Origin of the sequence: Diaphorobacter sp. MNS-0, assembly GCF_019602835.1 — a bacterium.
Taxonomy (GTDB): Bacteria; Pseudomonadota; Gammaproteobacteria; order Burkholderiales; family Burkholderiaceae_C; genus Diaphorobacter; species Diaphorobacter nitroreducens.
Genome location: NZ_CP080761.1, coordinates 1,379,677 through 1,434,990, shown reverse-complemented (window position 1 = coordinate 1,434,990; position 55,314 = coordinate 1,379,677). Strand labels below are relative to the sequence as shown.

The 55,314-nt window shown below is 66.4% G+C and carries 50 protein-coding genes, 2 tRNA genes and 9 pseudogenes (1 of these 61 only partly in view); 51 read left to right on the top strand and 10 right to left on the bottom strand.

Going from position 1 to position 55,314, the window contains the following annotated elements; all coding sequences use genetic code 11:
- The 10 genes and pseudogenes from trbE to K2L43_RS06895 form a co-directional block, all read left to right on the top strand.
- Positions 1–815, top strand: a pseudogene (gene trbE, locus K2L43_RS06940) (conjugal transfer protein TrbE) (its annotated part extends 1,015 nt beyond the left edge of the window); the annotation flags it as partial.
- 64 nt (positions 816–879) lie between these two features.
- Positions 880–2,078 (top strand): IS3 family transposase gene (locus K2L43_RS06935; protein ID WP_103738857.1). Its coding sequence is split into 2 segments (ribosomal slippage): positions 880–1,147 and positions 1,147–2,078, totalling 1,200 coding nucleotides; the frame shifts between segments, so codons are not numbered across the junction.
- A gap of 39 nt (positions 2,079–2,117) precedes the next feature.
- A pseudogene (locus K2L43_RS06930) lies at positions 2,118–2,726 on the top strand (TraM recognition domain-containing protein); the annotation flags it as partial.
- Positions 2,723–3,451 carry a P-type conjugative transfer protein TrbJ gene (trbJ, locus tag K2L43_RS06925; protein ID WP_220638734.1) on the top strand — a complete coding sequence of 243 codons (729 nt, stop codon included), beginning with the start codon at positions 2,723–2,725 and terminating at the stop codon, positions 3,449–3,451. The pseudogene K2L43_RS06930 and the gene trbJ, both read left to right, overlap by 4 nt.
- A gap of 12 nt (positions 3,452–3,463) precedes the next feature.
- Positions 3,464–3,796, top strand: a complete 333-nt coding sequence (locus K2L43_RS06920; RefSeq protein ID WP_220638733.1) for a hypothetical protein — start codon at positions 3,464–3,466, stop codon at positions 3,794–3,796.
- Positions 3,793–5,178, top strand: a complete 1,386-nt coding sequence (trbL, locus tag K2L43_RS06915) for a P-type conjugative transfer protein TrbL (RefSeq protein ID WP_220638732.1) — start codon at positions 3,793–3,795, stop codon at positions 5,176–5,178. Before K2L43_RS06920 ends, trbL begins: the two co-directional genes overlap by 4 nt.
- Before the next feature lie 24 nt (positions 5,179–5,202).
- Positions 5,203–5,907, top strand: a complete 705-nt coding sequence (gene trbF / locus K2L43_RS06910; RefSeq protein ID WP_220638731.1) for a conjugal transfer protein TrbF — start codon at positions 5,203–5,205, stop codon at positions 5,905–5,907.
- The gene (trbG, locus tag K2L43_RS06905; protein ID WP_220638730.1) at positions 5,904–6,887 is read left to right on the top strand and encodes a P-type conjugative transfer protein TrbG; all 984 of its coding nucleotides are present in this window, start codon (positions 5,904–5,906) and stop codon (positions 6,885–6,887) included. Before trbF ends, trbG begins: the two co-directional genes overlap by 4 nt.
- Positions 6,888–6,889: 2 nt before the next feature.
- Positions 6,890–8,167 (top strand): TrbI/VirB10 family protein, encoded by a 1,278-nt coding sequence (locus tag K2L43_RS06900; RefSeq protein WP_110140683.1) that lies wholly within the window; start codon positions 6,890–6,892, stop codon positions 8,165–8,167.
- Positions 8,164–8,406 (top strand): DUF2274 domain-containing protein, encoded by a 243-nt coding sequence (locus K2L43_RS06895; protein ID WP_058907016.1) that lies wholly within the window; start codon positions 8,164–8,166, stop codon positions 8,404–8,406. Before K2L43_RS06900 ends, K2L43_RS06895 begins: the two co-directional genes overlap by 4 nt.
- 671 nt (positions 8,407–9,077) lie before the next feature.
- On the opposite strand, the gene K2L43_RS06890 is transcribed toward K2L43_RS06895, so the two are convergent.
- From K2L43_RS06890 to cadR, 5 genes are all read right to left on the bottom strand, one after another.
- Positions 9,078–9,153, bottom strand: a tRNA-Gly gene (locus K2L43_RS06890).
- A gap of 114 nt (positions 9,154–9,267) precedes the next feature.
- Positions 9,268–9,341 (bottom strand) — tRNA-Cys (locus tag K2L43_RS06885).
- A gap of 628 nt (positions 9,342–9,969) precedes the next feature.
- Positions 9,970–10,554 (bottom strand): hypothetical protein, encoded by a 585-nt coding sequence (locus K2L43_RS06880; RefSeq protein ID WP_011804719.1) that lies wholly within the window; start codon positions 10,552–10,554, stop codon positions 9,970–9,972.
- 38 nt (positions 10,555–10,592) lie between these two features.
- Entirely contained in the window at positions 10,593–12,290 is a 1,698-nt protein-coding gene (locus K2L43_RS06875; protein ID WP_196995177.1) for a site-specific integrase, read from the bottom strand.
- 298 nt (positions 12,291–12,588) lie between these two features.
- Positions 12,589–13,029, bottom strand: coding sequence for a Cd(II)/Pb(II)-responsive transcriptional regulator (cadR, locus tag K2L43_RS06870; protein ID WP_011804717.1), 441 nt, complete (start codon positions 13,027–13,029; stop codon positions 12,589–12,591).
- A 77-nt stretch (positions 13,030–13,106) separates the two neighbouring features.
- Between cadR and K2L43_RS06865 the strand changes: the two genes are divergently transcribed.
- The 10 genes from K2L43_RS06865 (at position 13,107) to K2L43_RS06820 (ending at position 24,147) form a co-directional block, all read left to right on the top strand.
- Positions 13,107–15,368 carry a cation-translocating P-type ATPase gene (locus tag K2L43_RS06865; RefSeq protein ID WP_220638729.1) on the top strand — a complete coding sequence of 754 codons (2,262 nt, stop codon included), beginning with the start codon at positions 13,107–13,109 and terminating at the stop codon, positions 15,366–15,368.
- A 7-nt stretch (positions 15,369–15,375) separates the two neighbouring features.
- On the top strand, positions 15,376–16,086 hold the full coding sequence (locus tag K2L43_RS06860; protein WP_011804715.1) for a transglutaminase family protein: 711 nt from the start codon (positions 15,376–15,378) through the stop codon (positions 16,084–16,086).
- Between the two features lie 63 nt (positions 16,087–16,149).
- Positions 16,150–16,512: a DUF2946 family protein gene (locus K2L43_RS06855; RefSeq protein WP_011804714.1), complete on the top strand. Its 363-nt coding sequence runs from the start codon at positions 16,150–16,152 to the stop codon at positions 16,510–16,512.
- 164 nt (positions 16,513–16,676) lie between these two features.
- Positions 16,677–18,002 (top strand): TolC family protein, encoded by a 1,326-nt coding sequence (locus K2L43_RS06850; RefSeq protein ID WP_011804713.1) that lies wholly within the window; start codon positions 16,677–16,679, stop codon positions 18,000–18,002.
- A 58-nt stretch (positions 18,003–18,060) separates the two neighbouring features.
- Positions 18,061–18,621: a hypothetical protein gene (locus K2L43_RS06845; RefSeq protein ID WP_011804712.1), complete on the top strand. Its 561-nt coding sequence runs from the start codon at positions 18,061–18,063 to the stop codon at positions 18,619–18,621.
- Positions 18,618–19,736 (top strand): efflux RND transporter periplasmic adaptor subunit, encoded by a 1,119-nt coding sequence (locus K2L43_RS06840; RefSeq protein WP_011804711.1) that lies wholly within the window; start codon positions 18,618–18,620, stop codon positions 19,734–19,736. The genes K2L43_RS06845 and K2L43_RS06840 overlap by 4 nt, the downstream gene beginning before the upstream one ends.
- Before the next feature lies 1 nt (position 19,737).
- Positions 19,738–22,857, top strand: coding sequence for an efflux RND transporter permease subunit (locus K2L43_RS06835; RefSeq protein ID WP_196995178.1), 3,120 nt, complete (start codon positions 19,738–19,740; stop codon positions 22,855–22,857).
- 39 nt (positions 22,858–22,896) lie between these two features.
- Positions 22,897–23,283: a hypothetical protein gene (locus K2L43_RS06830; RefSeq protein WP_011804709.1), complete on the top strand. Its 387-nt coding sequence runs from the start codon at positions 22,897–22,899 to the stop codon at positions 23,281–23,283.
- Between the two features lie 5 nt (positions 23,284–23,288).
- Positions 23,289–23,825 carry a hypothetical protein gene (locus K2L43_RS06825; protein ID WP_011804708.1) on the top strand — a complete coding sequence of 179 codons (537 nt, stop codon included), beginning with the start codon at positions 23,289–23,291 and terminating at the stop codon, positions 23,823–23,825.
- Positions 23,826–23,829: 4 nt separating this feature from the next.
- Complete coding sequence (locus K2L43_RS06820) at positions 23,830–24,147, top strand: YnfA family protein (RefSeq protein WP_011804707.1); 318 nt, start codon at positions 23,830–23,832, stop codon at positions 24,145–24,147.
- 247 nt (positions 24,148–24,394) lie between these two features.
- Here K2L43_RS06820 and K2L43_RS06815 read toward each other — a convergent pair whose 3' ends face one another.
- From K2L43_RS06815 to K2L43_RS06800, 4 genes are all read right to left on the bottom strand, one after another.
- Positions 24,395–24,721 carry a type II toxin-antitoxin system RelE/ParE family toxin gene (locus tag K2L43_RS06815; RefSeq protein ID WP_041835938.1) on the bottom strand — a complete coding sequence of 109 codons (327 nt, stop codon included), beginning with the start codon at positions 24,719–24,721 and terminating at the stop codon, positions 24,395–24,397.
- Positions 24,718–24,969: a type II toxin-antitoxin system ParD family antitoxin gene (locus tag K2L43_RS06810; RefSeq protein ID WP_011804706.1), complete on the bottom strand. Its 252-nt coding sequence runs from the start codon at positions 24,967–24,969 to the stop codon at positions 24,718–24,720. The genes K2L43_RS06815 and K2L43_RS06810 overlap by 4 nt, the downstream gene beginning before the upstream one ends.
- An 85-nt stretch (positions 24,970–25,054) precedes the next feature.
- Positions 25,055–27,994, bottom strand: coding sequence for a Tn3 family transposase (locus K2L43_RS06805; protein WP_041836223.1), 2,940 nt, complete (start codon positions 27,992–27,994; stop codon positions 25,055–25,057).
- A gap of 168 nt (positions 27,995–28,162) precedes the next feature.
- On the bottom strand, positions 28,163–28,663 hold the full coding sequence (locus tag K2L43_RS06800; RefSeq protein ID WP_003098996.1) for a DUF305 domain-containing protein: 501 nt from the start codon (positions 28,661–28,663) through the stop codon (positions 28,163–28,165).
- 450 nt (positions 28,664–29,113) lie between these two features.
- On the opposite strand from K2L43_RS06800, the gene K2L43_RS06795 reads away from it, so the two are divergent.
- The 24 genes and pseudogenes from K2L43_RS06795 (at position 29,114) to K2L43_RS06680 (ending at position 49,022) form a co-directional block, all read left to right on the top strand.
- On the top strand, positions 29,114–29,860 hold the full coding sequence (locus K2L43_RS06795) for a hypothetical protein (RefSeq protein ID WP_003120040.1): 747 nt from the start codon (positions 29,114–29,116) through the stop codon (positions 29,858–29,860).
- A gap of 118 nt (positions 29,861–29,978) precedes the next feature.
- A complete protein-coding gene (locus K2L43_RS06790; protein ID WP_003090093.1) occupies positions 29,979–30,191 on the top strand; it encodes an AlpA family transcriptional regulator in 213 nt (70 codons plus the stop codon).
- A 42-nt stretch (positions 30,192–30,233) separates the two neighbouring features.
- Positions 30,234–31,109 carry a ParA family protein gene (locus K2L43_RS06785; RefSeq protein ID WP_003090095.1) on the top strand — a complete coding sequence of 292 codons (876 nt, stop codon included), beginning with the start codon at positions 30,234–30,236 and terminating at the stop codon, positions 31,107–31,109.
- Positions 31,093–31,362 carry a hypothetical protein gene (locus tag K2L43_RS06780; protein ID WP_003050422.1) on the top strand — a complete coding sequence of 90 codons (270 nt, stop codon included), beginning with the start codon at positions 31,093–31,095 and terminating at the stop codon, positions 31,360–31,362. Before K2L43_RS06785 ends, K2L43_RS06780 begins: the two co-directional genes overlap by 17 nt.
- Positions 31,355–33,034 (top strand): ParB family protein, encoded by a 1,680-nt coding sequence (locus tag K2L43_RS06775; RefSeq protein WP_023108429.1) that lies wholly within the window; start codon positions 31,355–31,357, stop codon positions 33,032–33,034. The genes K2L43_RS06780 and K2L43_RS06775 overlap by 8 nt, the downstream gene beginning before the upstream one ends.
- Positions 33,035–33,048: 14 nt before the next feature.
- Complete coding sequence (locus tag K2L43_RS06770; RefSeq protein WP_003090097.1) at positions 33,049–33,609, top strand: DUF2857 domain-containing protein; 561 nt, start codon at positions 33,049–33,051, stop codon at positions 33,607–33,609.
- Positions 33,610–33,612: 3 nt separating this feature from the next.
- On the top strand, positions 33,613–34,845 hold the full coding sequence (locus K2L43_RS06765; protein ID WP_023113902.1) for an STY4528 family pathogenicity island replication protein: 1,233 nt from the start codon (positions 33,613–33,615) through the stop codon (positions 34,843–34,845).
- A gap of 430 nt (positions 34,846–35,275) precedes the next feature.
- Positions 35,276–35,746: pseudogene (locus K2L43_RS06760) on the top strand (PFL_4669 family integrating conjugative element protein); the annotation flags it as partial.
- 83 nt (positions 35,747–35,829) lie between these two features.
- Positions 35,830–36,918 carry an IS5-like element ISDisp1 family transposase gene (locus tag K2L43_RS06755; protein WP_011803559.1) on the top strand — a complete coding sequence of 363 codons (1,089 nt, stop codon included), beginning with the start codon at positions 35,830–35,832 and terminating at the stop codon, positions 36,916–36,918.
- A gap of 150 nt (positions 36,919–37,068) precedes the next feature.
- Positions 37,069–37,395: pseudogene (locus K2L43_RS06745) on the top strand (AcaB family transcriptional regulator); the annotation flags it as partial.
- Positions 37,392–37,490 (top strand): annotated as a pseudogene (locus tag K2L43_RS06740) (integrase); the annotation flags it as partial. The pseudogenes K2L43_RS06745 and K2L43_RS06740, both read left to right, overlap by 4 nt.
- Before the next feature lie 64 nt (positions 37,491–37,554).
- The gene (locus K2L43_RS06735; RefSeq protein WP_011806097.1) at positions 37,555–38,517 is read left to right on the top strand and encodes an IS5 family transposase; all 963 of its coding nucleotides are present in this window, start codon (positions 37,555–37,557) and stop codon (positions 38,515–38,517) included.
- Positions 38,514–38,642, top strand: coding sequence for a hypothetical protein (locus K2L43_RS19035; RefSeq protein WP_255352815.1), 129 nt, complete (start codon positions 38,514–38,516; stop codon positions 38,640–38,642). Before K2L43_RS06735 ends, K2L43_RS19035 begins: the two co-directional genes overlap by 4 nt.
- A 31-nt stretch (positions 38,643–38,673) precedes the next feature.
- Positions 38,674–39,108: pseudogene (locus tag K2L43_RS06730) on the top strand (DUF3158 family protein); the annotation flags it as partial.
- Between the two features lie 73 nt (positions 39,109–39,181).
- Positions 39,182–39,634, top strand: a complete 453-nt coding sequence (locus K2L43_RS06725; RefSeq protein ID WP_003120036.1) for a single-stranded DNA-binding protein — start codon at positions 39,182–39,184, stop codon at positions 39,632–39,634.
- Between the two features lie 276 nt (positions 39,635–39,910).
- Positions 39,911–41,932 carry a DNA topoisomerase III gene (locus tag K2L43_RS06720; protein WP_220638727.1) on the top strand — a complete coding sequence of 674 codons (2,022 nt, stop codon included), beginning with the start codon at positions 39,911–39,913 and terminating at the stop codon, positions 41,930–41,932.
- Between the two features lie 530 nt (positions 41,933–42,462).
- Complete coding sequence (locus K2L43_RS06715) at positions 42,463–44,073, top strand: DNA cytosine methyltransferase (RefSeq protein WP_038204406.1); 1,611 nt, start codon at positions 42,463–42,465, stop codon at positions 44,071–44,073.
- A gap of 243 nt (positions 44,074–44,316) precedes the next feature.
- Positions 44,317–44,874, top strand: coding sequence for a hypothetical protein (locus tag K2L43_RS06710; protein ID WP_220638726.1), 558 nt, complete (start codon positions 44,317–44,319; stop codon positions 44,872–44,874).
- Positions 44,875–45,207: 333 nt separating this feature from the next.
- Positions 45,208–45,429, top strand: coding sequence for a hypothetical protein (locus K2L43_RS06705; RefSeq protein ID WP_003120032.1), 222 nt, complete (start codon positions 45,208–45,210; stop codon positions 45,427–45,429).
- Between the two features lie 21 nt (positions 45,430–45,450).
- Positions 45,451–45,843 carry a hypothetical protein gene (locus tag K2L43_RS06700; RefSeq protein WP_003050375.1) on the top strand — a complete coding sequence of 131 codons (393 nt, stop codon included), beginning with the start codon at positions 45,451–45,453 and terminating at the stop codon, positions 45,841–45,843.
- 182 nt (positions 45,844–46,025) lie between these two features.
- On the top strand, positions 46,026–46,712 hold the full coding sequence (locus K2L43_RS06695) for a hypothetical protein (protein WP_003116830.1): 687 nt from the start codon (positions 46,026–46,028) through the stop codon (positions 46,710–46,712).
- An 83-nt stretch (positions 46,713–46,795) separates the two neighbouring features.
- A complete protein-coding gene (locus tag K2L43_RS06690) occupies positions 46,796–47,533 on the top strand; it encodes a hypothetical protein (protein WP_011804696.1) in 738 nt (245 codons plus the stop codon).
- Positions 47,534–47,630: 97 nt separating this feature from the next.
- The gene (locus K2L43_RS06685) at positions 47,631–47,909 is read left to right on the top strand and encodes a hypothetical protein (RefSeq protein ID WP_003116828.1); all 279 of its coding nucleotides are present in this window, start codon (positions 47,631–47,633) and stop codon (positions 47,907–47,909) included.
- Positions 47,910–48,197: 288 nt separating this feature from the next.
- Positions 48,198–49,022: a hypothetical protein gene (locus K2L43_RS06680; RefSeq protein WP_003098941.1), complete on the top strand. Its 825-nt coding sequence runs from the start codon at positions 48,198–48,200 to the stop codon at positions 49,020–49,022.
- A gap of 261 nt (positions 49,023–49,283) precedes the next feature.
- Here the strand turns inward: K2L43_RS06680 and merR are convergent, their stop codons facing one another.
- Entirely contained in the window at positions 49,284–49,691 is a 408-nt protein-coding gene (gene merR / locus K2L43_RS06675; protein ID WP_003098939.1) for an Hg(II)-responsive transcriptional regulator, read from the bottom strand.
- A 71-nt stretch (positions 49,692–49,762) separates the two neighbouring features.
- Here merR and merT point away from each other — a divergent pair, with 71 nt between their 5' ends.
- The 7 genes and pseudogenes from merT to K2L43_RS06640 all read left to right on the top strand — a co-directional run bounded on the left by merT (position 49,763) and on the right by K2L43_RS06640 (position 55,290).
- Positions 49,763–50,113, top strand: a complete 351-nt coding sequence (gene merT / locus K2L43_RS06670) for a mercuric ion transporter MerT (protein ID WP_011804695.1) — start codon at positions 49,763–49,765, stop codon at positions 50,111–50,113.
- A gap of 12 nt (positions 50,114–50,125) precedes the next feature.
- Positions 50,126–50,413: a mercury resistance system periplasmic binding protein MerP gene (merP, locus tag K2L43_RS06665; protein ID WP_003116826.1), complete on the top strand. Its 288-nt coding sequence runs from the start codon at positions 50,126–50,128 to the stop codon at positions 50,411–50,413.
- Positions 50,414–50,423: 10 nt separating this feature from the next.
- Positions 50,424–52,112, top strand: a complete 1,689-nt coding sequence (gene merA, locus K2L43_RS06660) for a mercury(II) reductase (protein ID WP_003098932.1) — start codon at positions 50,424–50,426, stop codon at positions 52,110–52,112.
- A 9-nt stretch (positions 52,113–52,121) separates the two neighbouring features.
- A pseudogene (locus tag K2L43_RS06655) lies at positions 52,122–53,128 on the top strand (Tn3 family transposase); the annotation flags it as partial.
- 27 nt (positions 53,129–53,155) lie between these two features.
- Positions 53,156–53,458, top strand: a pseudogene (locus K2L43_RS06650) (DUF3085 domain-containing protein); the annotation flags it as partial.
- Positions 53,459–53,599: 141 nt separating this feature from the next.
- A pseudogene (locus K2L43_RS19030) lies at positions 53,600–53,963 on the top strand (XF1762 family protein); the annotation flags it as partial.
- A gap of 397 nt (positions 53,964–54,360) precedes the next feature.
- A complete protein-coding gene (locus K2L43_RS06640) occupies positions 54,361–55,290 on the top strand; it encodes a DUF3577 domain-containing protein (protein ID WP_011804694.1) in 930 nt (309 codons plus the stop codon).
- The last annotated feature ends 24 nt before the right edge of the window (positions 55,291–55,314 follow it).

The following is a 55,314-nucleotide window of genomic DNA, read 5'->3' as shown; positions in this document are numbered from 1 at the left end:
TCGATGCCGACCCGGCGAAGGCCGACGAGAAGCTGCGCATGGTGGAGCGGGTCATCCAGGGCCGGGGCTTCGTGACGATGCCCGAGGCCTTGAACGCGGTGGATGCCTGGCTGTCGTCCATTCCCGGCCATGCCTACGCCAACGTGCGCCAGCCCATCGTCTCGACGCTGAACTTGGCGCACCTGATGCCGGTGTCGGCGGTATGGGCCGGCCCCGAGCGCAATAACCATCTCAACGGCCCGCCGCTGATCGTGACGCGCACCGACGGCGCGACACCGTTCCGGCTGGTGACGCACATCGGCGACGTGGGCCACACGCTGGTCGCGGGGCCGACCGGCATGGGCAAGTCGGTGCTGCTCGCCACCTTGGCGATGCAGTTCCGGCGCTATCGCGGATCGCGCATCCTCGCGTTCGACATGGGCCGCTCCATCCGGGCAACGGTGCTGGGCCTGGGCGGCGAGCACTACGACCTCGGTATGGATGGCGAGATCGCATTCCAGCCCTTGGCCCGCATCGACCGCGAGGGTTATCGAACCTGGGCCGCCGAGTGGATCGAAGGCCGCTTGCGGCATGAAGGCGTGACCGTCGGCCCGGAGGAGAAGGCTGCCATCTGGTCGGCGCTCGGCAGCCTCGCCGGTGCTCCGCTGGAGCAGCGCACGATGACCGGCCTGTCGGTGCTGCTGCAATCGAACGCGCTGCGCCAGGCGCTCGCGCCCTACGTGCTCGGCGGCGCCCACGGCAAGCTGCTGGATGCGGATTCGGATCGCCTGGGTTCCGGCGCCGTGCAGTGCTTCGAGATGGAAGAGCTGATGCACTGAGGTTGCCCCTGAAAAGTGGAGTTCTTAACCCTTGTTGAAGATACCGACAAGGAGTTCAGAGATGAGTGACAAGCAGGTGCGTGCGCAGTACACGCGAGAGTTCAAGCAGGAGGCTGTTCGGCAGGTCCGCTCGGGTCAGGCGATTGCGGTGGTGGCCAAGGTACTGGGCATCCCCAAAGCGAGCCTGGGCAACTGGGTGCGGCTGTCAGCCAAGGGAGAATTGGACGGTGCGGGCGGTGGTGACAAGGGCATCCAAGTCTCGCCCGAGCAGATGGAGATAGCCCGGTTGCGTGCAGAGAATGCTCGCCTTCGCATGGAGCGCGACATCGCAAAAAAAGCCGCGGCGTACTTCGCGCAGGACACGCTGCGAGGTACGCCTGGATTCACCAAATGAGAAAGCTGTACCCGGTGAGTGTGTCCTGCGGGGTGCTGGAGGTCAGCGCGAGCGGGTACTTCAACTGGCTGCGCCGGCGTGAGTCTGGCCACGGTGGACCTGCCCGGCGTCACAGCGACGAAGCCCTGCTGGCGTACATGCGCGCCATCCACGCCGAGGTGAAGGGGGAATACGGCTGGCCACGCATGCACAAGGAACTGCTGGCCCGGGGCATCCGAGTGGGCAAAGACCGGGTGCGCAAGCTCATGCAGCAGCACGGCATCAGGGCCAAGACCAAACGCAAGTTCGTGGTGACCACCGATAGCCGCCACAGCCTGCCGGTGGCGCCCGACTTGGTACAGCGGCGCTTCAACCCCGAGGCGCCCAACCAGCTCTGGAGTGGCGACATCACCTACATCCAAACCGACGAGGGCTGGCTGTACCTGGCTGCGGTCATCGACCTGTTCAACCGTCAGGTGGTGGGCTGGAGCCTGCAGCCGCACATGCAGGCCAGCCTGGTCAAGGACGCGCTGGCCATGGCGTGGTGGCGCCGCAGGCCGCCTCCTGGGCTGATATTCCACAGCGACCGGGGCAGCCAGTATTGCAGCCATGAGTTCCAGGATGCCTTGAAGGGCTGGGGCATGCGTTCATCGATGAGCAGAAAGGGTAACTGTTGGGACAACGCACCGACCGAGAGCTTCTGGGGCCGGCTGAAAACAGCCAGCGTACATGGGTGCAAATTTGCTACCCGTGAGCAGGCCAGGCAGGCGGTGATGGACTGGATGGCCTTCTACAATCACCGAAGGCTGCATTCGTCGCTGGGCTACCTCAGCCCGATGCAGTACGAGCAGCGCTGGTACGAGGCACAGCGTAAAAAGGCCGCGTGAACCGTGGGTTAAGAGCTACACGAAACAGGGGCAAGGTCACACAGCAAGGCCGCCGTCATGGCCGTGCTGCACTACCTCTTTGCCCGGTTCGATGAACGCTTTGACGGTGCGCCCACGCTGCTGATCCTCGATGAGGCGTGGCTGTTTCTCGATGACCCGGTGTTCGCGGCCCGCATCCGCCAGTGGCTCAAGACGCTGCGCAAGAAGAACGTGTCGGTCATCTTCGCCACGCAGTCGCTCGCAGACATCAAGGATTCGAGCATCGCGCCCGCGATCATCGAGAGCTGCGCGAGCCGCATTTTCCTCGCCAACCCGCAGGCGACCGAGCCGCAGATCAGGGCTATCTACGAAGGCTTCGGGCTGAACTCGCGCCAGATCGAAATCGTCGCCACCGCGCAGCCCAAGCGCGACTACTACTACCAATCCCGTCTCGGCAACCGCCTGTTCGACCTCGACCTGGGCGCCGCGACCTTGGCCTTCGCGGGTGCTTCCACGCCGCAAGACCAGCGCGACATCGACGCGGTGCTCGCCGCTACATCTGCATCCACCCCGTTCGCAGCCGCCTGGCTGCGCCACCGCGGCCTGCATTGGGCGGCCGAACTGCTGTCCTCGTTCCCGTCCACCCACCCCAAGGAGAACCCATCATGAAGAAGCGTCTTCTCGCCGCCGCCGTCGCGGCCATGCTTTGCACCGCTACCGCCGTGCAGGCGCAATGGGTCGTGATCGACCCTACGAACCTCGTGCAGAACACGCTGACCGCGATCCGCACGCTGGAGCAGATCAACAACCAGATCAAGCAGCTCCAGCACGAAGCGCAGATGCTCATCAACCAGGCGCGCAACCTCGCCAGCCTGCCGTCCAGCGTAGTGGGCCAGTTGCGCGCCAACCTGGCGACCACGCAGCGGCTGATCGCGCAGGCCAAGGGCCTGGCCTATGACGTGACCAATCTGGATCGGGAGTTCCAGCGCCTGTACCCGGAGCAGTACGCCGCCACCGTCAGCGGCAATCAGATGTACCGCGACGCGCAGGAGCGTTGGAAGAACACGCTCAGCGGCCTGCAGACCACCATGCAGATGCAGGCCCAGGCGTCGCAGAACCTGGGCGAAGACGAAAGCGTGCTGGCCGATCTCGTGGGCAAGAGCCAGTCGGCTCAAGGTGCGTTGCAAGCCATGCAGGCCATGAATCAGTTGCTGGCATTGCAGGCCAAGCAATCGATCCAGTCGCAGCGGCTCCAGATCACGCAAGACCGGGCCGCGTCGCTGGAGCTGGCGCGGCAGGCGGCAGCCACGGAGCGCGCCCGCGAGGTGCGGCGGCGCTTCCTGGGCGACGGCACGCCGTACACGCCGCAGTCTGTGAACTTCTACGGCAACTGACAGGAGGCCGCCATGCGATGCGTCCTCGTCCTGTGTGTCGCGCTGCTGGCCGCTTGCGGCGAGCAGCCGGCCGACCACCTTGCCGATGCCCTGGCTGCCGATCCCGTGCGGCTGAAGGCATTGCGCGCGCAATGCGCAGCCCATCCGCAACAGGTCATGCAGGCCACGGGCGAGGACGCTTGCCGTGCCGCCGCCGAAGCCTTCCGGCGGCGCTTCTTCTCCGGCCAGGCCGGGCCGGATGAATACCAGACGCTGGCCGACCTGCCGCCGATCCCGCCCAGCTTCGAGGAACCGGCCGATGGCATGGCGCCGGCCGTTCCCGCCGAACCGGAGGACACGCCATGAATGACGTGACCATCATCGACCAATTCCTCAACACCTTTGCCGCTTATATCGACTCGGGTTTCGGGCTGCTGCGGGGCGAAGTGGCGTTCCTCACTGCCACGCTGATCGTCATCGACATGACGATCGCCGGCCTGTATTGGGCCATGAGCCATGCCACCGGCCAGGGCGAGGACGTGATCGCCAAGCTGCTGCGCAAGGTGCTCTACGTCGGTGCCTTCGCCTACATCATCAATAACTTCAACTGGCTGGCCAGCATCGTGTTCCGCTCGTTTGCGGGATTGGGCATCACCGCCACCGGCTCGGCCATCACGATGGAGAACTTCTTGCAGCCGGGCCGGCTGGCGAAAACCGGCATCGACGCTGGGGCGCCGATTCTGGAGCAGATCGGCGAGATGGCGGGCTTTCCCGAAGTGTTCGTGAACCTCGACCCCATCGTGGTGATGTTCCTCGCGTGGCTGGTCGTGGTCTTGTGCTTCTTCGTGCTGGCGATCCAACTGTTCATCACGCTGATCGAGTTCAAGCTGACCACGCTCGCCGGATTCGTGCTGGTGCCATTCGCGCTCTGGAACAAGACCGCGTTCCTCGCCGAAAAGGTCTTGGGCAACGTGGTGGCCTCCGGCGTCAAGGTTCTGGTGCTGGCCGTGATCGTCGGTATCGGCTCGGGCTTGTTCGCTCAGTTCCAAGTCCATCCCGCCGAGCCGTCTATTGACCACGCGCTGGTCATCATGCTGGCCTCGCTCACCTTGCTGGCGCTCGGTATCTTCGGCCCCGGCATCGCCACGGGCCTCGTCTCTGGTGCGCCGCAGCTCGGCGCTGGCGCAATGGCCGGTGCTGCTGTTGGCGCTGCCGGCACGGCCGTCGCCATCGGTGCCGCCGCGACGGGCGTGGGTGGCGCCGTGGCTGCTGGTGCGCGCATGGCCCCGGCTGCCGCCAAGCTGGCCGGTAGCGGTGCGCGCGCCGCCACGTCGGCGGCCAGCAGTGCGAAGTCGGCGTTCCAAGCAGGTTCCGCCGCCGCTGGCGGCGGCGCAAAGGGCGCGATGGCGGGCCTGGGCAACGTCGCCAAGACCGGCGCGCAGGCAGCCGGGCGAGGCGCTGCATCCCGCGCTTCCGCTGCCGGGCAACGCATGGCCGCTCCCTTCCGCGCTGGCTGGAATGGCGCTGCTGCCGATGGCGGCGCGGGCGCGGCATCCGGTCAGGGTGCCACAGGCGAGGTCGCATCCGGTGCCGCTACAGCGCAGACACAGGAACAGCCCGCTTGGGCCAAGCGCCTGCATCGCCGCCAGCAACTCACCCACGCCGCGACCACCACCGCCCACGCGCTACGCGGTGGCGATGGCGGCGGCTCCGGCCAGGGGCCGAGCCTGCGCGGCGCCGACGACTAAAGCGATTCACAAGGAGAACTGACCATGCGATTCAAGAAGCCGCAGGTGCGCTATGCCGACACGCCGCAGCCTGCCACGCCGTACCAAGCTGCCGGCCAGGTGTGGGACGAGCGCATCGGCTCGCCGCGCGTGCAGGCGAAGAACTGGCGCCTGATGGCCTTCGGCTGCCTGACGCTTGCGCTGCTGATGGCCGGCGGCCTGGTGTGGCGCTCGGCGCAGTCCATCGTGACGCCCTACGTCGTGGAGGTGGACAACGCGGGCCAGGTACGCGCCGTGGACGAAGCCGCCACGCCATACCGACCCAACGATGCGCAGACCGCGCACCACATCGCGCGCTTCGTGACGCTGGTGCGCTCGCTGTCCATCGACCCCATCGTCGTCCGCCAGAACTGGCTGGACGCCTACGACTACACGACCGACAAGGGCGCGGCTGTGCTTAACGACTACGCACGGGTCAACGACCCGTTCGCGCGCATCGGCAAGGAGTCGGTGACGGTGCAGATCACCAGCGTCGTGCGCGCAAGCGACACGTCTTTCAACGTGCGCTGGACGGAACGCCGCTACGTCAACGGCGCCGCGGCGGGCTTGGAGCGGTGGACGGCCGTGGTGTCCATCGTGCTCCAGCCGCCGCGCACCGAAGAACGCCTGCGCAAGAACCCCCTGGGCATCTACGTCAACGGCCTGTCGTGGAGCCGCGAACTGGATTCTTCCGAAGGAGCCAAGCCATGAATGATCTTTTCCGTAAATCCGCTTTGCCGGCGATCCTGCTCGCCCTCGCGGGCTGCGCCTCGCAGGGCAAGCCACCGCCAACCATCTCGCTCGATGAGCCGGTGCAGGCGCAGCCGCTGCCGGAGCCGCCCGCGCCGGTGGAAGTGGTGGCCGTGCCCGAGGTGCTGCCAATGCCGGCGCAGTTGAAGCCGCTCGAGGACGCCAAACCCGCGCCGGAGCCGGCCGACGAGAAGGTGCGCGTCTCGCGCGCCAATGCCGAGGCCCGCGTCGCGCCCACGCGCGAGGGCTACGTCAATGCGATTCAGGTCTGGCCCTTCACCGATGGCGCGCTGTATCAGGTCTATGCGGCCGTCGGCCGTGTGACCGTGGTTTCGCTCCAGCCGGGCGAGGAACTGGTGACGGTGGCCGCCGGCGATACCGTGCGCTGGATCGTGGGCGACACGTCCAGCGGTAGCGGTGCCGACCTGCGCGTCAATGTGCTGGTCAAGCCGATCCGCTCGGGCCTCAAGACCAATCTCGTCATCACCACCAACCGCAGGACGTACCTGCTGGAGCTGGCTTCGACGGAGAAGACGTGGATGGCGTCCGTGTCCTGGGAGTATCCGCGCGACCAGATGCTGGCGCTACGGCGCCAGGCGCAGGCGGCCAATGCCGCCGCGCCTGTCGATACCGGGTTGGCGCTGGAGAACCTGCGCTTCCGCTACGCGGTCAGCGGTAGCAACCCGCCGTGGAAGCCGCTGCGCGCCTTCGACGACGGGCAGAAGGTCTATATCCAGTTCCCCGCCGGCATCGCGCAAGGCGAGCTGCCGCCGCTGTTCGTGATCGGGCCAGAAGGCGACGGGCAACTGGTCAACTACCGCTTCCGCTCGCCGTACTACATCGTGGATCGGCTGTTCGGTGCCGCCGAACTGCGCCTGGGCGGGGACAAGGGCGACGTGGTGCGAATCGAGCGCACGGACGGCGTTGCACGGAGGAACTGACCATGAGCCAGGACGACACCCCCGACCTCGCCACGCCGCAGACGGGCAAGGTAGCGCCCGAGGCGGTGGCGCTGCGCGCCCAGCCGCGCCCGGTCACGCGCCTGAACCGGCGCACGCTGGCCATCCTCGCCGGCGGCCTGTCGGTCGCCGTGCTCGGGGCCACGATCTGGTCATTGCAGCCGCAGCGGCGCGGGACCAGCGAGCAGGCCGAGCTTTACAACGTCGATCGCGTCTCGAAGTCCGAAGGGCTGGATGCGCTGCCGACGGACTACTCGAAGCTGCCACCAGCCTTGCCGCCCGATGTGCCCGAGCTGGGGCCGCCGTTGCCCGGCGACCTTGGCCCGGCCATCGTCGCTTCGCAGCAGCCGGTGACACCGGGCTATTCGCCGCCAGGCCATGATCCTGAAGATGCCTTGCGCAAGGAGGCGGACGCGGCGGCGGCCTCGTCGGTGTTCTTCCGCTCGGGCGGCCAAGGGCAGACCGCCGCCACGGTCGCGCAGGCAGCGCCGGGGACTGCAAGCACGCTTGCGGCCTTCGATCCGCTCGCTGCTGGGCCTGCCTCGACGGCGGCCCAGCCCGCCGACCCGACCGCCGTGCAGAACCGGCAAGACCAGAAGGAGGCGTTCCTGAAAGCCGGTTCTACGGAAACCCGCAATTCCGGCAATCTGGCGCTGCCCGCGTCGCCTTATCAGGTGATGGCCGGAACGGTGATCGCCGGCGCGCTGGTGACAGGCATCAAGTCGGACTTGCCGGGCGACGTGATCGGCACTGTGACGGAGCCGGTCTATGACACGGCCACCGGCAAGTTCCTGCTGATTCCCCAGGGGTCACGCATCCTCGGGCGCTACAACAGCCAGGTCAGCTACGGACAGAGCCGCGTGCAGGTGGTGTGGAACCGGATCATCCTGCCCGACACGTCCTCGCTAACGCTCGACAACCTTGTCGGCACCGACCCGGCCGGCTACGCGGGCTTGGAGGATGACGTGGACTGGCACTGGAACCGCATCTTTGCCGGTGCGGTGCTGACGACGCTGCTTGGCGTCGGCGCAGAGCTGGCCGCGCCGGAGAACCGCCAGGACGGCAACCGCATCGTCATCGCCGGACGTGACAGCGCCCAGGACAGCATCAATCAGGTCGGGCAGGAGATCACCCGGCGCAATATGAATATCCAGCCGACGCTGACCAGCCGGCCCGGCCTGCCGGTTCGCATCATCGTCAACCGGGATCTGGTGCTGCGACCGTACCAGCCGCTGTTCTTCAATCGGGGAACTTCGCAATGAGCACGACCAAGAAGCTGCGGCTCGGGCCACTGCCCAAGATCGAGAACGTCAAGCTGACATTTGCCTGCCCGGCCAGCTTGAAAGCCGACCTTGACCGCTACGCCGCGCTGCACGCGCAGGCATATGGCGAGGCGATCGATGCCGTGACGCTGATCCCGCACATGCTGGAGGCGTTCATGGCGGGGGATCGGGGATTCAAGCGCACACAGCCCAAGAACGGAAAAGCCGCCCCTGCGTGAACAGGGGCGGCTCTGGATTGGTGCCCGAGGCCGGAATCGAACCGGCACGCCTTTCGGCGAGGGATTTTCTTACCACTTCGACTTTCGCCGCCGCCCTGCTCAACGCAGGGCGTTCGTGGTCTGGAGCACGCCTTCACCATAGCCTTGCGGCCGTAGGTGCCCGCCGTCTGCTCTCTACACCTTCCCAAGCGGCAGCTTGGGCTTGGCTCGGCGTTGGCTCGGGTGCAAGAGCATCCAGGGCGTTCGCCGACTTTGACGGGCTTCACTTCGGGCGTTTCCCCCCGAAGGCTCAAATTGTTCAAGTCCCTTGTGTCTACCGATTTCACCACTCGGGCGTAGTGCTCAACGCACTGAAAACACCTACCTCCATCTACTGGCGCCTAGCTGGCCCCTGGCCGTCAAGCCTAGCTGCAAAGCTACAGCTCGGATGCCCGCAAACTGTTGTCACTATTGACCTTCTGGCTCGGTAGTTCTAGCAGAAAGGACTTGACAAAACAGATTTTAAGTCCGCAGTGTCTACCAATTTCACCATCGGGGCGCCGGTCGGTATGCAAGCCATGAAGACAGAGTAGCGGGGCCGGCATTGTTGCGCAACACCACAGACGAACCGACTTCTTGCACCAGCACTTCGACCAATAAAAAAGGGAAGCCGTAGCTTCCCTTTCAAATTTTGGAGCGGGAAATCGGTCTCGAACCGACGACCTCAACCTTGGCAAGGTTGCGCTCTACCAACTGAGCTATTCCCGCATTTTCCGCCACCAACTGGTACCGGAAAGACTTTGATTGTAGCATCAATCTTCCACCATTAGGCTTCCAATTGACCCTCTGAAGAAGCTTGCGCCTCCTCTACATAACACCATCTGGAGGCGCGGCCCGGAGTCGAACCGGGCTAAACGGATTTGCAATCCGGTGCATAACCGCTTTGCTACCGCGCCAGGTCTTGCGCCTTGATGAAAAGCGGAAGCATTGCCTCCCCTTTTCCTGGATATGGAGCGGGAAACGAGTCATGCACTAGAGCGCTAAGTCTCTGTTTCCCAATCACTTTCTCCACTGTGGTGATCAGCGAAGAACTCAATTATAGCCTTGTTTTTCGCCCTCGGCAACAAAGTTCATCCAACCACTTCCACCAGCGTCCAAGGATGATCCATCCACCCGTCGTTACGCCTGATGCGTCCAGCTGCTGAGCGGGTTCGCTATCGAACTCCAACTTGCGACGATCATGACTTGCGCTCGCTCCGCAGGCAGCGCGGGGTGGTGTCGCGTGGACTGCCTGGCACCTGGACGGCTGTAGGACACAACCGCCGGCATCGGAACACCGCAAGTACTCATCTTTACATCGCTGCGGCTAACTTCGCCGGAGCGCAACGCGGCGCCAGTGTAGTGGCAGCCGGGGTAGTCGTACTTTTCGTGCAGATTGGTGCGCTTTGCTCCGAAAACCCGTTGCACGACAAGCACTTACGTTTCCCGCACTTTCGGGCGCTTCGCATTTTTCGTGCAGATTGGTGCGCTTCGTCCCAGGCACCCTATGAGGCCGCACCCTGCGGTTTCCCGCGATCTGCCGGGTCAGACCTCGTCGCTTCGGTCGCGAAACTCCAGCTTGAACTGCCAGCCCTCGAAGGCCGCCACCATGCGGCCGAGTTCGTCCCAGGAGATCTCGCGACCATCGATGACGACCATCGGCACTCGGTGGTCCTCGTCGGGATCGCTGTCGACGGTGCCGCGCAGGATCAGGCGATCGTTCACCTGCGGCCCGTGGTCGGTGTCCTCAAGATGCGTGAGAGCCAGGGCCCGGCGCATCTTGCCAATGAGCTTGCCCAGCAACTCCAGAGGGTCGTCGTCAGGCTCGCCGATCACCTGAAACCGATACCCGGCCGGGCAGCCATCGCGCAGCTCGAACGCGTCGATCGCCATACCGGGCCCGAACAGTCGGGTGCGAAACCGGAACTCGTGCTCGACGCCACGCCCGTCGATCATGCGCACGGGCTCGAAGACCACGTGCTCAAACCCATGCAGACCGAGGCGGCTGGCGGCGGCCTCGTTGAAGCATCGGCCGCAAAGCTGCCGGTAGCCGCCCTCCGTCGACCCGTAGTTCACGACATCGTGGCTGAGCGCGGGCTGACGGCAGGCGTCGCAGGTGATTGGCTGCATGGGTGATGCGGTGTGCGTGTAGGCGAGACAACTTTAGGCTACGAACGCGGCACCGCGAACCGATCAGCCACCTGCTTGGCCCGTCGGGCATCGTCGGTGTGCAGGTACATCGAGGTCGTGGCGAGCGAGGCGTGCCGCAGGTTGTCGCGCACCGTGGTCAGCTCGGCGCCGCCTTCGAGCAGGTGGGTGGCATGCGTGTGCCTCGTCCAGTGCGGCGTGGCCAGGCGCAACTTCTCGGCAAGGGCCGGGGTGGCTTCCTCCACGACTTCGGCCGCCGTGGCGAAGAACCGCTTCATCACTCGCCATAGCCGCCACGAGGAGATCCCACTTCCATCCTCTCCAAGGCTGCCAATCAGCGGGGTCGATGGACGCCACTTCGAAGGCGTCACGGGCAGCCCCCGTTGAACGAGGTAGCGATCAAGGGCGGCCCGGGCCAGCGGCGGGAGCACGACCTTGCCGGCCTTGTGTCCCTTGCCGACGACCCCGATCCACGTGTCGCCGTGTGCGTCCGAGTCGACCGCGCCGAGTCGTGCGCCCACGAATTCGCTGATTCGCAGGCCCGTGGCGTATGCGAAGTCCAGCATGAAACGCAGCCGCTGCGCTGCCGGCTCGCTCCAGCCGTAGGACCATTCCAGGCCGTCGGCGACGACCCGGAGGAGCTTCCACTCGTGCTCGGTGAACGCGTGTGACGTGTCGAGCTGCGCCGGCCGGCTCCCTCGCACCTTGACGCCGGCGAAAGGGTTGGCCAGCACGTAGCGCTGCTCGATGAGCCAGCGGTACAGGGCGTTGAGTACCGACAGCGCGTAAGCCGCGGAGCGCGCCGAGAGCTCTCCCGCGAAGGGGCGCCACGCGGGCGACAACCGCGGCTGTGGTGCGCCGACCCAGCGCGCGCGAGGGCCCGGGTGACGCAGGAAGGCGCGGTAGGCAATGGCGTCCTCGGTGGTCAGCGATGAAAGGGCCCGCCCTCGCTCGACGATCGCCCACAGGATCAGCCGTTCGGCTTCCTTGCGGTAGGCCCGCTGGGTCGCCGCCGACTCGTGCAGCGACAGCCAGGCGTTCACGGCCTGGTAATCGTTGCTGGCGTCGAGCGCACAGCTGGCTTGCGGCGCTCGGAAGGTACCCCGTGAGCCATCGACGTCGTCGGGGACGACCAGTCGCTCCCAGGGGATCAGTTCCTGCGCCTGGTTCACTGTGATCAGCGCGCGAGCGCGTTCGGTGAGCGCAGGATGTTGGGCAAAGAATGCCTCGATGTGGCGGGCGCCGGCCGGCCCGAGCCCCGCGATGCCGGCCCACCAGCGCCGGCGCCTGGGCACGCGCAGGGTCAGGTCGGCCAGCGTGCGAATGCCCGCCGCGTGCAGTACGTCCACGAGCCGCACGGGTAGCCAGCGCTCGACGGCGTCGCCGATGAGGGGCTGCGGCCGCGGCATCCCTCGCAGCGTCTCGATGGCGGCTGTCGCTGCCCTGGCGAGTTTCCGATCCGATGGACTGGCCGCCGCGAGTGTGGAAGCCAGTTCCGCCTGCGCACGGCTCGTCGCGAAGGCCACGAGCTGGCGCTTCACCCGCCCGATCACGGAGCGCGCCGATGCGCCGGCAGTCCGGCGATCAGGCAAATAGCGATCCACCGCGGCGCGGGTCGGCACCCCTTGAAGCCAGGCGCGGAATGCGGCCAACGAAGCCTCGTCCGGCCAGGTCGGGGCTGTGAGCATGCTGGGCGGCGCTGACAGCGCGTTTTCCATCCGCGCCAGTTTAGACCCGCGGCATGCATGCCACGCTAATGTTGTTTATCTTGGCATCACTGCTGATGAATATGCTCGCCAGCGAACTCTCACCGCGGTGAGAGTCTTGGCAGACTCAGCACGGGGTGCCGTTGCACGCCGAGGTGATCACGATAGACCCCAAGTTCGATGCCCGGGAGGTGGGTGCAGCCCCAACTGAGGCTCCAGGAAGCTGCCGCTCGCGGAGACCAGCCATCGGCCACAAGCGGTCGGCCCCGCCAGCACCAGAAACCCGTCGCTCACCGACCCCAGGCAATGCTCAGTGAGCGCCGCGCACATGGCGCTTGGAAGCCGCCGCAGGTTTCGCACCTGCGTGATCGATGCCCTGGAGGATGCCGCAGTCGGCAGAGGCATGAGGCACGGGGCAGGCCGCCCGCAGCGCCCTCAGCTCCTTCTCAAGGGCGCGCAGGGCCTTGATCCGCTCGGCCACATGGCCGATGTGCTCGTCCAGCAGGCTGTTCACCTCGCCGCAATCGGCCAAGGGTTGGTCCTTGAAACGCAGCAGCACCCGCACCTCGTCAAGCGTCATGTCCAGGCTGCGGCACTGGCGGATGAACCCCAGCCGATCCGCATGCTGCGGGGTGTAGATGCAGTAGTTGCCCTCCGTGCGCGCGGCGGCCGGCAGCAGCCCCTCTCGTTCATAGAAGCGGATCGTCTCGATGGGCGTTCCGCTGGCCTGGGCCAGTTCGCCGATGCGCATGTGCGGTTCCCCTTGTGCCGGTGACAGTTCGCGACGCACCTTGACTCTATACCCACTTCAGGGTTTTCAATGTCGGCATGGCCCACGATCACCCCCACGACATCAAGCCGGATCCGGCCGGCGCACTGCAACCGGCTGGCTGCGGCGCCTGCTGCGGCGCTTCCGACCACGCACCTGCTGCCTCTGCCTCGGTCCCCCTGGGTGGTGGCCAGCGCTTCCGCATTCCGGCGATGGACTGCGCCAGCGAGGAGTCCGAGATCCGTCGCGCTGTCGAGGGCATCCCCGGCGTCCTGGGGCTACGCTTCCAGCTGGGCGAGCGCAGCCTGCGCATAGCCGGCGAGCCGCAGGCAGCGCTGGCGGCAGTGGAAGCCATCCGGAACTCCGGATTCGAGGTTCACGCCTGGCCCGACGCGACGGAGTCGTCCAACGCCGGTGATGGATCGGATCACGGCCACGACGCAGCAACCGGGTCCGGCCTGCCCCGCCTGCTGGCTGCCCTCGCTCTTGCGACGGCTGCCGAGGCCCTGTCCTTCCTGGCACCGGACGCGCCCTGGTCCAAGTGGGCTGGCCTGGCCGTTGCAGCCGCGGCCATCGGGCTGGCCGGCTTCGGCACGTTCCGCAAGGGCCTGTCCGCCCTGCGGCACGGCCGCCTGAACATCAATGCACTGATGTCAGTGGCGGTCGCGGGAGCCTTCGTGATCGGCCAGTGGCCTGAGGCGGCCATGGTCATGGCGCTGTACGCGATCGCCGAACTGATCGAGGCGCGGGCCGTCGACCGCGCGCGCAATGCAATCAGCGGCCTGCTGGCGCTGTCGCCCGACACCGCCGACCTGCGGCAGCCCGACGGCACCTGGAGATCCGCGCCCGTCGGCAGCGTACCTATCGGCGCCACGGTCCGGGTCAAGCCGGGCGAACGCGTGGCCATGGATGCCATCGTCACCGACGGCAGCACCGCCGTGGACCAGGCGCCCGTCACCGGCGAGAGCCTGCCGGTCGACAAGGGGCCGGGCGATGCGGTCTTCGCCGGCACCATCAACCAGACCGGCACCATCGAGTGCCGTGTCACCGCCGCGGCGTCGCAATCGACGCTGGCCCGCATCATCCACGCGGTCGAACAGGCCCAGGGCAGCCGTGCGCCCACGCAGCGCTTCGTCGACCGGTTCGCGGCCGTGTACACACCGGCGGTGTTCGTGCTGGCACTGGCCGTTGCCATCGCCGGCCCGTGGCTCTTCGGCTGGACGGTGCTGGCCGCGGTCTACAAGGCGCTGGTGCTGCTGGTCATCGCCTGCCCGTGCGCCCTCGTGATCTCGACGCCCGTCACCGTCGTCAGCGGGCTGGCGTCGGCGGCCAGGCGGGGCATTCTGATCAAGGGCGGCGTCCACCTCGAACAGGCGCGCCTGCTCAAGGCGGTCGCGCTCGACAAGACCGGCACCATCACCGAAGGCAGGCCGCGCCTCGTCGAGTGGGAGATGCTGTCCACCAGCCTGCCCAAGCCGCAGGCCGAACACATCGCAGCCGCGCTGGCGGCGCACTCGGACCACCCGGTGTCGCGCGCCATCGCCGCGGGGCTGACGCCGAACAGCGTCGAGGCCCGCAACTTTGCCGCGCTGTCCGGGCGCGGCATCGAAGCCGACATCGGCGGCCAGCGCTACGTGCTGGGCAACCACCGCCTGATCGAGGAGCGCGGCCAGTGCTCCGCCGAGATCGAGGCCGTGCTCCACCGTCACGAGGAAGCGGGCCGCACGGTCAGCCTGCTGGCCACCGCGTCCGGGGTGCTGGCGCTCTTCGCGGTGGCCGACACGATCAAGCCCTCGTCGGCCGCCGCCATCGGCGAGCTGAAGGCGATGGGCATCACGCCGGTGATGCTGACCGGTGACAACCAGGCCACCGCCGAGGCCATCGGCCGCGAGGCCGGTCTGACGGACATCCGCGGCAACCTGCTGCCCGAGGACAAGCTCGCCGCGATCCAGGCCATGCAGAAGCAGTATGGGGCGACGGCGATGACCGGCGACGGCATCAACGACGCACCCGCGCTGGCGCAGGCCGACATCGGCGTGGCGATGGGCGCTGCCGGCACCGACATCGCGATGGAAGCGGCCGACGTGGTGGTGATGAACGACGATCTGCGGCGCATTGCCGAGACGGTGCGCCTGTCGCAACGCACGCACGCCGTGCTGTGGCAAAACATCGCGCTGGCTCTCGGCATCAAGGCCGTCTTCCTGGTGCTCGCGCTGTTCGACAACGCCAGCATGTGGATGGCCGTGTTCGCCGACATGGGGGCCAGCCTGTTGGTGGTCTTCAACGGCCTGCGCCTGTTGCGAAACCCCGAACGAAGCTGAGGCGACCATGGAGGCCAAAGCCCAACTGCTACAGCCCACGCGGCTGCTCGATTTCACGCACCCCGCCATCGAAGCGCTGGTCGAGAAGCGGGGGTGGCGGCCGTTGCCGATGTATGACCGTATCGGCGCCGTCTACGACTTCGTGCGCAACGAGATCGCCTTCGGCTACAACGCTGGCGACGAGTTGCCGGCATCGGCGGTGCTGGCCGATGGCATCGGCCAGTGCAACACCAAGGGCACGCTGCTGATGGCCTTGCTGCGCGCCGTGGGCATTGCCTGCCGCTTCCACGGTTTCACCATCGACAAGCCGCTGCAGAAGGGTGCGATCACGGGGCTCGCCTATGTGCTGGCACCGCGACGCATCATCCACAGTTGGGTCGAAGTGGCCTTCGAGGGACGGTGGGTGAACCTGGAAGGCTTCATCCTCGATGCACCCTACCTGACCAGCCTGCAGCGGCGCTTCCCGGTCCGACAGCGGTTCTGCGGCTACGGCGCGGCCACGCCCGACCTGTCGGCGCCTGGCGTTGAATGGCGCGGCCAGGACACGTACATCCAGAAGGACGGGATCGCTGACGACTTCGGCGTGTTCGACAGCCCGGACGAGTTCTATGCGCGCCACGGCTCGAACCTCTCCGGCCTCAAGCGTTGGCTCTTCACGCAGGTCATCCGGCACCGCATGAACGCCCAGGTCCGACGCATCCGCGCCGAAAAGTGGTGATGCCGGTCACGGCGATCAGCCCGGCGAACCCGTCTCAAACTCTGTAGCTGCTAGACTCTTTTCATGCGCCGTTGGCTCGCGATCCTCATGCTCGCCCTGCTGCCGCTCCAGTTCAGCTGGGCGGCAGTGGCGGCGTATTGCGGGCACGAAACCGGCCAGCATGTTCAGCACCTGGGCCATCACGAGCACCAGCACACGGATGAGGCCACGGCCGACCAGGGCAGCGCGCCGGCAGATCAGAGCGCGCCGGCTGGGTTCGATTTCGACTGCGGCCATTGCCACGGCACCTGCGCCAGCATGCCCGCGCCCATGGGCGACATTTCGCCGCTGACTCTGGCCTCCCACCCGGTAACGCCTGTCGAAGGCACCGTGCGAACCCTCGCGCAAAGCCCGCCCGAACGCCCTCAGTGGCTGCCCCTCGCCTGATCGGCGAGGCGGGTTCCTTCTCCTTCTGAAGCCCGTTCGCGCCTGCGTGCGCGCCGCCCGACACATGGGTCAGCGGCGCCGCTCGAGGCCCGATCCGACCCTGAGTTCCTCAGCGTCGACTCTCGCCGATCTCCTGTGGGTTGTTTTCAACACTGGAGCATCGGATGCACCGAAGAAGAATCATGCCGGCCGGGCGCTGGCATCACGCCGCCCGCGCCACCCTGGCGACCGTAGCCAGTACGGCACTCACCGCAGCGCTGATGGGCGTCGCGATCGAAGCGCGTGCGCAGACCCCTGCTGCACCCAGCGAGCCGACCCCGCCCACGCTGCGAGCAGCCTTCGAAACCGCCTGGGCGCGGCAGCCCGAAGCGCAAGCGCTGGCAGCGCGGCGCGACGCGGCACGCGCGCAGCGGGACGCGGCCCAAGCATGGACGCCCGAGCCAGTGGCGATGGAGCTGTCCACCAAGACGGACCGCCTGAACCGAAACCTCGGCACCCGTGAGGTCGAGGTCGGCGTGGCCATCCCATTGTGGCTGCCGGGCGAACGTGGCCGCAGCCAGGCCCTGGCCGACGCCGAGGGCCGTGCCATCGAGAGCCGTACCACGGCGGCACAGCTGCGCGTGGCTGCCGCTGTGCGCGAAGCGTGGTGGGCGTGGCAGCGGGCCCGTGTGGAGCTCGATGCCGCACGCGGCCAGCTCGACAACGTTCAACGCATTGCCGCCGATGTCGGCAAGCGGCTCAGAGCCGGTGACCTGGCCCGTGCCGACCAGCACCAGGCCGACGGCGCCGTCGCGGCGGCCGAAGCGGCCGTGGCGCAGGCCGAAGGCGCGCTCACGGCCGGCTGGCAGCAGCTTCGTCCCCTCGTCGCCATGCCAGCGGCTGCCGCACCCAGCGCCGCGCCCGGCGCCGACGCCGAACCCGAGCCGTCCACGGCGACCGGTCCTGCAGACGGCCTGGACACGCATGCCGAACTGCTCTCGTTGAAGGACCGCTCCGCCGTCGCCGACGGCGTGGCTGCACTCGCGGCCACGCAGTCTCGCGCCAGCCCGGAACTCACCATCGCCGCCACCCGCGATCGGGGCACTTACGGAGAGTCCTACCAGCAGACCTTCACGGTCGGTGTGCGCATCCCCTTCGGCGCCGGTCCCCGGCACGATGCCCGCGTGGCCTCTGCGCGCGCCGAGGCGGTCGAACTGCAGGCGCAGATGGCATTGGAACGTGCCCGCCTGGCGGGCGAGCGCGAAGCCGCTCGCGCGCGCACCGACGCGGCGCGGGCGCAGCTGGCCGCTGCCGATCGTCGCGCCCAACTGGCGCGCGAATCGCGCGGCTTCTTCGACAAGTCCTTCCGCCTGGGCGAATCCGACCTGCCCACGCGCTTGCGCATCGAGGCCGAGGCCGCCGACGCCGAGCGACAGGCCGTGCGCGCCCGCATCGAACTCGCCGCAGCCATCTCGGCGTGGCGGCAGGCCCTGGGCCTGCTGCCGCAGTGAGCCGACGGCACACGCCCCCACGAACACGCTCAGCGAACCCCATCAGGAATCCCATCCCATGAAGTCTTCCCACTCCCTGGCTGCGCTCTGCCTTGCATCCGTGCTGCTCGGCAACGCCCTGCCGGTCATCGCCGGCGATGGCCATGACCACGGCGACACCGCCCCGGCCGCCACGGGCACCGCGCTGCCCCGCTTTGCGGCGGTGTCCGAGACCTTCGAGCTCGTCGGCGTGCTCGATGGCAAGCAGGTCACGCTCTACCTCGACCGATTCGTCGACAACACCCCGGTGCGTGGCGCGCAGATCGAACTCGAGATCGACGGGACCAAGTTCAAGGCCGAGGCCCATGGCGACGACGCGTATGAAGTGGTGCTCAAGGAAGCGCCCAAGCCCGGCGTGCTGCCGATCACCGCGACCGTGACCGCTGGGGCGGAGGTCGATCTGCTGGCCGGCGAACTCGACTTGCACGAGGCCGCCCACACCGACGAGCCTGCGCATGAACTTTCATGGAAGGAGGTCGGCGGATGGGCCTCCGGCGGCCTGGCCGTCCTTGCCGTGCTGGTATTTGGCGGGAGACGCCTGATGGCCGCCCGCCAGGTTCGCGCCGGAGGTGCAGCATGAAGCGCGCTTCTTTGCATCGCCTGGCCTGGCTCGGCGTGGTGCTGGCACTCGTGGGCCCACTGACCGCGCAGGCCGGGGAAGGCCATGACCACGGCGACGCACCCGCTGCGCCGAGCGCAAACGGCCCCCAACGCCAGCCCGACGGCAGCGTGTTCCTGCCCAAGCCGGCCCAGCGCCAGCTGGGAGTACGTACGATGGTGGCTGCTGAGGCCGAGCTGCCGCGCTCGGTCGAGCTGAACGGCAAGGTGCTGATGGATCCCAACGCCGGCGGCAAGGTGCAGCCGCTGAACGCCGGCCGCATCGAGCCCGGTCCACGCGGCCTGCCCAACCCGGGACAGGTGGTGCGCAAGGGCGAGGTGCTGGCCTACGTGGTGCCCTCGACCGCGCCCATCGAGAGATCGAATCAATCCGCGCAATTGGCCGAGTTGCGCGCGGCCAAGTCGCTCGCCGACAAGCGCGTGACGCGGCTGAAGGAGTTGTCGGATACCGTGCCGCGCAAGGACATCGAGGCGGCCGAAAGCGAGGCAGCCAGCCTGGCCGAGCGCATGGCGGCCGTTGGCGGCGGCCTGGCAACGCGGGAAGCGCTGGTGGCCCCGGTGTCGGGCGTGATCGCCTCGGCCCATGTGGTGGCCGGTCAGGTGGTCGATGCCCGCGAACTGCTGTTCGAGATCATCGACCCGAGCCGCTTGCGCATCGAGGCACTGGCCTTCGAGCCCTCGCTCGCGGCCAATGTCGGCAGTGCCACGCTGGCAGTCGGTGACCAGCGTGTGCCGCTGGAGTACCTGGGTGCGGCGCGCAGCCTGCGCGAGCAAGCGCTGCCGCTGGGCTTCCGCGCTCAGGGTGCGGCCCTGAACGGCTTGGCCGTAGGACAACCCGTGCGCGTCTTCGTGCAGACGAAGCAGAAGGTCAAGGGCATCGCGGTCCCGGTCGCGTCGCTGATGAAGAACCCGGCCAACCAGACCGTCGTCTGGGTCAAGACTTCGCCCGAGCGCTTCGAGCCTCGCAGCATCACGACCGAGGCCCTCGATGGTGTGAACGTCGCGGTCACATCGGGCCTGAAGGCCGGGGACCGCATCGCCACCCAAGGCGCCACCCTGATCAACCAGGTGCGCTGACATGTTCAAGTGGCTACTCGACAACAGCCTGACGAACCGGCTGCTGGTGATCATCGCCAGCGTCGTTCTGATGGCCTACGGCGCGTTCACGCTCTCGCGCACCCCGGTGGACGTGTTCCCCGACCTCAACAAGCCGACCGTCACCATCATGACCGAGGCCGGCGGCATGGCCGCCGAGGAGGTGGAGCAGCTCATCACCTTCCCGCTGGAGACGACCATGAACGGTCTGCCCGGCGTCGAAAGCGTGCGCTCGACCTCGTCGGCCGGCCTGTCCTTCCTCTACGTCACCTTCGACTGGAGCACCGACATCTTCCGCGCCCGGCAGCTGGTGTCGGAGCGGCTGTCCTCGATGGAGGAAGGCATCGCCGAAGGCGTGGTGCCGCGCATGGGCCCGATCAGCTCGATCATGGGCGAGATCATGCAGATCGCCATTCCGGTCGATCCGAGCAAGATCAGCCCGATGGCGGTGCGCGAGTACGCCGACTGGGTGCTTCGACCGCGCCTGCTCTCGGTGCCAGGCGTCGCGCAGGTCATCCCGATCGGCGGCGAGGTGCGGCAGTTCCAGGTGCAGCCGAACACCGCGCGCATGGCCGAGCTGGGCATCACGCACGACCAGCTCGAAAGCGCGCTCAAGGGCTACTCGTCGAACACCTCGGGTGGCTTCCTGGAGCTGAACGGCCGCGAGTACCTGATCCGCAACCTCGGCCGCACGTCCCGGCTCGACGACCTGAAGAACCTCGCGCTCGCGGCCAAGGGCGGCCAACCCATCCTCCTGCGCCAGATCGCCGAGGTCACGTTCGCCGCGGCACTCAAGCGCGGTGACGCAGGATTTGAGGGCAAGCCGGCGGTGATCCTGGGCATCCAGAAGCAGCCGACTGCCGACACCATCGCGCTCACCAAGTCCATCGAAGACGCCCTCGTCGGACTGAAGGCTTCGCTGCCGGCCGGCATGGAGGCGCCTCGCGTCACCTTCCGTCAGGCCAGCTTCATCGAGGCCTCGATCACGACGCTGCAGGGCAAGCTGATCGGCGCCTCGATCTTCGTCGCGGTGATCCTGTTCTTCTTCCTCGGCACCTTGCGGCCGACCGTCATCGCGCTGACGGCCATTCCGGTATCGATCTTCATCACCGCTCTGGTCTTCAAGTACTTCGGCCTGTCGATCAACACGATGACGCTGGGCGGCCTGGCCATCGCCATCGGCGGTCTCGTCGACGATGCGGTGGTGGGTGTCGAGAACGTGCTGCGGCGGCTGAAGGCCGACCGGGCCAACCATCCGCACAGCCGGCTGCACCTGATCGAGATCGTCGCGCACGCGACGATGGAAGTGCGATCGGCCATCCTCTATGCGACGGTCATCATCGTGCTCGTCTTCATCCCGCTGTTTGCACTGCCGGGGCTGGAGGGCAAGCTGTTCGTGCCGCTGGGCATCGCCTTCATCGTCTCGACGCTGGCTTCGCTGATCGTCTCGGTGACGGTGACGCCGGTGCTCAGCTTCTACCTGCTGCCGCGGATGAAGAACCTGGACCACGGTGACACCAAGGTCCTGGCCTGGCTGAAGGCACGCTACCGCAGCGGCCTGCAGGGCGTGCTGGACCGGCCCAAGGCCGCCATGGCGGCGGCCGGTGCGGCCGTGCTGGTGGCCGCAGTGGCGGTGCCGTTCTTCCCGACGACCTTCCTGCCGCCGTTCAACGAGGGCACGCTGCTGATCGGCCTGCGCCTGAACCCGGGTGTCACCTTGACGGAGTCGTCGGCCTTGGCACGCCAGGCCGAGGTACTGGTCAAGCAGGTGCCCGAGGTGACGCACGTCGGTCGCCGCAGCGGCCGGGCCGAGCTGGACGAACACGCGGAAGGCGTGCACGTCAGCGAGCTCGACGTGGGCCTCAAGCCCACCGCCGAGCTGACGCGCAGCATGGACGAGATCAAGGCCGACATCCGCAAGCGCCTGATCAACCTGCCGGCTGCGCTGGAGATCGGCCAGCCCATCTCGCACCGCATCGACCACATGCTCTCGGGCGTGCGCTCGCAGATCGCGATCAAGATCTTCGGCGAGGACCTCGACGCGCTGCGAGGCCAGGCAGATGCCCTGCGGGCCAAGCTGGCCACGATCCCAGGCATCGCCGACCTGCAGATCGAGAAGCAGGTGCTGGCGCCGCAGATCAAGGTGCGCATCGACTACGCCGCCGCGGCGCAGTACGGCGTGCCGGCGCCGCAGGTGCTCTCCGCATTGCAGGCGCTGGTCGAGGGGGAGAAGGTCACCCAGATCGTCGAGGGAGGCCGGCGCTTCGCACTCGTGGTCAAGCTGCCCGAGTCGGCGCGTTCGGTCGAAGGCCTGGGCCAGATCCTGATCGAGACGCCGAACGGGCGCATCCCGCTGTCGAAGATTGCGGCGATCGAGGACGGCGACGGCCCCAACCAGATCAGCCGTGACGACGGCAAGCGGCGCATCGTGCTGTCGGCCAATGCGTCCGGGCGCGCGCTGTCGGAGATCGTGGCCGACATCCGCAAGGTGGTGGCCGAGACGAAACTGCCCGAGGGCTACTTCATCACCCTGGGCGGCCAGTTCCAGGCCCAGGAGGAGGCCTCGCGGCTCGTCGGCCTGCTGTCCATCGTGTCGCTGACGCTGATGTTCGTGGTGCTCTACAGCCGCTACAAGTCGGCGGCGCTGTCGGCGCTGATCATGGTGAACATCCCGCTGGCGCTGGTGGGCGCAGTCATCGGCCTGTGGCTGTCGGGCCAGCCACTGAGCGTCGCCGCTCTCGTCGGCTTCATCACGCTGGCCGGCATCTCGGTACGCAACGGCATCCTGAAGGTCAGCCACTACATCAACCTGATGCGCTTCGAGGGCGAGTCCTTCGACCAGAAGATGATCCTGCGCGGCTCGCTGGAGCGGCTGAGCCCAGTGCTGATGACCGCGCTGGTCACCGCCTTTGCGCTGGCCCCGCTGCTGTTCGAGGCCGAGCAACCCGGCACCGAGGTGCTGCACCCGGTGGCCGTAGTGATCTTCTCCGGCCTCATCAGCTCGACCCTGCTCGACACCTTCCTCACGCCCGCGATGTTCTGGCTCTTCGGGCGCAAGCCGGCCGAAGCGCTGATGGACGACAAGGACGCCGAGGCGCTTTGAGCGGCTTCCTGTTCACCCCCAAACCCTGAAAGGACTCTCATGAAGACGCAATCCATCCTCGCCTCCATCACCCTCGCCCTGGCTGGTTCTGCCTTTGCCGCCGGCGACAAGCACAACCACGCCCACGAGCACAAGCCGCTGCATGGCGGCGTCGTGGTCGAGGTCAAGGACATGGACTACGAACTGGTGGCCAAAGCCACCGTGATCCAGCTCTACCTGCGCGACCACGGCAAGCCGGCCGACGTGTCCAAGGCCAGCGCGAAAGTGACGCTGCTGACCGGCACCGAGAAGCAGGAGGTCGAGCTGAAGCCCGCGGGCGACAAGCTCGAAGCCTCCGGCAGCTTCAAGGTCGGCCCCGGCACCAAGGCCGTCGCTGTCGTGATCGTCGGCGGCAAGCCCGCCACCGCACGCTTCACAGTGAAGTGAACGCCATGACTGCCGACCGATTGACCTGTGCCTCGGTGGTCTTGGTGGCTGGGCTGCTGGCGGGCTGCGCCACGCCGCCCGCACCCGATCCCACCGTCGAGATCCCGTACTGCCACAAAACCAACAAGGGCCGGGTGATCGCCTGCACCACGGCTCCGGCGCCGAGCCTGAACGCCGATGCGCAGGCCAAACAGTTCGCGCCTGACCCGAACGCCCTCACCGTGTACGTCGTGCGGCGCAACTGGGGCGACGGCCGGAACTTCGTGAAGGTTCAGGCCGACGGCGGAGCCGCCGTCGAGACCCTGCCGAACACGATGGTGCGCTACCGGCTGAAGCCGGGTTCGCACTCGATCGCCTTCGACTTCGAGGGGCAGCGTCCAGCGACGACGGTCGCGGGCAAGGCGGGCGAAGTGCGGTTCGTCCGGCTCGACGGCATGGTCTGGGCCTGGAAGAGCACGTTCACCTGGGCGACCGAATCCGAGGACGCGATCCGCGAACGAGCGCTGAAGGCAAGGCTGGTGGCCGACTTGGCGGTACGCTGACCCCATGAGGACATTTGCCCTGTTCATCGCCACGGCCCTGGCCGAGATCGTTGGCTGCTATCTGCCCTACCTGTGGCTGAAGCAGGGCAGGTCCGCGTGGTTGCTCGTTCCGGCGGCGGCGAGCCTGGCCCTCTTCGCCTGGCTGCTCACGCTGCACGAGACGGCGGCGGGGCGGGTGTATGCGGCGTACGGCGGGGTCTACATCGGCGTCGCGCTGCTTTGGCTGTGGATCGTGGACGGCATCAGGCCGACGGCATGGGACGTGGCGGGCGTCGCCGTCGCGCTGACGGGCATGGGCCTCATCATGTTTCAGCCGCGCTGATGATCAGTTCGATGCCGTAGCGTGCAGCTTCTTTGCCGGTCTGCGCGCGGCCGACCCCGGCTTGAGTGACTCCGCCGCTGTCAATCGACAGGTACATGTGATGCGCGAGCTAACGACTTGCGAACGTCTGCTTAGACGCGATACGACTGACTACAACGGGTCGATTTCGGCCAGCCAACTCGACGAACAGTCTGCCGTAGACCGGTCATTGAGCTCCGGCCCTGCGCCCGCCGCGACGTGAGTAACGTTAGTTCGAAGCGAACTCATCGCCCAAGATCGCTGCGAGGTCCTGGCGCTCGCCCAGCAGCCGGACGACATCCAGGTCATCTCCGCGTTCGAAGTAGCACCACAGCAGCGGGAACTTTGCGACCCGCCAGGTCCGAAGCCCTGGAATGCCAAGAAGCTTTCCGAGCGTCGGTGAGCCGATGCCAGGGTCGAGTTCGATCTGGTCAAGCGCGGCGTTGGTGGCCTTGGCCACCTTCACCGCCACGCGGGTGCCACCCTCCTTGCGGTAGTAGCGGACTTCGCCCTGCTGGTCGCGCAGCGCCTGCGGGCGCAGAACCGCCGGCTTCAATCGATCTCGCCGCGAGCGATCGCCAGCAGTTCCTTCTCGTCCGCCTTGGTGCGACGCCGGCCGGGCCCGGATGCCAGCCCTTCTTCGATGAGGTCGCGAAGCCGCTTCTTGGCCTGCTCTTCCTGGTCGCGCCGGACCAAGTCGCGGATGTACTCGCTGGTGTTGCCATAGTTGCCGGCGGCGACCCGGTTGTCGATGTACTCGCGCATCGACTCGGGCAAGGCGAAACTCATGGTTTGTCGGCTCATGTGGGCATCTTGGGCGGTTTGACAACCGTTGTCAACTCCGCCGGCTGACCTTCTTCCAGTTCTGCGTGTGCGGGAGCGGGTCCCGTCACGAAGCAGACCGAGTTGCCTGGCCCGGCACGCGTTGGATCAGCGCCGCCGCGAACTTCTCGATGCCGAATCTCATCGTGCCGCGGAAATTGATGTGCGAGAAGTGCGCCGGGCCGATGCGGCGCAGCCAGTAGTCCTCGACTGGGATCCCGTCTCGCTTGAGCCTCTCGACCACCTCGTGCATACGGGCAGTGTTCCAGGCCAGCACGATGTTCGTCAGCAGGGCGTGTGAGCCGGAGATCGCCTTCATCTCGTCCCGCCGCCGGCCGCGTTCGGGCGCCACCTTGCCTGAGTACACGGCGCGCTGCAGCTGATGCACCGACTCGCCACGGTTCAGCAAGGTATGGATCTCGCGGCGGAAGTCCTCGATGGCGATGTAGTCGCACAGGAACACCGTTCGCAGCAGCCGGCCCAGGTGCTCCGCCGCCCGGTGCAGTGGATCCCCCTGGGCAGCCGACCCGAAGCGCTGCAATGCCAGCGTGGCGGAGACACGTCCCGAGCGGATTGACGCCGCCAGGCGAAGCAATTCATCCCAACCGCGCTCGATGGCGGCCAAAGACACGCGCCGAACGGTGACGACTTCCAAGCCATCGGGCACGGTGAATCCACGAGGCAGGTAGAGCTTTCGTTCGGCCAGGTCCCGCAGGCGGGGGCACAAGTCAAATCCCAGCAGCTTGGAGATGGCCATCGCCGGATTCGTGTAGCCGTGCGTGTCGACCGCCAGCAGCGAGATCCGAATCCGATCCGCCGCGCTGTTGTGCTGCTCGATGCCCTCGATGGCGACGCCGGCCTGTCGTTCGTTGAGCACGATGGGTTGGTCGTAGACGATGCCCCAGCGGTCGCGCACATGGGTGTAGAGGCCTGCGGCGTAGGTGCGCCGGCGTGGGTCCACACGGGCGTTCCACAGGTGGCGCGAAACGTCCAGCGACATCATGTCGGCTGATGCCTTGTCCCCGTTGCCCCACAGTGCCGCGATGGGGATCCGGCTCTGGAACTCGGCCACGCGCTCGTTGGCGCGGCGCAGGCGGCCACTTCCTTCCAAGGCGCGCATGGCCACAGTGACTTGTGTGGGCTCCAGACCAGGGATCATCGACGCCACGCCCTTGGCGTCCGCATCGGTACCGTGCGCCAGCAACGCGCCGTACAGGGCCACGAGTTCGCCGGTGGACTGCGCGCGGTGGCCGAGCAGCGCTTCGCTGTACCCGGTGGCGGCATCCACCTCCAACAGCATGTCCGGAAACTGTACGCTGCCAATCAAGTTGTAGATGGTCTCGCGTGTGCGCACCGGCTCGCCTTGATCCGGCAGTGCCGTGATCGCAGGCAGGTGGAGCATGCCGTCGGCGCCGATCTCGACCTTGCCGCGCCGCTGGGCCTCTGCCACCGCAGACATAGCGGCCATCAAGTTGGCCAGCAGGGGCTCCAGGAATTCGGCCGCCGACTTGGGCATGCCCAGCAACTCAACCTGCTCGTCCCGTTGCAAGACCCAATCCGCCGGCGGGATGAGCATCTGGTCTCGCTCCCGAAAACTCAGCGAGTGGTCCAGCCAGACACTGCCTCGGCGAAGGCTCTTGCGCAGCGACATCATCGTGCAGGCCTCAAACGCCCGAAACCCTGAGCGGGGGTCCAGATCGCGGACCAGGCCGTGCCAGGCTGTGCCAACATCTGGCAGCGGTACGCCCTCCTTCAGCTCGGTCACACCCTTGCGCTGCAGATCCGTCCAGGACTTCCACTGTTCGAAGCCCGGATCGCCGGGGCGGCCACCGAGGTCCAGATCTTTCAGCGCTCCCAGGCAAGCGCGCACGCGCTGGCTGTCTTCCGCCAAGGCCTTGCGAACCAAGGACACGAAGCTGCCGCTGGCGGCTTCGCCGAGCTCGGCGAGCAGTTCTCTGGCTTCCAGGACTCTCGCCTGCCAGGTCTTCGTTTCGTCGTACAGGACGGATCGCGCCTTGGCCGCCTGCTGGATCAGGCCTGTCGTGCCCCGGATACGGTTTGATTGCGCCTTGTCCGCCGCCTCGCGGAACAGTTGCTGGCTGCGCCGGCTGGTTTGCAAGAGGGCGACATCGGTGAGTTCGAGCAGCGTCACCCGCAGGAAGCACACCAACTCGATCAGCTGGCGCGATGGCTTGATCTCCCGCGTCTTCACGGGGCGCCTGGCCTGGACCTGACGGGCATAGGCCTGCTGCTTTGCCAGCGACACGGCATTCAGGTTCCAGTCGTGGGCACCGAGCTCTTTCAGGTAGCGGACCTTGTCGATGGTCTCCGCAAGGGTGCTCGGGCCGTGACGCTTGGACGGCGTCTTGAGCCACTCCAGGCACGTCGTGTCGGTGCCCGGCCGCGTGCTGTATGCGGCGTCGACAACCTTCTGCGCCGCTGCCGGTGGTACGGCGGCATTCACCGCGCTGAGGATCTGCGCCTCCACCGCGGCGAATGCATCTCGGGCCCAGTCCTGCAGGCGGCGCGCTCCTGGGATCAGGATGCGCCGCGTGAACAGCCAGTGGCTGGCCGACTGGACCAGGTCATCGGCGTGGGAGGCGTCGGCTGCTTGGGCCAGCAGGGCCGCGGTCAGCGCGACTTCGTCGTCGATTGCAAGTTCGCGCAGGCCGAGATAGGTCTTGGCCCAGAGCTGGTGCTTGAAGAGGGTCTGCCGGCGCTTGTAGATCGACCGCAGGCTGGCGATGGACGGCGGCGACACGGCCAGGACCTGGGCGGTGTGCCGGAGGAGGTTTCGGGGCAGCACGTTGAAACCGTCGAGCGGTCGGCCGGCCACGCGCATGAACATGAGCATCAGCGCGGCGGGCAGGCGGCGGTCGCTGCGGAACTGCTCCCGGAGGGCCGCCACGTCCGCCGACGTGAGCGAAAAGAACTGCTCCCGATCAAACTCACTCAGGCGAGGCGGCAAGGCCTCTTGGCCGACGAAGCGCAGGGCGAAGGCGGGCATGGGGTTGGGCAGCGGCAGGTGGGCGGTCAATGTACCGCCGCGGCTTCCGTCAACCCAACTGAGTGATCAGCTTGCGGGGGTGGCGACCCGCGGGAACCCGCATGGATGTTGGGCTTCAGGCGAAAGCGCACCAATCTGCACGAAAAGTACGACCACCCCCAGCCAGCCTCAACGAAGGCGTGCAGCAATCCGGTTCATCTGCTCGATCTCCGCGCGCTGGCCATCGGAAATCGCTTGGCATAGGTTGACGAGTTCCGGATCTGAGAGCTGCGCCTCGCGGCACATGAGGATCGCTCCCGAATGGTGCGGGACCATAGACGCGATGAACTGTCGATCGCCGATTCCGGTTTGAGCACGGGTCGCGGCAAAAGAACCGAGTGTGAGAACGGCAAACAAGCCGTACAGCACGAGATTGAGCCGCCGGTTTGGAAACATGCCGGGCATTGTCGCTAGCATGAAGATGCCCATTGGCGCCCACATAGTGACCGCCATGTAGAGCATGTTGAGATTGTTTCTGAAGTCCCTGGCGCCGTCGATCATGCTGAACATTACGAAGTACATGACGACGAGGCCCAACACCATGTTCACCCAGAACTTGGCGTATGGTCGGCCGTGCTTACCCATCTGACCGGATGTGTGATGTTGATGTTCATGGGAATGTTCAGCCATCTCCGTCTCCTATGTGCTGGGGCAACCTGGCAGGGTCACTGGTACTGCGGCAGATACTTTGTCGATATATCAGCATGTGGAGCGATGCATCACTAACCGCTGATTTCCAGTCACCAACTGGACGTAGGGGCGTCGAACGCTTCAACTCGCTGGTCTTGAACCGTCTGGATATCAGACCATACCAAATCGGTCTTGATGGGCTTTGCGCCACCTATGACGCTGGTACCGTGAGCGCCAATATCGAGCTTGCGTCCTCATCGCTCGATGGGCCGGCAACTGATCGATTCTTGCATATCAAGCAAGACAAGGCCACCTGCGGCGGACGCCAATGGCCTCCTCCGCCTTCGCTTAGGGCATCGCCTCAAGCGTCCGTCGCAGGCCATAACGACACAACAGCCCTTGGGCAAGAAAGGAGCCGGTGATGTAGCGCACCTGAAAGGAGACGAAGCCATGCACAAGGACATTTCAACATCAAAGGTGTTCTATCGTCCCATCGAGGCGGCCATCCGATGGGCTGGGTTGCTGCGGTATCTCCCGATGATCCTGGCCACGATCGCGTCACCGCGTGTCCTGCCTCGGTCGCTGAACTGCCCTCGATGGAATGAGTGCCGGCTGCACTCGGAACGTATCTATGACGGCATCCTCAACGGAGAGCTGCCCTACGGCAAGAACGGGATCACGCTCAATGATCCGAAGCTGCTCAATTCTCTGGATCTGACTGTTCGCCATGTCGATCTAAAACGCTGGATGCGCACCCACTATCCCGAGCACCGGCCAGGATTTCTGTTCAGCCGTGGCGAACGCATGGCGCATCCTTTCATCACCATGGAAACAGGACAGGCGATCCTCGTGGAGCGGCTGGCCCTTCAGGCCGCGCTTGAACAAGCCCGACGTGAGATGCGAGAACTGCAGGAGCAGCACGACACGCTACTCAAGCAATCCTCGGTGCTGTTGGCATCCAAGCAATGCGAGATCAGCGAACGGGCGGAAACGACCTATCTCAACATCATTGGAGGGATGTTGACGCTGATGCTGAGCCAGTCGCCTTCAGGCGTGCCCTATTCCAGCTTCAAAACGCAGGAGGCCCTTGTCTCTGCATTGGTCGCCCACTACGGCGGCACCATGGGCATCACTGAGCGCACCTTAAACGGAAAGTTCGCCAACGCTAAGAGGTACGTTCGTAGCGCAAGCGCATGAGGTTATCCAGCTTGTATGTGCAATCGCGGAGATTGCATTTGCAATGTCTTTCCGCAGCCAGGTCTATTGAATAGAGGTCACGCCAACAAACGCCACCGAGCGTTCAGGAGTGACCGCCATGTCGCAGACCCCTGTACTCCCTCCGAACGAGCGCCGCATCCTGCGGCTCGATGAAGTCGAAGCGAAGTCCGGCTTCAAACGCGCCCACATCTACAACCTGATGAAGAAGCGCCAGTTCCCTCAGGCGCTGCGCCTGGGCGTGCGCGCTGTCGGCTGGGATTCGATCGAAATCGACCAGTGGATCGCCGAGCGCCTCAACCACCGGACCTGAGCCGCTCTCCCGCGGACTTCCCATTCCCAGCCGGAGAGCGCCATGCAGGTCGTGTCCATCATTTCAACGAAGGGCGGCGTCGGCAAGACCACGACGGCCGCCAACCTGGGCGGGCTCGCCGCGGACGCGGGCCTGCGCGTGCTGCTGCTCGATCTCGACGTGCAGCCCACCTTGTCCTCCTACTACGAACTGACCCAGCGCGCGCCGGGCGGCATCTATGAGCTGTTGGCCTTCAACGAGCGCGACCTTGGCCAGCTCGTGTCCCGCACGATCATCGCGGGCCTGGACCTGGTGCTGTCCAACGACCACCGGGGCGAGCTGAACACGTTGTTGCTGCATGCGCCGGATGGCCGCCTGCGGTTGCGGCATCTGCTGCCAGCACTTGCTCCCCTCTACGACCTGGTGCTGATCGACACCCAGGGCGCGCGTTCCGTGCTGCTGGAGATGGCGGTGCTCGCCTCCGATCTCGCGCTGTCGCCCGTCACGCCGGAAATCCTCGCGGCACGCGAGCTGCGGCGCGGCACCATGCAGTTGCTCGAAGACATTGCGCCGTACCGGCACCTGGGTATCGAACCGCCGCCGCTGCACTTGCTCATCAACCGCGTCCACCCGGTGTCCGCCAACGCACGGCTGATCCAGCAGGCCCTGCGCGACCTGTTCCAGGACAGCGCCGGCATCCGCGTGCTCGCCACCGACGTGCCGGCCATAGAAGCGTATCCACGTGCCGCAACGCGCGGCCTGCCGGTGCATCGGGTCGAGCACCGCCAGCCGCCCGGCAGAGTCGCCCCTGCCGCGCTCGACACGATGCGCGCGCTCGCCAGCGAGTTGTTCCCGCAATGGCAGGACCGACTGGCTCAAGTATCCGGCCGCCCGCAGCGACCTCTTGATCCTGGGAGGCCCCATGGCGAACGCACATGAGCTGGCCCGCGGCCACAAGCGGCTGCGCGCCCTGATCGAGTTCGCGGTCGGTGAGGGCTGGCACGTCAAGCGCACGCCGGGCGGGCACCTCAAGTTCACCAAGGCCGGCTGCGCGGCGATCTACACGAGTTCGACAGCGAGTGACCACCGGGCCGAATTGAACGCCCGTGCGCAGATCCGCCGCGCCGAGCGAGAGGCCCGCATGGCGCCGGCCGGCGGTCGTGGGGACTGCGAGGGGTGCGGCCATGGCTGACATGACCTCGCAGGACATGGCAGGCAAGCTGCTCGCGGCCGGCTTCGAGCGCAGCGGCCCAGCGGCTACGGCCTTGAGCGACCCGATCGCGGACACGCCCATGGTCGTGACGCTGGACCAGTTGCGGCCCTACGACCATGACCCGCGCATGAAGCGCAACCCGGCTTACGAGGAAATCAAGGCGTCCATCCGCGAGCGCGGCCTGGACGCGGCGCCGGCTATCACGCGCCGGCCCGGCGGGGACCACTACATCATCCGCAACGGCGGCAACACGCGGCTGGCGATCCTGCGCGAACTCTGGTCGGAGACCAAGGAAGAACGCTTCTTCCGCATATCGTGTCTGTTCCGACCATGGCCGGAGCGCGGTGAAATCGTCGCGCTGACCGGGCATCTTGCCGAGAACGAACTGCGCGGCGGCCTCACGTTCATCGAGCGCGCGCTCGGCGTCGAGAAAGCACGGGAGTTCTACGAGCAGGAGAGCGGCGCCGCCCTGAGCCAGTCGGAACTGGCCCGCCGCCTGGCGGCCGATGGCTTCCCCGTCCAGCGGTCGCACATCACCCGCATGGCCGACGCGGTGCGCTACCTGCTGCCCGCCATCCCCACCGTGCTTTATGGCGGCCTTGGGCGCCACCAGGTCGAGCGGCTGTCGGTCATGCGCACGGCCTGCAAACGCACCTGGGAGCACTACGCCAAGGACCGCTCGCTGCCGCTGGACTTCGACAGCTTTTTTCAGGAGGTGCTGGCGCAGTTCGACACGCAGGGCGACGAGTTCGCGCCGCAGCGCGTGCAAGACGAGCTGATCGGCCAGATGTCCGAGCTGCTGGGCATCGGCTACGACGTGCTGGCGCTGGACCTGACCGAATCGGAAAGCCGCCACCGGGCGCTGGTCAGTGACCCGACGCCACCTGCGGCGCAGCCGGCGTTGCCTTCGCCCACCGCCGGCACGCCGACTCCGCCGGGCGCAGCATCGTCCATCGCCACGCCTGCAGCGGCGGCCGGTCCTCCACCCGCCAGCCCTCCGGCGTCCGAGCCCACCTTGCGCCACGACGACACGGCGGCTGGCGAAGCGGCCACGGGAAGCCCGGCGGCTGCACCGAGCGATCTGCTTCGTGAGCACATCGTCTCGCCGGCACCGACGACCGAACGGCTGCAGTCGATCCAGCGCATGGTCGCCGACCAGTTGGGCGATGCGCTGCCGCCCGACTTCTCGGCGAGCGTGTTGCAGTCCATCCCGGTGCAAGCCGGCGGACTCTATCCGATCTCCGATGTCTGGTACATCGACGCCGGCCTGGACACGCCCGATCGGCTGCGCATCCACATCGCGCAGTTCGCGCGCGAGATCGCCGGGGAGGCAGGCCTGGACGAGTACATCGAGGATCGCGCCGATGGCATCGGGTTTGCGTGCCGCGCCCGCGGCCAAGCCCCGTCGCCGCTCGGCCGCGCGGTGCTGACGCTCCTCACTTCGCTGACGGGTCAGCCCGTCGCCGAAGCGGGCCTGGACGGCGCGCAGCTCGCCGCCGACCTGCCGACCCTGTTGCACGGCCAGAGCCAAGGCCATGGCAGCGGCGCAAGGCGCTTGAGCGACACCGCGTTGGTCAAGCTCTTTCGGCTGCTGCGCTTGGCCCGGCGTCTGCTGGACCTGGAAGCCGGCACCACGGCGCCCGGGACGTGAGCGAGGGAGGTCGCATGTCCACATCGCATCCGCTCAACCAGGCCGTGATCGCCCAGGCGCTGTATGACCTTCGCAACGGCCAACTGCGCCGCTGCAAGGCCATGGGCTTCGGCGAGGCCGAGCTGGATGCGCTCAAGCACCCCGCGCTGATCAGCGTGCTGGCCAACGCCAGCGTCTCGTGGTGCTCGGTCACGGTCAACCGCGAAGTGCTGCAGCGCCTGCTCAACCAGGCACAGGACGTGGAGAAGGAAATCGCCACGGTCGATCGCATGCTGCGGCTGGGGGCCAGCACGGAGATGGTCAGCCGCTTCTATGGCCTGACCCATCAGGAAGTCGCCCTGCGGCGGGAGATCCTCGGCCTGCCCAAGCGCAAGGGGCGCCACCCCGTCCTGGACGAGACCCAGGACACCGAACTGTGGCGGCAATGGAAAGCCGTGACCAGCAGCAGGAACGTCGATCTGGAGGACGAGACCTCGATTCTCGATGCGGCCATGGACCTGGCCGAGGGTATGTCACTGCCGCTCTCGGTGGTCTGGGCCGCGATCAGGAACTGGGTCGATCAGGGATTGGGCTAGGCCATGGCCGTGGACGACACCGCCCCACGAGCCCCGCGTCAAGGCCCCGTCGCACTCGCCGACCTGTTCGACGCTGCGCTGAAGGACCTCACGCCCAAGCCACATCCCAGCGCGCCAGCGCCCATGGCAGTGCCCACGCCTGCCGCGTCCGGCGACGCCTTCCTGTTCAGTGGCAATCGGCACGAGAGCGTGCCGCGGCGGCTGTTCCTCGACCGCCGCCTGACACCGCTGGAGCGCAACGCCTGGCAGGTGTTCCGGCTGATGCTCAACGACGACGGCGTCACGGCGTTCCCGACCTATGAGCAGTTGCGCCCCTGGCTGGCGTCCATGCCCTGCGCGGGACAAGCCTCCCACGAGACCGTCGCGCGGGCGCTGACGCTGCTGCGCCTGACGCGCTGGCTGAGCCTCGTGCGACGACGGCGCGACCCCAAGACCGGCCGCATCCTCGGAAACCTCTACGTCCTGCATGACGAACCCCTGACACCGTTCGAGGCCATGCAGCTCGACGCCGACTACCTGGCCCTGGTCAGCCAGTCGCTGGGGCATTCGGCCAAGGCCGTTCAGGTGGTGGGACTCAACACCCTCCAGGAGATCGCGGACGACCCGATGTTGTCCGGACGCACCTTGCCGTCGCGGCTGCAAGTGCTCGCCGAGCGCCTGGCCGACCAGGGCATCACCGCCACTCAAAGTTATCCACAGGAGGATGCGATCCACGATTCCGAAGAAGGGCCCGCGAGCCTTCTTCGGAATGGCGAACGCCCCTCTTCGGAATCCGAAGCAGGGCCGAAACCCGCGCCAGACGGCGCTCTTCGGAATCCGAAGCAGGACCGTACAGTACGTAGTAGTCGTATTAATGAAGTACGTACTACCGCGCAGGCGCGTGCGCTGGGCGACCTGCAATGGCCCAAGCGCTTCGCGGAACTGAAGGCGGAACAGCAGGCCGGAGCCAGGATGGCGTTGCAGCAGGTGGACGCTGCCCTGGGGCAGGCCGTGCTGGACGAATGGGCCGCACGGTGCGGCAAGCATGGCATCCGCAACCCCGCCGGATATCTGTTCGGCATCATCCAGCGCGCCATGCGCGGCGAGTTCAATGCGTGGGCCAAGCAGACCGGCCCGGCACCGCCAACACCATCGGCGGCGCGAGCGCCACCATCCGAGCCGCCGCGCAACGTCGTGCCGCCCGAGGTGGCCCGGCAGCACATCGAGCGCCTGCGCGACCTGCTGCGCAAGACCTGAGCACAGGGCTCGTCAAAGCCGTGAAGTAGATCTCCATGGCGGTCGGCAGAAACGGTCCCCTGGGGACGGCTGTGCGGTGAAGCGCCGGGTGACGGCGCGACCTGCTGCGCGAAACCTGGGCAAAGCGCCTGGCAAGGCCATGAAGCAAACCTCCATGGCGCTCAGCGGAACGGTCCCCTGGGGACGGCCGTGCTGCGAAGGATGGTGTCGAACGACAGCGCGACGTGCGGTGCAGCACGCAACCCGTCGACGACCGAGGCCCGGAGCGCCAACGTGAATGCCCATCTGCGGAGCGGTCCCCAGGGGACCGTTGCGCGCTGCGCCGCCAGCGCGCACAGAACCGGGGGCCGGCTCATTTCGGTTTGTTGACTGACTGCCTTCCGCCGCATGCGGATGCTGGCGGCTCCCTGTCCACCAGCGAGCGATCACCATGGCAACCAGCAACGAACCATTGCAACTCAACCTCGGCTCCCTGCGCAGCGCAATGTCGCTGACGCTGCACACCCACCACGCCTCGCGCATCTGGCATGGCCGCGCCGCCGCCGAGGGGCGACCGGGCATCGTCGGCCTGAACGGCTACATCGCCGTCATGAACAAAATGAAGCGCGGCTCGGAGCAGGACGACCCGTACAGCGACTGGTGGATGCTGCGCATCGAGGACAAGCTCGACCAGACCAAGACCACGCTGCAGACGCTGCGCGAACAGGTGGACCAGGCCCTGGCCGGCGTGCCCGCCGCGTTGACCCTGGGCGAGAACCTCAACGTGCAGCCCGTCAAGCTGCCGCTGTTCGTCAATGCGCAGTTGGGCTTTGCCGCTGTCTATCTCCTGGCCGACTACGACGACATCGCGCGCAAGCTGATCCTCGCCCACCACACCGCGCTGATCGACCGCAGCACCTTAGCAGGCCGTTGAAAAATCCCCCGCCGACGCCCGCGTTGGCCGCTACGATCTGAAGCCATCGGTGAACGACCCAGACGAGGACGATGAGAGGCAGTCAAGATTTCCAGGGGGCGATGTTCAGCTACATCAGCCTTGAAGAGCGCGTGCCGCAGGCACACCCGCTGCGCAAGTTGCGCGCGGTGGTTGATGCGCTGCTGGCAACCATGAACCGCGAGTTCGAAGCGGTGTACGCCCGCCGTGGCCGCCCATCGGTGCCACCGGAGATGCTGCTCAAGGCCTTGCTGCTGCAGATCCTGTTCTCCATCCGCAGCGAGCGCCAGTTGGTCGAAGCGATCAACTACAACCTGCTGTACCGCTGGTTCGTGGGCCTGAACATCGAAGACAAGGTCTGGGACCACTCCACTTTCAGCGCCAACCGCGAACGTCTGTTCAACGAAGACCTCGCCCGCGCCTTCTTCGAGCGCGTCAAGCTCAGTGCCCAGTGGGGCAAGCTCGCCAGCGACGAGCACTTCAGCGTGGACGGCACGCTCATTGACGCCTGGGCCTCGCACAAGAGCTTCAAGCGCAAAGACGACGACAGCGGCACGCCGCCTGGGCGCAACCCCGAGGTGGACTTCAAGGGGCAGGAGCGCTGCAACGACACCCACGAGAGCACCACGGACGCCGATGCCCGGCTGTTCAAGAAGAGCCAGGGCGACAAATCCCGCCTGTGCCACATGGGGCACATCCTCATGGAGAACCGCAACGGGCTGATCGTGGATGTCGAGATCACCCACGCCAGCGGCACGGCCGAGCGCGAGGCGGCGCTGGCCATGTTGGAGCGTCGGGGCAACAGGAACAAACGGGCCACGGTCGGTGCCGACAAGGGCTACGACAGCAAGGCCTTCATCAAAGGCTGCAGAAAGCTCAAAGTCACGCCCCACGTGGCGGCCAAGGACAAACACTCGGCGGTGGATGCGCGAGTGACACGGCACGAGGGCTACAAGACCAGCCTGAAGGTGCGCAAGCGCATCGAAGAGGCCTTTGGCTGGATCAAGACCGTCGGTGGTCTGGCAAAGACCAAGCTGATCGGTCAGGCCAAGCTCACGGGCCAGGCGCTGCTGTGCTTTGCCACCTACAACCTTGTGCGAATGGGCAGCATCGGCGGCTGGTGGGACGCGCATCATGCGTGAGCCCAGGGATACGTGCGCCCGAAATGGGCGGGAGGGCCTGCAAACCGGCCAGATGGGCCGTTGCAATCGCTGCGCAGACGCGTCTGGGCAGCTCGTGTCTTCGCACTCAGCGTCCCTGATGCGTTCGAAAAGCACTTTTTCAACGGCCTGTTAGAGCGCTGGCTCAACGAGGGCGCGCACGCGCTGCGCAGCCTGTTCTCGCTGGCCCAGCAGTATCGCTATTCGGGCTGCACCCGCGACGATTTCGCGGCGAAGAATGCGGCAGCGCGGGCCGCGCTGGAGAAGTTCGGCGAGTTGCCGCAGGACGTGCTCGAATGCACGCGCCGCTCGAAATTTGCGCCACCCATCGTGCGCCGTGGTCTGCAACAGCGCGGTGAGAGTCCTGCCGCAGCCGCTACCAGCGTCGATGGTGATGCGGCCGCTGCTGCCGACCCGTCCGAAAACGCAGCCACTGCCGGCGAGGACGAATCCGCATGAGCGATCTGAACCAGCCGACCCGCTACTTCCGGGGCCTGCAACCGGGAGCCTTCATGCGCCTGGAACACGCGGCCTCTCTAAAAGGCCTTTTAAGGAAATCCTGCAAAACCCCGAACGCAGTCTGCTAGAAGCCAGGAAGTCATGGCATCCTCCCCGCCCATGAAGCAAAGCAGCCTTGACCTGAAACTGAGCACCAAAAAGACCCGCAAGCAAGAACTGCTGATCCAGATGGATTTGGTGGTTCCCTGGGCTGCTCTGGTCGAACTCATTGCGCCCTATTACCCCGAAGGCAAGAACGGCCGCCCACCCTTTGCCCTGGAGACCATGCTGCGCATCCACTGCATGCAGCAGTGGTTCACCCTGTCAGATCTGGCGATGGAAGAGGCCTTCTTTGACACCCCGATCTACCGGGAGTTTGCAAGTCTTGATGCCCATGGGAGGGTGCCTGACGAGAGCACCATCCTGAGGTTTCGTCATCGGCTGGAGAAACACAAGCTGGCCGAGCAGATTCTGGCCACTGTCAACGAGCTTCTGGCAGCCCAGGGCTTGCTGCTCAAGGCAGGCACTGCGGTCGATGCCACACTGATCGCAGCGCCTAGCTCTACCAAGAACAAGGACAGAAAGCGCGATCCAGAGATGCATTCGAGCCAAAAGGGCAACGAATGGCACTTTGGCATGAAGGCCCATATCGGCGTGGATGCGGACTCGGGACTCGTGCATACCGTCATAGGCACCTCGGGTAACGTGGCCGACGTTGTAGAGGGCAACAGCTTGCTGCACGGGCAGGAGACAGACGGGTTTGGTGATGCGGGCTACCAAGGTATCGACAAGCGCCCGGATGCCAAGGAGGCAGTGCGGTGGCACATCGCGATGCGCCCAGGCAAACGCAGAGCGCTGGACAAAGAGAACAACCCCGTTGACGCGCTGATAGACCAAGTGGAGAAGATCAAGGCGAGCATCCGTGCCAAGGTGGAGCATCCCTTCAGGGTGATCAAACGACAGTTTGGATACACCAAGGTGCGCTACCGGGGATTGAAGAAGAACACGTTGCAGCTCAAGACGCTGTTTGCGCTGTCCAATCTTTGGATGGTGCGCCATCAATTGCTGGAGGCGCAGGGATGAGTGCCCCTGAAATCAGGCAAATGGCCGCAAAGGCGGTGCAGATGGCCCGCAAGGGCGTGGAAAGTGGTGCGAAGACCCAGGCTAAACGCCATCCATCGCACTATCTGAAACCGGTGACCTTGTAGCACTTACGCATTCGAGTTATTCAGGGCATCCTTAAAGCCTTTTAAAGGTAAAGGGGACTTGGAGGCCTGGGCCGGCCAGTGCTTCGCCATGCGCGACGAGTTGATCGGCTTGGCGCAGCGACAAGTGCTGCAACAGGCCAGTGGGCATCCCTTCCACCTGCTGCCCGTGGAACTGGCCCAGCAGACCACTGGCGCGGGAACGACGTTCCTGCGCTGGCGCAGGCACGACCGCTCGGCCATGGGCGTGGCCCTGTGGCAGGAGCTGATGGCGAGCACCAGCACGCCGGTCAACCTGCTGGCCGACCTGCACGCGATCGAGCTGCAGCGCATCACGCTGAACATGCAGATCAGCCTGTTGCACACCCTGGGCAGGCAGGCGCAGGAGTGCGCCAGCAAGGCCGCCGAGGCGGAAGACGCCTACCTGCGCCGGCTCGCGTCCATACCCCCCGGAGTGCGCGATCGGTGATCGCGTCGGGCACCCCAGCACGCGCCCGACGCCGACATGGCACGGGTATTTCAACCACCAAGGAGATTGCACCATGAGCACGCATTTTTCGGGCGAAGGCAACATCGGCTCGCCCCCCGAGTACCGGGAGTTCCCCAACGGCAACGACGAACCGCGGCGCTTGTTGCGGCTGAACGTGTATTTCGACAACCCCGTTCCCACCAAGGGCGGCGACTATGAGGATCGCGGCGGCTTCTGGGCGCCGGTGGAAATCTGGCACCGCGACGCCGCGCACTGGAAGGACCTCTACCAGAAGGGCATGCGCGTGCTGGTCGTCGGCCGCATGGAGCGCGAACCCTGGACCGACAACGAGGATCAGCCACGTGAGACTTGGCAGATCAACGCGCGCAGCGTCGGCATCCTGCCGTTCCGCATCGAGTCCGTCGTCCTGAGCCCCAAATCGCAGGAGACCGCACAGGACGCGCAGCCCAAGCCCCAGGCCGCCCAGGAACCGGCTGCGCCGAAGGAGCCCAAGCGCAGGAAGTGATCCGACGGGGGGGCGGCCGCAGTACGTTGCCGCCCCCCATGTCCTCGCGAGCTATCCCCAGGGGACAGCGCCACCAGCGTCCACCGGCTTCCACGCGCTCCCGAACATCGCGGCTCCCGACTCGCACATCGCCGGCCGCACGCCATCCCCGCCTCAGCCATCCCATCTCGTGAAAGCGGTCGCTGCCGCATGCAGCTTGTTTGCTGCTGCCCCAACAGGCGCTCGGCATCCTCGATCCCAGCAACTCCATGAACAACGGGAAGCGGATGGACGGACATGCGGCTGTTTCTGTGCGAGAAGCCCTCCCAGGGCAAAGACATCGGCCGGATTCTCGGCGCCACGCAGCGCGGTGAAGGCTGCCTCAACGGCTCCGGCGTCACGGTCACCTGGTGCATCGGCCATCTCGTCGAAGCGGCAGCACCCGAGGTCTATGAAGCGGCGCTCAAGCGCTGGTCGTTGGAGCAGTTGCCCATCATCCCTCAGCAGTGGCGGGTCGAGGTCAAACCGCAGACCGCCACGCAATTCAAGGTCGTAAAAACGCTTCTGGCGAAGGCGACCCATCTCGTCATTGCCACCGATGCCGACCGCGAGGGTGAACTGATCGCCCGCGAGATCATCGACCTGTGCGGATACCGCGGCCCCATAGCACGCCTGTGGCTGTCGGCGCTCAACGATGCGTCCATCCGCACCGCGCTCGCCAAGCTGCGGCCCTCGGCCGAGACGCTGCCGATGTATTACTCGGCGCTGGCGCGCTCGCGCGCCGACTGGCTCGTCGGCATGAACCTCAGCCGGCTGTTCACCGTGCTCGGGCGGCAGGCCGGCTACGACGGCGTGCTGTCGGTCGGGCGTGTACAGACCCCGACGCTCAAACTCGTGGTGGACCGCGACCGAGAGATCGCGGCCTTCGTGTCCGTGCCGTACTGGGCCATCGACGTGTCCCTGTCCGCAGGCGGTCAGACGTTCACCGCGCAGTGGGTGGCACCCGACGCCAGCACCGACGACGCCGGCCGCTGCCTGCAGCAGCCCGTCGCACAGCAGGCCGCGCAACAGATCCGCGCCGCGGGCAGTGCCCAGGTGGTGTCGGTCGAGACCGAGCGCGTGCGCGAAGGCCCGCCGCTGCTGTTCGACCTGGGCACCTTGCAGGAAGTCTGTTCCAAGCAGCTTGGGCTGGACGTGCAGGAAACCTTGGAGATCGCCCAGGCTCTGTACGAGACGCACAAGGCCACGACGTACCCGCGCTCGGATTCGGGCTACCTGCCCGAAAGCATGTTCGCCGAGGTGCCCACGGTCCTGGACAGCCTGCTCAAGACCGATCCCACGCTGGCCCCGATCATGGGCCAGCTCGACCGCGCCCAGCGCTCGCGCGCCTGGAACGACAGCAAGGTGACGGCGCACCACGGCATCATCCCGACGCTCGAACCCGCGAACCTCTCCGCCATGAGCGAGAAGGAGCAGGCGGTGTACCGGCTGATCCGGGCGCATTACCTGGCCCAGTTCCTCCCGCACCACGAGTTCGACCGCACCGTGGCGGACCTCTCCTGCGGCCAGCAGAAGCTGGTGGCCACGGGCAAGCAGGTCGTCGTCAAGGGCTGGCTCCTGGTGCTGGCCGAGCCAGAACGTGAAGGCAGCGCCGACGAGGACGGCGATGCCCCGCGCAGCCAGGTGCTGCCCGCATTGCGCGACGGGATGGCATGTCAGGTCGCCGGGGCCGACATCAAGGCCCTCAAGACGATGCCGCCCAAGCCCTATACCCAGGGCGAACTGGTCAAGGCGATGAAGGGCGTTGCGCGTTTCGTGACCGACCCGCGCCTGAAGCAGAAGCTCAAGGACACGACGGGCATCGGCACCGAGGCGACCCGGGCCAACATCATCAGCGGGCTGATCGCCCGCGGCTACATCGTGAAGAAGGGACGCTCCATCCGCGCATCGGATGCGGCGCTCACGCTGATAGACGCCGTGCCCGCGGCGATTGCCGACCCCGGCACCACCGCCGTCTGGGAACAGGCGCTGGACATGATCGAGGCCGGACAACTCACCCTGGATGTGTTCATCGGCAAGCAGGCTGCATGGATTTCGCAGTTGATCGCGCAGTACGGCAGCACGTCCCTGTCCATCAAGGTGCCCCAAGGACCGGCTTGTCCGCAGTGTGGCGCGCCCACGCGCCAACGCACCGGCAAGAGCGGCCCGTTCTGGTCGTGCAGTCGCTATCCCGACTGCAAAGGCACGCTGCCGGTCGAAACCGGCACGTCCAAGCGTGGTGCCTCGCGCCCACGCAAGAGCGGCCGCAAAGGCTCCTGACCGACCCCGTTCCCCGTGAGCCGTGCCCGCCATCGGCGGCGTGGCCCGTGTTCCGCATGCCCTGCGGGACGCCCAGCGCGCAACGCCTTCTTGTCCGTGTGCGCGTCCCGTTCAGCCGCCCCCGGCCGCGGGACCTGAAGGTAGCTTCTCCGCGAACCGCACCCCGCGCGTTCTCCCCGTCCGCATCTCTTCCGCACGCTGCGAAGGGTCCCCCGATGGCTTGCCTGTGCGAGCCACCCGGAGACCCTTCGTGGTCAGCGGTATTCGGTGCCGGTGCCCGCCGGCGCAAAAACGGGCTCCCTTTGTGCGCGGATGTGCGCCAGACGATGCCGGCCCCAGCCACGACATGGGCCGGGTGTGATTGCTGGATGAGCAGACGGTTCTAGCGACGACCGGGCCTGCCAATCAGCCCACGGGTGGTTCTTCTTTCCTCCCGAGCCGAAGGCCCCTGGGGCCTTCGGCGCCTTTCTCCTGCCTTTCAACGCCCCGGCCAGGGCGATGGCCCTGCGCCATACGAACAGGAGACCGACATGCACCCGAAACTTTGCGCACCGCCACGCAACACGCCGCTGCTCTACGGCAGCGTCTGCAGCGGCATCGAGGCCGTGAGCCTCGCTTGGCAACCGCTCGGCCTCGAAGCCGCGTGGTTCGCCGAGATCGAGCCGTTCCCGAGCGCCGTGCTCGCCCACCGTAACCCCCTCGTGCCCAACCTGGGCGACATGACCACGATCGCCCGCCAGGTCCGCGCCGGCACCGTGCCCGCGCCAGACCTCCTGGTCGGCGGCACGCCGTGCCAGTCGTTCAGCGTGGCCGGCGCCCGCCGTGGCCTGGCTGACCCGCGCGGCGCCCTGACCCTTGCCTATGTGGAGCTTGCAAATGCCATCGACCAAACCCGCCGCCAAGACCGCCGCCCGCCGGCAACGCTCGTCTGGGAAAACGTCCCCGGCGTCCTCAGCGACTGCAGCAACGCCTTCGGACACTTCCTGGGCGCACTGGCCGGCGAAAGCCGTGCGCTCGAACCGCCAGGGCAAAAATGGGCGCACGCAGGTTGTGTGTCTGGACCCCGGCGCCGCATCGCCTGGCGCTTGCTCGATGCTCAATATTTCGGCGTCGCCCAACGGCGCCGTCGCGTGTTTCTTGTGGCAAGTGGTGGAGGTGGCGTCGATCCCGCCGAGGTACTTTTTGAGCGCCCAGGCCTGCGCGGGGATTCTTCGCCGGGCTTCGCGCCGTGGCAAGACGCTGCCGGCGCTGCTGGATCGGGCGCTGCGGCAGCAGGCTGGTACTCGGGATATGCAGGACTGAAGCAGCCCTACGGCAAGGCCACGGTGACGTTCGGATTCGGCGGGGGCAACACCGCAGGACCCATCGACGTCGCGGCCTGCCTGACCGCGGCGCCCGGCCCGAAGAACGACTTCGAGGTCGAGACCTTCGTGGCGCAGTCCATCGCGGGCAGCATCAGCCACACGCTCAGCACCGCCAACGGCGGCAAGGGCTGCAGCGAGGACGGCACCGGCAAGGGTGTGCCGATCATTGCCTTCACCGCACAGGGCTGCGGGGCGGATGCGACGACGAACCATGCACCGACGCTGCGTGCCGGCAGACATCGCCTCAGCCACGCGAACGCCGGCGTGGTGCCGGCCATCGCGTTCGCGCAGAACTCGCGCGGCGAGCTGCGGCTGGAATCCGGCCACGGCCAGCTTGCCGGGACGCTCTCCACGGGTGGCGGCAAGCCGGGCCAAGGCCGGCCGATGGTGATCGGCGTGGCGCTGCGCGGTCGCACCGAAGGCCTGGCCGCTGAACTGGGCGATGGCGTCTCGACCGCGCTGCGCACCAGCAGCGGCGGTGCCGACAAGCCCCATGTGCTGGCACCGGACTTCGAGGCACATTTCCGCTACGACTGGAATAACCCCGGTCCGGGCGACTGGTCGCAGTGGCGGGTGCGTCGGCTGATGCCGGTCGAATGCGAGCGGCTTCAAGGCATGCCCGACGACTACACGCTGGTGCCGTACCGCGGCAGGCCCTCCGCCGACGCGCCGCGCTACAAGGCGATCGGCAACTCCATGGCCGTGCCGTGCGTCGCGTGGCTGGGCCAGCGGCTGGTGCAGTGCCTGCACAAGACGGGATCGAGCGCTTCGGATTGATGCACGACGCGGCCGGCGGGCCGCGTGATCCTCTCTCCTGCATTGCCGACGCATCGGCAACAGCCAGCAGCCAGGGTGTCAAGGCTGCCGTGGGTTCCTCCCACGCCACCCGCCAGTTCGCCCCGGCATCTCTCCGGCGAACGCTGCCCACCGGGCATCGATGCCACCTTCCTCCAACCCACGGGATGTATGCCGCGTCCCGTCAGGGGCGTGTCGTCAACCCGGTCGATATCAGGACTTTCCATGGACACCATCACCCGACAAGACCGCATCACGCTCAAGAACCTCAAGGTCGCGGATTTCGCGAGCGAGGAAACGCTGTGCTTCACCGCCACCGTCATGTTCGACGGCAGGCCCATCGCCGAAGCCCGCAATGACGGACACGGCGGCTCGACGTTCGTGCGCGCGTTGCAAGGCCAGGCCGCGCTGCTGGCCCAAGCCGAGGAATTAGCCAAGAGCCTGCCGCCGGCATCGCTCGACGTCGAGCGCGAGGACGACGAGCCACTTCTCATCGACATGACGCTCGACTTCCTCGTGGACCAGTTGGCCGATGCCATGCACGCAGAGCGCAAGCTGCGCACCGCGTTCAACCGCGACATCGGCAACAAGGTGCTGTTCATCAAGGACGGCCGGCTGCTGTTCCTCAAGGGCATCAAGCTCAAGGCCATTGCCGAACGCGCGGCATATTTCGCAAAGCTGCGCAGCCGACAGGACCAGCCCATCGTCATCCTGGCCGAGCTGCCAGCGGACGAGGCATTCGCCATCTGGAAGCAGCATGTCCTGGGCGACAAGCCCCGCTGATCCAGCCTCACCGCACCGTCATGACCGCCCCGCACTCGTTGCGGGGCTTTTCTTTGTCCCTGCGCACATCAATCGGGGCTGGACCAGATGCCGATTTCCAACTGACGTGGCGCGGCACCCTCACGAAGCTGTCCGCATGTTCGCTGATTCGTCAGCACATGCCAGCAGCCAGGGTTTCAGGCTGCCGCGGGGTTCTCTCCGCGCAACCCACCAGTCCGCATCGCATCCATTGCGCGGACGCGCGTCCCCAAGACGCTGATGCTTTTTTTCAACCGCGTGCGGGAGCTGCCATCCCGTGAGGGACAGGGCCCCGCTTTTCCAAGGAGCCCATCCATGTCCCAGCAAGCCTCTTTCGGCCGATTCGGTCAATTGGCCTTGACCTACTGCGGCAAGTTCCTGCCGCTCGAAGTCCTGCACAGCGCCGCCGGCCACTACATCGGCACGCGCGATACCGAAGGTCCCGTCTCGCGGGAATCTCGTGAGTACTTCCGCAGCCATGCCGCGGCTCAACGTGCCCTCGAAAGAGGCGGCTGGTCCCAGCTCGCCATTCCCTGATCCAACTGGAGGAATCACGTCATGAACCAGCTACTGCCACAGGAAGTCGTCGATCAGATCGTTCGGGAAGAACGGCATTTCAGCGCCGCGCCCCAAGCCTTTTTCGAGGCATGGAAGCGTGGTGTCGAGATCGCCGGCCCGCAATGGTTTGGCGATGGCACCCGTGAAGGTCTGAACCAGGCCAAGAGCAAGTGGGATCTGCGTCCCGACATGCTGCGCCTCAACGACGCCCTCGGCGTCCTGAGCAGCGGGGAACGCATGTTCCTGTCCGCGATGGTCAGCTTCTACAACGCGCGCGAGGGCGGTGCCATGCTCAAGCGCTGCCACTTCAACGGGTTGTCGGACTTCGACGGCCTCGATCTGCCACGTCGCCAGGTGATCGCCGACCTGCTGCTGAACTACAGCGGTTGGTGAGCCGGTCCCTGGCACACCTTCATCACTGCGTTCACGGGACCCCATGAGGGACATGCGCCTCGTTCGAGGCCATGTCCCTCGCGTTTTCTCCCCGCCCAGCGCCATCCGGCATCAGGCGGTTTCCCCTGCGGATGCCATCGTCCGCAAGGGCTGGCTCCGTTCATTCATCGAAAGGAGCCTTCATGGCCAACAACTACTACGAAGCCACCGGCGTTCTCGTGCTCGACCGTGTGACGCCCGTCATCCAGGCGCTGTTCGGCGCCTTCGCGCTGGACGAGAGCCACCCCGGCAACGGGCAGGCCTACATCGCCCAGATCGCCGAGACCACCAATCCGCAATGGCCGGACGTGCTCGATGGCCTGGAAGACCTGGCCACGCAACTCGGTATTCCGATGCCGGACGACGAAGGGCTGTCGATCCCGCCGCTGCTCGAACTGCTCGCCGTGCACTTCCGTGCCGATGAGGACGAAGAGCTGGGGAACTTGATCGACCGTCATTCGTTCGAGGACACCGCCGATCTCGACGCATTGTTTCTGATCGCCACCCGGTTCGATGACGGGCACCACCTGACCGCCATCCAGTTCGAGGGCTGCTGGTACTGCAGCAAGCCGCGGCTGTTCGAGTTCGGCGGCAACGGCTGCTACCTGAGCCGCGAGGTCCGCTTCATCAGCTCCTCCTCCCAGGCCCTCCAGCTCGGCGACCAATTGCGCAAGACCATTGTGGCCGCCGACATCGAAGAGGCTTCGGCCCTGATCGCGCTGGAGACCATCAATCTGCTGGCGGGCGTCAGCGACGAGCCATTCCGCATGAATTTGCGCCGGCGCGTCGCCGAGCGATTGGCCCAAACGCCAACGATCAGCGTCACCTGACGCTGTTTCCTTTCTTTCCACCCACCGGGGTCAATTCCCGGTGGCGGGGATTTGCTCCATCATTATTCTGTTGGAGAAATCCCATGTCCCAGAATCCCAATCCCTTTCTACGCGGCTACTGGAATCTGAAAATCGTCCGCACGCTGTCCATCAGCTACGAGGACGGAAGCCCGCATTTCTGGCGAAACATCCACCCGAGCCAGCAGCACCTCTGCGACGCGGCGCTGGTTTCTTCTCCTTGCATCATCACCAGCGACTTCGCGGTGGTCAGGACTGGCACCGAACCTGTCGGCGCCGCACTGATCGCCGAATGCGACGCGGCTGAAGGGGGCAGCGGCGAAGGCATGGTGGGTGCCGTGGTGTACGCGATCCACGGCGACGACTTCGACGGCCGCCCCGTCCACATTGGCGACACCTATTCGGCCGAGGCCGCACGGGAAGTCGTGCAGCGGTTGAGCTTCGAGACCGGCTACTACAGCCGGTGCTGGGAAATCAGCAGCGCGCACATCAGCCGCGAAACCGGCCAGTACCTGGCCAACCTGGCTGACCTCGCGACGCCGGAGGCCTTTTTGTTCATCGCGTTCCGGATTCCCTACAGCCCGGCGATCGGCGTCAAGCTGATCTCCACGCCCTGGACGGACCAGCACCTGCAGGACGTCGAGGGGATCGCCGCCGAGCAGCTTCGGCAGGAGCACCGCAGCAAGGGCATGCCGGTCGAGCTGGCACAGATCCTTGAACTGGCCGGCCAGGCCGACGTGCGCATCCTCATCCTCGATGCCGACGCACCCGTGTTGCCGGGCCTATCGCTGGCCGGCGAATAGCCGCCACACACATCCCCGGCCTTCCTTGTCCTCACCGCATGCCGGCCCGGTCTCCCGCCAGAGAGCCGGGCCGGCGCACTTTCACAGGAGCGATCCCATGTTCCCCGACCTCATCACACCCGCATCCGACTTCGAGCACCAACTCGGAGCCTGCGTCAACGCCATGAGCCAGGAAGATGCCATCGGCCAGATCCTGGTATTCGAGCGCATGAGCGGCACGCTGCACATGCGCCATATCGCCAGCGCCGACCTGGTGGACACCGACGTGGACGACTACGAAATGGTCGTCTTCGACGGTGGCAACACAAGCGGCGACACGTGGAAACACGTGTTCTTTCCGCGTCAGCGCGAGCACTACTTCGTGTACCAAGCCTGATTCCTCCAGCCCCTTTCGAGGGGCTTTTTCTTGCCCGCAGCACAGGAAAACGGTTGTGGTGCGGTGCCGTTTCCTGCGGGCAGGCAGACCGCCCCAGGGCCATGCTTGCCCCATGTTCGTCGGCGTTGCCGGCACATGCCCAGGCAGTCGAGACCTTCGAGGCTGCAAGCGCGGGAAACCGTGCTGGTCGTTTCTTCCTACGGACCTACCGCGTCCATCCACGCCACCCACAAGGGACCTCTCCCTTGCGGGCGGGGAATCCCTTGTTTTTCCTCAAGGAGTTTCCCCATGGATCGTTCCCTCATCAAATCCATGATGCCTTCGCTGGTCGCAGGCCATGTGCCCCGCAACGTGCGGTCGTTCAAGTACCGCGTGTTCGATGATCAGCCGCTGTCCTCAACGCTGGGCTTCGCCATCGACCCCCAACCCTTCGACGGCAAGGTGGTCGCCGCGACCGACGATGCCATCGTCGTCAAGCTCAAGCCTTCCGAGTTCGCGGTGCTCGATCCCAGCCTGGTGACCACGGTTCCTGCCGAAGGCGCCAAGGTGCATGTCCAACCCTATGCGCGTCGTCGCTTCGACGGACTGCGCGCGGACACGCCGGAGGTCATCACCGAGGAGACTTCGGACGGCACGCCGTACACCATCACGAGGCACATCCTCGGCTCGGCGCCGGCCAAGCTGCCCATTCCCACGCCGCAGTGCATGGAGTTGGGCCAGCTCATCGAGCAGTTGGAGGAGATGCCGGCCCCCGATCGCTTCCGGCGCATCACCCACATGCTGGTGGATGCCGGTGCCCGCGACTTCACCTGGGTCGATCCCACGCCCTCCAAGATCATCGAGACCCCGCCGGCGATCAGCTTCACGGTCTCGACCGCGAAGTTCGAGGGCCGGGTGACGATCCTCTACGACCGCGGCGGAGACACCTACGTGGTGGAACTGCACCGTCAGAACGGTGAATCGGTCGAACTGGTCGATCGGCACGACGAGGTGTATTTCGACATGCTCGGCGAAGTGCTGGAGAGGCTCATCGACGACGGGCGCTGGCGCCAGATCGACGTGAGCATCCTCGACGCGAAAGCGGCCCGCAAGCGCCAGGCCGTCCCGGCATGACGCCCCGCAGCGAAACCAGGCGGTCCTGCGGCTGACCCGAGGCATCCGCCACGGCGTTCCAGCCGTTCCGGCCGCGTGCACTACAGGCCCTTCATCCCATCGGATGGAGGCCTTTCTCATTCTTCCACACAGGAGATTTCATCCATGTCACTGCGATTCAAAGGCGCTGACCTGCGCCCCGTGCTGACCGAAGCCATCGCCAATCAGGGGTCGTCTCAGAAAACGGAAAAAAATCGTACGCTAAGAGCCGAAGTGGGCCCTTTAGCAGCAATGCAAAGCTGCGATCAACGGGCAGGAAACATTGCCATGGTGCGCGTTGCACTCTCTCACTAGCGTCGACAGGGCCTCTTCCATCCGCGTGAGGTCCGCCATGCGTGCGCGCACATCGGCCAGCCGGTGAGCAGCCAGTTCGGCCGCCTCGCTGCAATGGGTGCCGTCCTCCAGTTTCAGGAGCTGGCCGACTTCATCCAGGCTGAATCCCAGGCGCTGGGCTGACTTCACGAACTTCACCCGCGCCACGTCCGCCTGCCCGTAGCGGCGGATGCGACCGTAGGGCCGCTCCGGCTGGGGTAGCAAGCCCTTGAGCTGATAGAAGCGGATCGTCTCCACGTTGACCCGGGCTGCCTTGGCGAAGGCCCCGATGGTCAGATTCTCTTGAGCGTTCTCCATGGCGCTTGACTCCGTAGTTGACTACGGAAGTAACGTTACAGCATCAAGCGAAGTCCCGGAAGGAGAACCTTATGTCGGAACCCAAGAACGGCCGCGGCGCACTGGCGACCGGCGGCGTCGCGGCCGTCCTCGCCTCGGCCTGCTGCCTCGGCCCCCTTGTCCTGGTCGCGCTCGGCTTCTCTGGCGCGTGGATCGGCAACCTGACCGTGCTGGAGCCGTATCGGCCGATCTTCATCGGCGCAGCGCTCATCGCGCTGTTCTTCGCCTGGCGCAGCATCTTCCGACCAGCCCATGCCTGCAAGCCCGGCGACGTTTGCGCTGTGCCCCAAGTGCGGACTGCCTACAAGGTGATCTTCTGGATCGTGGCCGCCCTGGTTCTGGTTGCCCTCGCGTTTCCCTACGTCCTGCCGCTGTTCTACTGAAAGGAGATCACCATGAAGAAACTCACCACCCTCACCACCCTCATCGCCCTGGCCGCCGCTCTAAGCGCGCCCGCCTGGGCTGCCACCAAGACCGTCACCCTGTCGGTGCCCGGCATGACCTGCGCCGCGTGCCCGATCACGGTCAAGACGGCTCTGTCCAAGGTCGCCGGCGTCGAGAAGGCCGAAGTCAGCTTCGAGAAGCGGGAGGCCGTCGTCACCTTCGACGAGGCCAAGACCAATGCCGACGCCTTGACCAAGGCCACCGCAAACGCGGGTTACCCGTCCAGCGTCAAGCAGTGAGGGCGTAATCATGGCCGAGGCGATCACCCTCCACATCGAAGGCATGACCTGCACGTCGTGCGCCGAGCACGTCCAGCAGGCTTTGACGAACGTGCCCGGCGTGCGCGCGGCCTCGGTGTCCTATCCGCAGCGGCAGGCCGAAATCGAGGCGGATGCAGGCGTGAGCGTGGCCCCGCTGGTTGCCGCAGTGGCCACGCTCGGCTATCGCGCACGGCTTACCGACACGCCGAACAAGCCTGCCGGCCTGCTAGACAAGGCGCTGGGCTGGCTCGGTGGCGAAACGAAGCATGTTGGCGGTGAACAAGCGCTGCACGTGGCTGTGATAGGCAGCGGCGGCGCGGCGATGGCGGCTGCCTTGAAGGCCGTGGAGCAAGGCGCCCGCGTCACGCTGATCGAGCGCGGCACCATCGGCGGCACCTGCGTCAATGTCGGCTGCGTGCCGTCCAAGATCATGATCCGCGCCGCGCACATCGTCCACCTGCGCCGCGAAAGCCCGTTCGATGCTGGCCTGCCGGCCGCAGCGCCCGCTGTACTGCGCGAGCGGCTGCTGGCCCAGCAACAAGGCCGCGTCGAGGAGCTGCGCCATGCCAAGTACGAAGGCATCCTGGCAAGCACTCCGGCCATCACCGTGCTGCGCGGCGAGGCCCGGTTCAGGGACACGCGCACGCTGACCGTGGCGACCGCTGACGGCGGCACGCACGAGGTGAACTTCGACCGCTGCCTGATTGCCACCGGCGCGAGCCCGGCGCTTCCGCCAATCCCGGGCCTTGCGGACACACCCCACTGGACCTCCACCGAGGCGCTGGAAAGCAGCTCGCTCCCCGAGCGGCTGGCCGTGATTGGTTCCTCCGTGGTGGCGGTCGAGTTGGCGCAAGCCTTCGCCCGGCTGGGCAGCCAGGTCACGATCCTGGCGCGCAGCACGCTGTTCTTCCGAGAAGACCCGGCCATCGGGGAAGCCGTAACAGACGCCTTCCGCGCCGAGGGCATCGAGGTGCTGGACCACACCCAGGCGAGCCACGTTGCCTATGCGGGCGGGGAATTCGTGCTCACCACCGGGCAGGGGGAAGTGCGCGCCGACAAGCTGCTGGTCGCCACCGGTCGCGCGCCGAACACGCGCAGCCTGAACCTTGAAGCGGCAGGCGTCGAAGTCAATGCGCAGGGAGCCATCGTCATCGACCGCGCCATGCGCACGAGCGCACCGCACATCTTTGCTGCCGGCGACTGCACCGACCAGCCGCAGTTCGTCTATGTGGCGGCGGCGGCCGGCACGCGCGCCGCGATCAACATGACCGGCGGCGACGCGGCGCTGGACCTGACGGCGATGCCGGCGGTGGTGTTCACCGATCCGCAGGTGGCGACCGTGGGCTACAGCGAGGCGGAAGCGCACCACGACGGCATCGAGACCGACAGCCGGCTGCTGACGCTCGACAACGTGCCGAGGGCGCTCGCCAACTTCGACACGCGCGGCTTCATCAAGCTGGTGGCGGAAGCTGGCTCAGGGCGGCTGATCGGCGTACAGGCGGTCGCGCCGGAAGCGGGCGAACTGATCCAGACGGCCGCGCTGGCGATCCGCCACCGGATGACCGTGCAGGAGCTGGCCGACCAGTTGTTCCCCTACCTGACCATGGTCGAGGGACTGAAGCTCGCGGCGCAGACCTTCAACAAGGACGTGAAGCAACTGTCCTGTTGCGCCGGATGAGGAAAAGGGAGGTGTTCGATGAACGCCTACAGCCGCGCCAACCGCCGCATCTACGCGGCCTTGTCCGATCCCCTGTCGGCCACCCACCGGCACCGCCTCGACGATCTGCTCAAGCGCCACGACAACGGCAAGACGACCTGGCTGGCCTGGCTGCGCCAGTCGCCCGTCAAGCCGAACTCGCGCCACATACTCGAACACATCGAGCGCCTCAAAGCCTGGCAGGCGCTCGACCTGCCTTCCGGCATCGAGCGGTCGGTGCACCAGAACCGCCTGCTCAAGATCGCCCGCGAAGGCGGCCAGATGACGCCCGCCGATCTGGCCAAGTTCGAGGCACAGCGCCGCTACGCGACCCTGGTGCGCTCGCCATCGAGGGCATGGCCACCGTCACCGACGAAATCATCGACCTGCACGACCGCATCCTGGGCAAGCTGTTCAACGCTGCCAAGCACAAGCATCAGCAGCAGTTCCAGGCGTCCGGCAAGGCGATCAACGCCAAGGTGCGGCTGGCCACCTCGATCAAGCAGGGCACGGTGACGGCCTCGCTGATGCTCAGGAAACTCGGCAGCTACCCGCGCCAGAACGGCCTGGCCGTGGCGCTGCGCGAGCTGGGCCGCATCGAGCGAACGCTGTTCATCCTGGACTGGCTGCAAAGCGTCGAGCTGCGCCGCCGCGTGCATGCCGGACTGAACAAGGGCGAAGCCCGCAACGCGCTAGCCCGCGCCGTGTTCTTCAACCGGCTGGGCGAAATCCGCGACCGCAGTTTCGAGCAGCAGCGCTACCGGGCCAGCGGCCTCAACCTGGTGACGGCGGCCATAGTGTTGTGGAACACGGTCTATCTGGAACGGGCCTCAAACGCCTTACGCGGTCACGGCCAGACTGTCGATGACGCCCTGTTGCAGTACCTGTCGCCGCTGGGCTGGGAGCACATCAACCTGACCGGCGATTACCTCTGGCGCAGCAGCGCCAAGATCGGCGCGGGCAAGTTCAGGCCGCTACGACCGCTGCAACCGGCTTAGCGTACGATTTTTTCCGTTTTCTGAGACGTCCCCAATCAGTGCCGCATTGTCCTGGTCAAGGATCAGGGCGTGTACTTCCTCGCCGAGCGTGGGGAGCGTCGCCCGGATGGGCGCCAGGCACTGCTCGCCTACGCCGTCGGATGCAACCCGGACACCGACCCGTTCGATGACTGGTGGCACCTCGCCGGCCGCGAGCTGGGCGGCGATGACTTCGCGGAGTATTTCGACCCGAAGGACGGCCTGTTCACGCGCCTCCAGCACTCGGCGGACGATCTCGTGCTTTCCGCCACCGCCACGCACCTGTCCTTAGCAGTGGTGCCTCCCGCCTGACGCGGCAACCGCCTCGCAGCCCCCGCATCGGGGGCCTTCTTTTGTTCGCACCGCCGCCATCGCCGCGCGTGCGCGTTTGTCTCCAGCCGCCGAGGCACGCCCCGCCGGCCACAACGCCGGCATGCCACCGGAGACAACCGCATGAACACGCCATCGACCTCGCCGAGGCTGCACCTCCTACCGGTGTCGCTGCGCACGGCCAATGCATTCGTTCTGTCGCACCATCGCCACCACCGCCCGGTCCAGGGCGCGAAGTTCGCCCTGGCCGTCACGCTGAGCGACAGCGACCTGATCCACGGCGTGGCCATTGTCGGCCGCCCGGTCGCGCGGCACCTGGACGCTGGAAGTCACGCGGCTGTGCACCGACGGCACACCCAGCGCCTGCAGCAAGCTCTACGGCGCGGCCTGGCAGGCGGCAAGGGCGCTGGGCTACATACGCCTGCTCACCTACACCATGCCCGACGAAGGTGGCGCCAGCCTGCGCGCCGCCGGCTGGCGGCTGATCGGCGCGCGCGGTGGCGGCGCCTGGAGCCGTCCCGGCCGTCCGCGCGCCGATACCCCCGAGCACCTGCGCGGCGCCAAGTGCCTGTGACAGGCGCCGGGTGGCGCGGACAAAGGGAAGCGCCCGGGTGCCGATTGATTGCTGCCGCGCGCGCGAGGCCCCGCCATGCTGGCCCCATGCCTGCTGACGTCGTCAGCGACATGCCAGGCAACCATCGGTCTTCGAGGTTGCGGCGCAGTTCCCACTGCGTGACCGAGCCAGCTCGCACCGCATCCTTCCGCGAGCGGCCACCAGCCTCTGGTGGCGGATGCTTTCGCCTTATCAACCCACCGCGGGGTCACGCACCTTCCCCGCATGCGTGGGCCGGTGTGTCTCCGCTTCATCCCAATGGAGATTCACCATGAACACCACGTCCAACGAGAAATCGTATTTCGACCTCCACACCTCGGGCATCGGCTACATCCAGCGTGTCCGTGAAGTGCCCGTCCGGGGCGGCCGCCGTGCGCAGCCTTTCCTGGCTTGCACCATCGCCGCGCTGGTCGGCCCCGCCCGGGACCCCAGCTACCGCTACTTCGACGTCAAGGTCTCGGGAGCCGAGGCCAAGAAGCTCGTTCAGCGCTACATCGGCGTTGACGATCCCAAGCAGCGCCCGCTGGTGCGCTTTCGCCTCGGTGACCTGTGGGGCGATGCGTACATCCGCGACAAGGGTGAGCAGAAGGGTCAGGCCGCCGCGTCCCTCAAGGCGCGACTGCTCAAGGCCGAACTGATCGACCGGGCCGAACTGGCTTCGATCGAGCAGCACGAGCTGATCACCCGCGGCATCGGCTATCTCAATCGTGTGAAGGACGTCACCCCGAAGGCTGGCGACTCGTTCCTCTCTTGCACGGTCGCAGCACTGGCCGGGCCTGTCGATGAACCGGAGTATCGGTACTTCGACATCATCGTCGCCACCCCGGAAGCCGAGCATCTGGCTCGCCGGTGCGTCCAGGCCATCGAGGGGGACCGTAAGGTCCTGATCGCCTTCCGTCTGAACGACATGAAGATCGATCCGTACATCCGCACCAAGGGCGAGCACGCCGGGGAACCGGCCGCAAGCCTGGAATCGACGCTGGTCCACATCGGTCTCATCAAGATCGACGGTACCCAGGTCTATCCGACGAGCCAGGCGCAAGCCGAGGCGTCGCCGGCCGAAGACGCATCCGCGTCCGAAGCCGACGAAGCCATCGACACTGCTGCCGACCCCGCTGCAGACCAGCCTGCCGAGCCCGCCGAGCGCGAGCCCGAGGCGCAAGTCGAGGAGCAGGAGCCGGCATTGGCTGCTTCGTTCTGATCCGACATGGCCCCTCACGGGGCC

What these genes read in the sequence shown, in the direction of transcription:
- trbJ (WP_220638734.1), top strand. Translation starts at nt 2,723, where the DNA reads ATGAAGAAGCGTCTTCTCGCCGCCGCCGTCGCGGCCATGCTTTGCACC.
- K2L43_RS06920 (WP_220638733.1), top strand. Translation starts at nt 3,464, where the DNA reads ATGCGATGCGTCCTCGTCCTGTGTGTCGCGCTGCTGGCCGCTTGCGGC.
- trbL (WP_220638732.1), top strand. Translation starts at nt 3,793, where the DNA reads ATGAATGACGTGACCATCATCGACCAATTCCTCAACACCTTTGCCGCT.
- trbF (WP_220638731.1), top strand. Translation starts at nt 5,203, where the DNA reads ATGCGATTCAAGAAGCCGCAGGTGCGCTATGCCGACACGCCGCAGCCT.
- trbG (WP_220638730.1), top strand. Translation starts at nt 5,904, where the DNA reads ATGAATGATCTTTTCCGTAAATCCGCTTTGCCGGCGATCCTGCTCGCC.
- K2L43_RS06900 (WP_110140683.1), top strand. Translation starts at nt 6,890, where the DNA reads ATGAGCCAGGACGACACCCCCGACCTCGCCACGCCGCAGACGGGCAAG.
- K2L43_RS06895 (WP_058907016.1), top strand. Translation starts at nt 8,164, where the DNA reads ATGAGCACGACCAAGAAGCTGCGGCTCGGGCCACTGCCCAAGATCGAG.
- K2L43_RS06880 (WP_011804719.1), bottom strand. Translation starts at nt 10,554, where the DNA reads ATGCAGCCAATCACCTGCGACGCCTGCCGTCAGCCCGCGCTCAGCCAC.
- K2L43_RS06875 (WP_196995177.1), bottom strand. Translation starts at nt 12,290, where the DNA reads ATGGAAAACGCGCTGTCAGCGCCGCCCAGCATGCTCACAGCCCCGACC.
- cadR (WP_011804717.1), bottom strand. Translation starts at nt 13,029, where the DNA reads ATGCGCATCGGCGAACTGGCCCAGGCCAGCGGAACGCCCATCGAGACG.
- K2L43_RS06865 (WP_220638729.1), top strand. Translation starts at nt 13,107, where the DNA reads ATGGCCCACGATCACCCCCACGACATCAAGCCGGATCCGGCCGGCGCA.
- K2L43_RS06860 (WP_011804715.1), top strand. Translation starts at nt 15,376, where the DNA reads ATGGAGGCCAAAGCCCAACTGCTACAGCCCACGCGGCTGCTCGATTTC.
- K2L43_RS06855 (WP_011804714.1), top strand. Translation starts at nt 16,150, where the DNA reads ATGCGCCGTTGGCTCGCGATCCTCATGCTCGCCCTGCTGCCGCTCCAG.
- K2L43_RS06850 (WP_011804713.1), top strand. Translation starts at nt 16,677, where the DNA reads ATGCACCGAAGAAGAATCATGCCGGCCGGGCGCTGGCATCACGCCGCC.
- K2L43_RS06845 (WP_011804712.1), top strand. Translation starts at nt 18,061, where the DNA reads ATGAAGTCTTCCCACTCCCTGGCTGCGCTCTGCCTTGCATCCGTGCTG.
- K2L43_RS06840 (WP_011804711.1), top strand. Translation starts at nt 18,618, where the DNA reads ATGAAGCGCGCTTCTTTGCATCGCCTGGCCTGGCTCGGCGTGGTGCTG.
- K2L43_RS06835 (WP_196995178.1), top strand. Translation starts at nt 19,738, where the DNA reads ATGTTCAAGTGGCTACTCGACAACAGCCTGACGAACCGGCTGCTGGTG.
- K2L43_RS06830 (WP_011804709.1), top strand. Translation starts at nt 22,897, where the DNA reads ATGAAGACGCAATCCATCCTCGCCTCCATCACCCTCGCCCTGGCTGGT.
- K2L43_RS06825 (WP_011804708.1), top strand. Translation starts at nt 23,289, where the DNA reads ATGACTGCCGACCGATTGACCTGTGCCTCGGTGGTCTTGGTGGCTGGG.
- K2L43_RS06820 (WP_011804707.1), top strand. Translation starts at nt 23,830, where the DNA reads ATGAGGACATTTGCCCTGTTCATCGCCACGGCCCTGGCCGAGATCGTT.
- K2L43_RS06810 (WP_011804706.1), bottom strand. Translation starts at nt 24,969, where the DNA reads ATGAGCCGACAAACCATGAGTTTCGCCTTGCCCGAGTCGATGCGCGAG.
- K2L43_RS06805 (WP_041836223.1), bottom strand. Translation starts at nt 27,994, where the DNA reads ATGCCCGCCTTCGCCCTGCGCTTCGTCGGCCAAGAGGCCTTGCCGCCT.
- K2L43_RS06800 (WP_003098996.1), bottom strand. Translation starts at nt 28,663, where the DNA reads ATGGCTGAACATTCCCATGAACATCAACATCACACATCCGGTCAGATG.
- K2L43_RS06795 (WP_003120040.1), top strand. Translation starts at nt 29,114, where the DNA reads ATGCACAAGGACATTTCAACATCAAAGGTGTTCTATCGTCCCATCGAG.
- K2L43_RS06790 (WP_003090093.1), top strand. Translation starts at nt 29,979, where the DNA reads ATGTCGCAGACCCCTGTACTCCCTCCGAACGAGCGCCGCATCCTGCGG.
- K2L43_RS06785 (WP_003090095.1), top strand. Translation starts at nt 30,234, where the DNA reads ATGCAGGTCGTGTCCATCATTTCAACGAAGGGCGGCGTCGGCAAGACC.
- K2L43_RS06780 (WP_003050422.1), top strand. Translation starts at nt 31,093, where the DNA reads ATGGCGAACGCACATGAGCTGGCCCGCGGCCACAAGCGGCTGCGCGCC.
- K2L43_RS06775 (WP_023108429.1), top strand. Translation starts at nt 31,355, where the DNA reads ATGGCTGACATGACCTCGCAGGACATGGCAGGCAAGCTGCTCGCGGCC.
- K2L43_RS06770 (WP_003090097.1), top strand. Translation starts at nt 33,049, where the DNA reads ATGTCCACATCGCATCCGCTCAACCAGGCCGTGATCGCCCAGGCGCTG.
- K2L43_RS06765 (WP_023113902.1), top strand. Translation starts at nt 33,613, where the DNA reads ATGGCCGTGGACGACACCGCCCCACGAGCCCCGCGTCAAGGCCCCGTC.
- K2L43_RS06755 (WP_011803559.1), top strand. Translation starts at nt 35,830, where the DNA reads ATGAGAGGCAGTCAAGATTTCCAGGGGGCGATGTTCAGCTACATCAGC.
- K2L43_RS06735 (WP_011806097.1), top strand. Translation starts at nt 37,555, where the DNA reads ATGAAGCAAAGCAGCCTTGACCTGAAACTGAGCACCAAAAAGACCCGC.
- K2L43_RS19035 (WP_255352815.1), top strand. Translation starts at nt 38,514, where the DNA reads ATGAGTGCCCCTGAAATCAGGCAAATGGCCGCAAAGGCGGTGCAGATG.
- K2L43_RS06725 (WP_003120036.1), top strand. Translation starts at nt 39,182, where the DNA reads ATGAGCACGCATTTTTCGGGCGAAGGCAACATCGGCTCGCCCCCCGAG.
- K2L43_RS06720 (WP_220638727.1), top strand. Translation starts at nt 39,911, where the DNA reads ATGCGGCTGTTTCTGTGCGAGAAGCCCTCCCAGGGCAAAGACATCGGC.
- K2L43_RS06715 (WP_038204406.1), top strand. Translation starts at nt 42,463, where the DNA reads ATGCACCCGAAACTTTGCGCACCGCCACGCAACACGCCGCTGCTCTAC.
- K2L43_RS06710 (WP_220638726.1), top strand. Translation starts at nt 44,317, where the DNA reads ATGGACACCATCACCCGACAAGACCGCATCACGCTCAAGAACCTCAAG.
- K2L43_RS06705 (WP_003120032.1), top strand. Translation starts at nt 45,208, where the DNA reads ATGTCCCAGCAAGCCTCTTTCGGCCGATTCGGTCAATTGGCCTTGACC.
- K2L43_RS06700 (WP_003050375.1), top strand. Translation starts at nt 45,451, where the DNA reads ATGAACCAGCTACTGCCACAGGAAGTCGTCGATCAGATCGTTCGGGAA.
- K2L43_RS06695 (WP_003116830.1), top strand. Translation starts at nt 46,026, where the DNA reads ATGGCCAACAACTACTACGAAGCCACCGGCGTTCTCGTGCTCGACCGT.
- K2L43_RS06690 (WP_011804696.1), top strand. Translation starts at nt 46,796, where the DNA reads ATGTCCCAGAATCCCAATCCCTTTCTACGCGGCTACTGGAATCTGAAA.
- K2L43_RS06685 (WP_003116828.1), top strand. Translation starts at nt 47,631, where the DNA reads ATGTTCCCCGACCTCATCACACCCGCATCCGACTTCGAGCACCAACTC.
- K2L43_RS06680 (WP_003098941.1), top strand. Translation starts at nt 48,198, where the DNA reads ATGGATCGTTCCCTCATCAAATCCATGATGCCTTCGCTGGTCGCAGGC.
- merR (WP_003098939.1), bottom strand. Translation starts at nt 49,691, where the DNA reads ATGGAGAACGCTCAAGAGAATCTGACCATCGGGGCCTTCGCCAAGGCA.
- merT (WP_011804695.1), top strand. Translation starts at nt 49,763, where the DNA reads ATGTCGGAACCCAAGAACGGCCGCGGCGCACTGGCGACCGGCGGCGTC.
- merP (WP_003116826.1), top strand. Translation starts at nt 50,126, where the DNA reads ATGAAGAAACTCACCACCCTCACCACCCTCATCGCCCTGGCCGCCGCT.
- merA (WP_003098932.1), top strand. Translation starts at nt 50,424, where the DNA reads ATGGCCGAGGCGATCACCCTCCACATCGAAGGCATGACCTGCACGTCG.
- K2L43_RS06640 (WP_011804694.1), top strand. Translation starts at nt 54,361, where the DNA reads ATGAACACCACGTCCAACGAGAAATCGTATTTCGACCTCCACACCTCG.